The sequence below is a fragment of the Nitratireductor sp. L15S-10 genome (assembly GCF_045011005.1).
GTDB lineage: Bacteria > Pseudomonadota > Alphaproteobacteria > Rhizobiales > Rhizobiaceae > Nitratireductor.
Window position 1 is genome coordinate 170506 of sequence record NZ_CP120676.1, and the last position, 54804, is coordinate 225309.

The window sequence follows — 54804 nt, forward strand, 5'->3', positions numbered from 1 at the left end:
GCCAGTCATTTCCTCACGTATCAACGCACTCGAAAATGAGCTGGGCACCAGGCTTTTCGAGCGGTCGAAACGCGGGGTGCAATTGACGAGCGAAGGCCGGGTCCTTCTTCCGCATGCGGAGATGGTGGTGGAACTCACCAATGAAATGAAGTGGCTGGTCAACAAGAACAGAAAGATGACCGGCTCGCTGCGCGTCGGCGTCACGGACACCATCCTGCGCTCCTGGTTCGTTCAGCTCATGGAATGCTTTCGGGAAAAATATCCCGGCGTGAACATCGAGATGCTGTCGTCCACCTCAGCCGATGTCATCCAGTCGCTGCGGGATCATGCGGTTGATGTGGGACTGGCGATGCGGGATGGAAACGACCCCAAGCTCGATTTCGTGCCGCTCGGCTCTTTCCCGGTCGCCTGGGTGGCGAGCCCCAGCGCCTTCCCCATTCGAAGGGCCACGGTGGGCACGCTGCTCGACATGCCGATCCTCAGCTTTCCCAAAAACTCGATCCCCTACAAGACACTGGAGCGCTACCTGAAAATGCACTCCAAGGTGCGGGTCAACGTGCACTCGTCCAACTCCATTGCAACCATTGTGCAGATGGCCGAGGAAGGGCTGGGCATCGCGCCCATGCCGCGCGCGGTGGTGATGAAGGAACTGGCAAGCGGAACGCTGCACGAAATCAGCGTGGATGTGGAATTTCCACCGCTGGAGTTCTTTGCAATCACGGAGGCCTCGCCCCGCAAGACACTCAGGGACGAGTTTGTGGAAATGGCCCGCCAGCAGGCGATTGCCTATTCGAGCCGCTTCCCGGACGACTACCTGATCAACACTGATTGAAAAAATTTATCACAGGAAGCCATATTTTTCATTTGGACTTTTTAAGAAGGCTCTCCGATCCTGTTCCCATAACCAGACAAAAAAGATGGGGAAGGATAATGAACCGTATTCTACGCAATGTTCTGGCCGCAGGCGTGATGACAGCGATCGGCGCTGCCGCAACGGTCTCCGCGCAGGCTGAGACCTGGCGCATGGCGCACAAGATGCCGCCGGACAGCATCGAAGGCGAACTGTTCCAGTTTTTTGCCGACAAAGTGGTCGAGAAGACTGGCGGTGAGGTCGAGATCAAGGTGTTTCCGAACGAGCAGCTTGGTTCCGATGACACTGTTCTCGAGCAGCTCCAGATCGGCACAGTGAATGTCTATCCGGAAGGCACCAGCTATCTCCAGAAATGGGTTCCGGATATCAAGTTCACCTCGGCCCCCTTCCTCTTTGACGACCGCGAGCATTGGGTCCGCTTCATGGAGACCGATCTGGTCAAGGGCTGGTTCAAGCAGATCGAAGACGAAGCCGGCATTGCGCTGATCGGCTCTCCGACCGCCTTCCTGCGTGGCCCTTACCGCGTGATGGTGACCGACAAGCCGTGGACGAACCTGGAAGAAATGCAGGGCACGCGGCTGCGCATGCATCCCGACGAGCTGGCCGCCGCCGCCTGGCGCCATCTGGGTGCAGAGGTTCGCACGCTTGCATGGACGGAAGTCTATGAATCCATCAGCCGCGGCATCGTCGATGCGGTGAACAGCCCGATCGCGCTGGTCCAGCCGATGAAGTTCTACGAGGTTGCGCCACACGTGATCCGTCATGACGAATACCCGCAGGGCATGGCCTTCATGACGAACGCGAAGCGCTGGAACGCCCTTTCCGATGAACTGCGAGCGCAGGTTCTCGACGCGTTTGCCGAAATGGCCGAAGAGTCGGAAAAGCGCATGACTGCTGCGGCGAACAGCGATCTTGAAGCCATGAAGGCGAAGGACGTTGCCTATACGGAGCCGGACACGTCTGATTTCGTTGAGCGCATGCAGAGCTTCTATCAGGAGATGGAGGAAAAGGGTGAACTCCCCGAAGGGTTCCTTGACGCGGTTCGTTCGTCGCGCGCCGAATAGGCATCCTTTGAATTCACATTGATGGGGGAGGTTTTATGCCCGTCCTGGATCGAATCCTGGCCGTTATCGATCGGCTGTTTCTTGTGGGAGCGAATGCGGCATTGTTCGCCATGCTCCTCGTGACCGCACTCAATGTCGCGTCACGCGCATTTCTCGGTCAGGGGGTGGTCTGGGCCTTCCCCATCAGCATCGTCTGCTTCGTGTGGATGAGTTTTCTGGGCTTTTTCGTCGTCTACAGGCAAAACAAGGATATCACCGTCGATTTTCTGCTGAACGCCACTCCGCCCCCGGTGCGCCGCGCCGGGCGGATGCTGGTGGACATTGCCGTTATCGCGCTTCTGCTCATCATCCTGCGCGAAGCGCCGGAGCTGATCCAGCGTCAGGTGGGCAATATCGAGATGGTTGGTATTCAGCGCTATTGGCTGAGTGTCCCCTTCTTCGTTTCCTGCGGGCTCATTGCCCTGCATTTCTTCAGCGACTTCGTCCATGCCATCAAAGGGCATCCGGAGCCTGAGCATCACCATGTCGGCGACATCTAGGATCCGGGTAGAACCATGACCTTGCTACTTTTCGCGGGCTTCGTCGCCCTCATCCTTCTGCGTGTGCCGATCACCATGGCCATCGGCCTGGCGGTGCTCTCTGCCCTCATCTATGCGGGCTTTTCCGACACGCTTTATATCATCCCGCTTCAGGTTCTCGACGGCGTCGACAACCCGTCCCTGCTTGCCATCCCCTTCTTCATCATGGCCGGCAATCTGATGAACGGCGTCGGCATGACCGACCGCATCTTCAACTTCGCCTCCGCGCTTGTTGGTCATATGCGGGCCGGCCTTGCGCAGGTGAACGTTGTCTCGTCGCTGCTCTTTGCCGGTGTCTCCGGCGCGGCGGTGGCCGATTGTGCCGGCCTCGGCACGATCGAGATCAAGGCCATGCGCGAGCGCGGCTATCCCGCTCCCTTCGCGGCGGCTCTCACGGCTGCAAGCGCGGTGGTGGGGCCGATCATCCCGCCATCCATCAGCCTGGTGGTCTATGCGTTTTTGTCCAACACCTCGGTGGCGCGGCTCTTTCTGGCGGGCATCATTCCCGGCATTATCGTCGGCCTGTCGCTGATGGCGTTCAACTATCTCGTTGCGCTCAAACGAGATTTTCCGCGCGAGGAACGCAAGAGCCTGCCGCAGATCGGACGGGCCGCCATCGACGGCATTGCCGCGCTGATTGCGCCGGGCATCATCCTCGTTGCCATCCTCACCGGTTTCACCACGGCCACGGAAGCGGGTGTTCTGGCCTGCGTCTACACCATCGCGCTGGGCTTCGTTTACCGCACCTTCTCCTTTCGCATGCTCTGGCAGGCGCTGACGGAAACGATGACCATCACCAGCGTGATCATGATCATCATCGGTTTCTCGCATGTGATGGGCTGGCTTCTGGCTATCGAGCAGATCCCGCAGCAACTGGCTGATCAGATTCTTTTGTTCACCGAATCGCGCACGGTCTTCCTGTTCCTCCTGCTCGGCTTTCTGCTTCTGGTTGGCTGTTTCGTGGAAGGTGTGCCGGCCAAGCTGATCCTCGTGCCGATGCTTCTGCCGATCATCGACCAGTTCGGCATCGACCGGATTCACTTCGGCCTCATCATCACCCTGGCGCTTTTGATCGGCATTGCCACACCGCCAATGGGCATTGCGCTCTACATCGTCGCGGAGGTGGGCAAGGTGCCGTTTGAGAAAGTGGCGGTGGCGATCCTCCCGTTTCTCGTCCCGCTCATCATTGCCCTGCTCATGATTACCTTCGTGCCCGAGCTGGTGCTCTTCCTCCCCAATCTCGTTCTGGGGCCGGCCTGACGGCCGCCTCAATCAAACTCCAAAGCAAGGGAAATTCATGAAAATCTCCGTCATTCAGATGAACTCGCAGGACGACAAGGCAAAGAACATTGCCGATGCGGAAGCCTTGATCCGCAAGGCCGTTGCCGAGGACAAGTCCGATCTCGTCGTCCTGCCCGAAACCTTCACATATATGGGTGGGACCGTGGAAAGCCGCCGCGCCAATGCGGAGACCTTTCCCGATGGCGAAGCCTACCGCGCCATGTCGGCGCTGGCCGCCGAATTGAAGGTGAACATTCACGCCGGCTCCATGGCCGAGGCGGCGGGCGAAAAATGCTACAACACGACCATCGTGTTCGACCGGCAGGGCAAGGAGATTGCCCGCTACCGCAAGATCCACCTTTTCGATGTGAAGGTTCCCGGCGGCCAGAGCTATCTGGAATCCGACACGATGAAGCGCGGCGAGGACGTGGTTGTCTACGAGCTGGAAGGCGTCAGGATCGGCTGCGCCATCTGCTACGATCTGCGCTTCCCGGAGCTGTTCCGCAAGCTGCGTGACAAGGGCGCCGAGGTGATCGTGCTGCCCGCCGCCTTCACGCTTCAGACCGGCAAGGACCACTGGGAACAGCTTCTGTGCGCCCGCGCCATCGAGACGCAGTCCTATGTGGCCGCATCGGCCCAGATCTTCGGGCATGACGAGGGCAGGAAGCTGTGCTTCGGCCACTCGCTGATCATCGACCCGTGGGGCGTGACCATCGCCAACTGCTCGGATCGCGTCGGCCATGCAAGCGCGACCATCGACACCGGCTATGCCGAGCAGATCCGCCGGTCCATGCCGGTCGCAGACCATCACGTCGTCGCATAAGGAATACGCATATGTACCAGGTCAACTCGATGCCGGAGCAGCTGGCACAGGCCAAGATCGACAAGCTGATGCAGGTGGAGACCGCCACAGTGGGCCACTTTCTGCACGCAAATTTCCTCGACACGGGCATCCGCTCGATGTTGCCGAAGGTGCGGGCTGCCGGCACAGCGGTGACCCTGCGCCTGCCCCATGCCGACAGCACGCTCCTGCATTACGCGATGGACCATATCCGGCCCGGCGATTTCGTGATCATTGACCGTGCCGGCGATACACGCCACGCCTGTTGGGGCGGCGTCATCACCCACACGGCGGCCCGCAAGAAGGCCGCCGGTGCGGTGGTGGACGGGCCGGCGACGGATGTCGCCGATTTCGAGCGTCATGGCTTCCCGATGTGGTGCCGCGGCCCCTCGCCCATCACCACCAAGCTGCTGGGCGTTTCGGGCGAGATGAATATCCCCGTCAGCGTTGGCGGTGTGGTGGTCAATCCGGGCGACGCGGTGCTGGCCGATGAGAATGGCGTGCTGATCCTGTCTCCCGACGAGGTGGACATGGTGGCCGACCGCGCCATCCAGATGCAGGCGCGGGAAGTCGAACTCCTGAAGCGCATCGACGCCGGCGAGAGCCTGCCGACCATCTCCGGCGCGAAGGAGCGCGTTGAGGCAAGCGCCTAGGATCTGGCAGCGGCTCATCCACAAATCATTCCCGTCATCCCGGATAGCCCAGCGGTCGGCCGGGATGACGGGTATGGCCTCTCGATAGAGGAAGAGGGCTTCGAGACATGGCTCGAAGCCCCCTTCCCAAACTTGTTGCCCGGCATCTGACATGGGTGCTTGACAAGAGCGCCCCTCTTCACACACGTTACGGCCTCACCTGGGGGGTCCCGCCAAGGGGCTGAGATTCTGCTGGGCATGGTTTTCCATGCAGCGCAGTGACCCGATGAACCTGATCCAGTTCATACTGGCGTAGGGATGGTGCATGCCTGGCGGGTCGCTGGCTTTTTTGAGCCGAAACCATTTCCATAGCGGAACGTCAGCGCTTTTCCTCCTCTCGGCACGAACTGGGTCTCCATTGCTGACTGAGCAGAGGAGGCTCTGACCCATGGATGCTATCGCTCCGAAAGTGACCACCGGCCCATTGCCGGCGTCGCGCAAGATCTACAAACCCGGCAAGCTTCACCCCGACATTCGCGTGCCCATGCGCGAGATCGCCGTGCACCCGAGCGCCGGCGAGCCGCCAGTGACCGTTTATGATTCCTCCGGCCCCTATTCCGATCCGGATGCGCTGATCGAGATCGAAAAGGGCCTGCCGCGCATCCGCGAGGCCTGGGTGAAGGCCCGCGGCGATGTGGAGGCCTATGAGGGCCGCCATGTGAAACCGGAGGACAATGGCTTCGTTTCCGGCGACCGGCTGACGCCGGAGTTTCCAACGCGCCACCAGCCGCTGCGGGCAAAGGACGGCAAGGCCGTCACGCAGATTGCCTATGCGCGGGCCGGCATCATCACGCCGGAAATGGAATATATCGCCATCCGCGAGAACCTTGGCCGCGAGCAGGCAAGAGCCGCACAGGCGCGTGATGGCGAGAGCTTTGGCGCGGCCATTCCCGATTTCGTGACGCCGGAATTCGTGCGCGACGAGGTGGCGAAGGGCCGGGCGATCATCCCCGCCAACATCAACCACCCGGAAGCCGAGCCGATGATCATCGGCCGCAATTTCCTCGTGAAGATCAACGCCAATATCGGCAACTCCGCCGTCACCTCTTCCATGGCCGAGGAGGTGGACAAGATGGTGTGGGCGACGCGCTGGGGCGGCGATACGGTGATGGACCTTTCCACCGGCCGCAACATCCACAACATCCGTGAATGGATCATTCGAAATTCTCCCGTGCCCATCGGCACCGTGCCGATCTATCAGGCGCTGGAGAAGGTGAACGGCATTGCCGAGGATCTGAACTGGGAGGTCTTTCGCGATACGCTGATCGAGCAGGCAGAACAGGGCGTCGACTATTTCACAATCCATGCGGGTGTGCGGCTCCACTATATCCCGCTGACGGTCGACCGCGTGACGGGCATTGTTTCGCGCGGCGGCTCGATCATGGCCAAGTGGTGCCTGCATCACCACAGGGAGAGTTTCCTCTACGAGCATTTTGAGGAAATCTGCGACATTTGCCGCGCCTATGACGTCTCCTTCTCGCTGGGCGATGGCCTGCGTCCGGGCTCCATCGCCGATGCCAATGACGCCGCGCAGTTTGCCGAGCTGGAGACGCTGGGCGAGCTGACGCAGATCGCCTGGAAGAAGGATTGCCAGGTGATGATCGAGGGCCCCGGCCACGTGCCCATGCACAAGATCAAGGAGAACATGGACAAGCAGCTCGATGTCTGCGGCGAGGCCCCTTTCTATACGCTTGGGCCGCTCACGACCGACATTGCGCCGGGCTATGACCACATCACCAGCGGCATTGGCGCGGCGATGATCGGCTGGTTCGGCACGGCCATGCTCTGCTACGTCACGCCGAAGGAGCATCTGGGCCTGCCCGACCGCGACGATGTGAAGACGGGCGTCATCACCTACAAGATCGCTGCCCATGCGGCCGACCTTGCCAAGGGGCATCCGGCGGCCAAGATCCGCGACGATGCGCTGTCGCGCGCGCGTTTCGAGTTCCGCTGGGAGGACCAGTTTAACCTCTCGCTCGATCCCGAGACTGCGCGGAACTTCCACGACGAAACGCTGCCCAAGGAAGCGCACAAGGTGGCCCATTTCTGCTCCATGTGTGGTCCGAAATTCTGCTCCATGCGCATTTCCCACGACATCCGCGCCGAGGCGCAGAAGGAGGGCATGGCCAAGATGGCGGAGAAGTTCCGCGAGGGCGGCGAACTCTACATGCCGCTGGAAAAGGCGGTCGAGCCCGGGGAGTGATCCATGCATGTCCTTGTTCGTGGGGCCGGCGTCGCCGGCCTCACGCTGGCGCATGAGCTGGTGCGGGCGGGTGTGCGGGTGACGGTGTACGACACCCGCTCCGGCCCGGCGGGCAGCGCCTCGTGGCTGGCGGGCGGCATGCTTGCGCCGTGGTGTGAGCGCGAGAGCGCGGAAGAGCCGGTGCTTACGCTCGGAAAGAGCGCGGCAGACTGGTGGGAGGCCGCCCTTCCCGGCCATGTGCTGCGCAACGGAACACTGGTGGTTGCGCCGGCGCGGGACCGGGCGGAGCTCGACCGCTTTGCCGCGCGCACGTCCGGCCATGAATGGCTGGAGGGCGAGGCCGTGGCCGCACTCGAGCCTGATCTTGAAGGCCGGTTCCGGCGCGGGCTTTTCTTTCGGGGCGAGGCGCATCTCGATCCACGGCTGGCGCTGACGACGCTTGCCGAGGTGTTGAGGAAGGCCGGTGTTCGTTTCGTCTGCGAAATGGAGGTCGAGGCGGACAGGATTGCCGATTGCACGGGCATGGCGGCGGCGGATCCGGAGCTGCGCGGAGTGCGTGGCGAGATGCTTCTCCTCAGAACCGAAGAGATCAGCCTGTCACGCCCGGTGCGGCTGCTTCATCCGCGCATACCGGTCTATATCGTGCCGCGTGCAGATCACCATTTCATGGTGGGCGCGACGATGATCGAAAGCGGGGATGACGGGCCAATCAGCGCCCGCTCGATAATGGAATTGCTCAACGCGGCCTATAGCCTGCATCCGGCCTTTGCCGAGGCAAAGATCGTGGAGACGGGCGCCGGTGTGCGACCCGCTTATCCCGACAATCTCCCGCGCGTGAAGCGCACGCCGGAGGGCGTCCGCGTGAACGGGTTTTACCGCCATGGGTTTCTGCTCTCGCCGGCCATGGCGCGTGAGGCGGCGGCCGTCATCCTGAACGAACGCGTGGAGGTGTTCGATGAAGCTCACGATTAATGGAGAAGCGCGGCAGGTGTCAGCGGCAACGCTGGCCGCCCTGCTCGACGAACTGGATTACGCGCCCGACTTCCTCGCCACCGCGCGCAATGGCGAGGTCGTTCCGGCAGCGGAACGAAGCCGGTGCGCGCTGGAAGATGGCGATCGGATCGAGATCCTTTCGCCCATGCAGGGAGGCTGACATGCTGGAAGTCTATGGCGAAACCCTGTCCTCGCGGTTGCTTCTGGGAACCGCGCAATACCCCTCCCCCGCCATCATGGCGGATGCAGTGCGGGCAAGCGGCTGCGAGATCGTGACTGTGTCGCTGCGCCGCGAGATGGCGGGCAACCGCAGGGGCGGGCAGTTCTGGGAGTTTATCCGCGAGCTCGGTGTGCGGGTGCTGCCCAACACGGCGGGCTGCCATTCGGTGAAGGAGGCGGTGACCACGGCGCAGATGGCGCGCGAGCTTTTCGGCACGAACTGGATCAAGCTCGAGGTGATCGGCCATCACGACACGCTGCAGCCGGATGTGTTCGGTCTTGTAGAAGCAGCGCGCATTTTGAACGATGAAGGTTTCAGGGTCTTTCCCTACACCACCGATGATCTGGTGGTGGGGGAGCGGCTGCTTGAGGCGGGATGCGGGGTTTTGATGCCCTGGTGTGCGCCCATCGGCTCCGCGCGCGGGCCGGTCAATGTGGATGGGCTTCGGGCCATGCGTGGAGCCTTTCACGATATCCCGCTCATTGTGGATGCGGGGCTCGGGCGCCCCTCCCATGCGGCCATGGTGATGGAGCTGGGCTTTGACGCCGTGTTGCTCAATACGGCTGTGGCGAAGGCGGGTGAGCCAGTGGCCATGGCGGCAGCCTTTGCCGGTGCTGTCGAAGCGGGGCGAAAGGCCTTTCTGGCCGGTCCGCTGGAGCCGCGCAATATGGCTGTTCCCTCAACGCCGGTGATCGGCAAGGCAGTGTTTGAATGAAAGTCGATCCCTTCTATTTGATCGTCGACAGTGCGGCGTGGATCGCCCGTCTCGTCCCCCTCGGCGTAAAGCTCGTGCAGTTGCGCATCAAGGAGATGGATGAAGCGGGGCTTCGTGGAGAGATCATCGAGGCAAGGCGCATCTGTGCCGAACACAATTGCCAGCTCATCATCAACGACCACTGGCGGCTGGCCATCGAAACGGGCTGCGATTTCATCCATCTGGGCCAGGAAGATCTGGCGGAAGCCGATATCGATGCAATTCGCACGGCGGGGCTGAAGCTCGGCATCAGCACCCATGACGGGGCGGAACTGCGCACCGCACTCGCCGCGAAGCCCGACTATGTGGCGCTCGGGCCGGTCTATCCAACAATCCTCAAGAAGATGAAATGGGACCCGCAGGGGCTCGACCGGCTGGCTGACTGGCGCAAGCGTGTAAGCGATGTGCCGCTGGTGGCGATTGGCGGGTTGAACCCCGAACGGCTTCCCGGCGTGTTTGCGGCTGGGGCGGATAGTGCTGCCGTGGTGACCGACATCACTCTGAACCCAGATCCGGAAGCGCGCACGCGCGAATGGCTGGCGGCCACCGCGCAATGGCGGTGAACATGGCGCATGTGCTTGTGATTGCCGGTTCGGACTCGTCTGGCGGCGCGGGCATCGCGCGCGATGTCGAGACACTTGCTGCCTTTGGCATTAAAGCCTGCCTCGCGCTCACGGCGGTAACGGTGCAAACGCATGACACGGTAAAGAGTGTCGACCTATGTGCTGCCGATCTGGTGGAAGCACAAATCCGTGCGGCTTTTTCTGCAAACCCTGTTGCGGCCATCAAGATCGGTATGCTTGGAAGCTGCGAAACCGTGAAGTGTGTTGCGGCCGTCTTGCGTGAGCAGGCCCCTCTCCCGGTGGTGCTCGATCCGGTGGTCGCATCATCTTCCGGGCGGGCGCTGCTTTCCGACGATGCCATTGAAACCATGCGCGAAAGCCTGATGCCGCTTTGCACCCTCGTGACGCCCAACCTGCCTGAGCTCGCACTCCTTTCAGGTGGGAGCGAGGCAGACGAGCATCAGCAGGCGCGCGATCTGCTTGAGGGCGGTGTGAAGACGCTGCTCGTGAAAGGCGGGCATGCAGAGGGCCCTCGTGCGGTTGACACGCTGTATCAGGCGGGAGAACCGCCGCTGCGGTTCGAGGGCCCGCGTCTTCCTGGCACGATGCGTGGCACTGGCTGCATGCTGGCCAGCGCCATCGCCGCCGGCCTTGCCCGGGGCGACGGGTTGCAGGCCAGCGTGCGCGCGGCAAAAACCCACTTGTCCGAACGCTGGCTTGCCAACTGACTCCCTGTCAGAGGATTTCTGACAGCTTGACCGCACGACCTTCCTTGATCGACAGCAGCGCCGCATCGGCCAGCGCCAGTGCGCGCAGACCGTCCTCGCCCGAGGGTGACGTCGGCTTGCCCTCGACAATGGCGGCGACGAAGCTGGCAATCTCGGCTGCATAGGCTTCCGTGTAGCGGGTCATGAAGAAATCATGCAGCGGCGGGCGGGTGAAGCCTTGAGCATTGGCAATCTCGATGGAAACGGGCCGCTGGTTTTCCGCCGCGATTGCGCCCTTGGCACCTAGCACCTCGATCCGCTGGTCATAGCCATAGGTGGCGCGGCGCGAATTGGAGATGCTGCATTGCCGCCCCGAGGCGGTGGTGAGGATGACGGAAACGCTGTCGAAATCCCCGGCCTCGCCAATCGCCGGATCGACCAGCACGGAGGCGGTGGCAAACACCGTCTCGGGTTCCTCGCCCAGCAGGAAACGCGCCATGTCGAAATCGTGGATTGTCATATCGCGCAGAATGCCACCCGATGACTTGATATAGCTCACAGGCGGCGGGCCGGGATCGCGCGAGGTGATCTGCACCATCTCGACGGGACCGATGCGCCCTTCGTCGATGGCAGCGCGCACGGCAGCGAAATGCGGGTCGAAGCGGCGGTTGAAACCCACCATCAGAACGGTACCCGTTTCCTTCACCACGCCAAGGCACTGCTTCACGCGGGCAAGGCTTAGATCGACGGGCTTTTCACAGAAAACGGCCTTGCCGGCGCGGGCAAAGCGCTCGATCAGATCCGCATGCGTATCGGTCGGCGTGCAGATGACGACGGCATCAATGCTCCTGTCGGCCTCAATGTCTTCAATGCTGCGAACCGCGCAGCCATAGGCATCGGCAACAGCCTGTGCGGCCTCTGCAAAGGCATCAGCGACGGCGACAAGCTGCGCCTCCGCATTACCGGCAATCGCCTTTGCATGCACCTTGCCGATGCGCCCGGCACCAAGAAGCGCGAAGTTTACGGTCATGTAGGGTCTTTCCGTCTGGAATTTGGAAGTCTTTGTCTCAGATGTAGCTGGCGTTTTCGTGGACACCGGACTGCACACCCGTAATCAGCGAAACCACTTCGTTTCCGTCCGTCTTGTCAGCCTCCAGCATGCCCGCGATGCGGCCGCGCCGGAACACCCAGATCTTGTCGACTAGGTTGAAGACCTGCCTGAGATTGTGGCTGACGAGGATCAGCGGAATGCCGCGTTTCTTCAGGCCGCGAATGATGTTTTCCACCTGGGTCGTTTCCTGCACGCCCAGGGCTGCCGTGGGCTCATCCATAAGGATCAGCTTTGAGGCGAAGCTCGCAGCGCGGCTGATGGCGACACACTGGCGCTGACCGCCGGACATGTTGGCGATGGCGTTGTGCAGGTTGGGGATTTTCACGCCCGTTTTTTCGAGTGCTTCCTGGCTGCGCTGTAGCATTTTCTTCTCGTTCAGGAAGCTGAACGGGCCGAGATTGAAATAGGTCTCCTCCCGGCCGAGAAAAATGTTGGAAGGCACGTCGAGATCGTCGGCAAGAGCGAGATTCTGGAACACGGCCTCGATGCCTGCTTCGCGGGCATCGACGGGACTTTGAAAATCCATTTCCTGTCCATCGAACAGGATCTTGCCAGACGTCGGTCGCTCCACGCCGGTGATCTGTCGCACGAAGGTCGACTTGCCGGCGCCATTGTCGCCGACGATGGCCACGTGTTCGCCGTCGAGAAGCTCGAAATCGGCATCCTCGAGCGCACGCACGCCGCCATAATGCTTGGTCAGCCCCTCGGTTCTGAGGATGACTTTGCGTTCTGCGCCTGCCCGTTTTTCGCCTGTCATGGGTTCCTCCCGGGGTTCAGCGCGACCGTGGCCGCATGCGCTGGCGGTACACATCGGCCACCACGGCGGCGACGATGATCACGCCCTTGATCATTTCCTGATAGTAGGCATCGAGCCGCAGGAAGGTGAAACCGGAGATGATGACGCCGAAGATGACGGCACCGATCAGCGTTCCGACGATAGAGCCGCGTCCGCCGGAAAGCGACACGCCGCCGATAACGGCCATGGCGATGGCGTCGAGTTCGTACATTACGCCCATGCCGGCCTGCGCGGTCAGTCCACGGGCGGCGATCACCATGCCGGCAAGACCGGCGAGAAGGCCCGCAATCGTATAGACCAGAACCAGATGCCGCTCGACATTGATGCCTGACATGCGCGCCGCCTGCTCGTTGGAGCCGATGGCATAGGTGTGCTTGCCATAGACGGTGTATTTGAGCGCCACATGGAACAGCGCCGCGATCGCCAGGAAAATGAAAACCGGGGTCATGCCCTGCCCAAGGGCTGCAAAACTGTCGGTCGGGAAGGAAACCGGCTGGCCCTTCGTGTACCATTTGGCGATGCCGCGCGCCGTCACCATCATGCCGAGCGTGGCGATGAAGGGGGGGATTTTCGTGAAGGCAATCAGCAGACCGTTGATCATGCCGGCCACGATGCCGCAGGCAAGGCCGATGAGTATGGGAATGATGACAGGAAGATCGGTCAGTTCCGGATAAACCGCGCGCGGATAGGTGCTCACCTGAGCGAAGCTCATCGCAATCATCGCCGTGGCGCCGACCACCGAGCCTGATGAAAGATCGATGCCACCGGTGATGATGACCTGCGTCACGCCGATGGCGATGATGCCCACCACCGAAACCTGCAGGATCATGATGGACAGGCGCTGGGTGTTGAACAGGAAGCTCTGCCCCTGAAAGATCCAGCCGAGTATTTCGAAGATAAGTGCGATGCCGACAAGGCCGAGCAACGCATTCAATTCGTGCGAGCGCGGCCGCTTCTGGGGCATTTCCGCGGCGCTGTCGGAAACTGCTTGTGCCTGGTTTGCCATTGTCAATTCCGCCAAGGGGAGCCGGCACGGGCCGGCGGGATGGCGGCGACCCGATGGCCGCCGCCGTCACGTCCGGACATTCAGTTCTTGGTCGTGAACTGATCCATATTGTCCGGCGTCACGAGCTGGAAGGGAATATACACCTTCTGATCGACGTCTTCACCCTTGGCGAGCCTGAGGGCCGCATCGAGCGCGCCCTTGCCCTGCCCTGCCGCGTCCTGGAACACGGTCACGTCGAGATCGCCGGCGGCCATGGCTGCGAGCGCATCCTGCGTGGCATCGACACCGCCGACCAGCATGTCTTCCATCGAGATGTTGGCGGCTTTCATGGCCTGGATGGCGCCAATGGCCATTTCGTCATTGTTGGAGACAACGGCGTCGAACTCCAGCCCGGCGGAAAGCCAGTTGGTCATCAGATCGGTTGCCTCGGTGCGCTGCCAGTTGGCGGTCTGCTCCTCGACGATTTCCATGAAGGAGCATTCATCCGTGGCGATGACGTCATGAACATCCTGGGTGCGCATGCGCGCCGCCTGATTGGAGAGCTCACCCATCAGAACAACGATTTTTGCGCCCTCACCCTTGCCCTTCTCCTTGAGCAGGCGGCAGATTTCCTGCGCTTCCAGCGTGCCGGATTCGCGCTCATCGGAGGCGACAAAGGCCTGATTGTCCGGCAAATCATCAACGTTGACCGGCTCGCGGTTGACGAAGACGAGCGGCACGCCTGCATCGGCCGCCGCCTTGGTCATGGCCACGGTGGCATCCGTGTCGACGGGGTTTACGATGACCGCATCGACGCCCGAAGCGATGAAGTTCTGAATCTGGTTGAGCTGTTTGCCAACGTCGTTCTGCGCGTCCTCCACCTGCAGTTCCACGCCGTCCAGCGTTTCGGCATAGTCAACCATGCCATTGCGCAGGACCGTGAGGAAATTGTCGTCGAACAAGGCCATGGAGACACCAACCGTTTCTGCCATGGCCGAGGTGGACATCAGTGCCGAAACGGCAACGCCCATCATAAGCTTTTTCATCTGAATGCTCCTCCACACGATGGGTGTCCGGCAGCACCCGCTTTGACCGGAATCCTTCAATGGGAATGTATGAGCCTCACCGGCACATGAGCAGCCGAACTCCTCGCCTTCCAACCGCCCGACACTCCGAAAAAATAGAATGTCGACACCGTTAAAAACTCAATATGTAATATTTATTCCATTTCTTATGGATGCGTCAAGGCGAAATTCCATTTCGCTTTTCGCCTTGGGCGGGTGGTGGGAGAGCATTTGCGCGCAGGTGTTTCATGCTCTCTTCGAGGTCCCTGTGCAGATCGTCGGATGTGTGGACGGAATCCGCAAACGGCTCGAACGAGAACAGCCCCTGAAAGCCTTCAGTAAACAGTGCCGAGATTTGCCCGACATTGTCCAACCGGTCATGTTTGTCGACCAGCACGCGATGCCCGTCGCGCATGTCGGGGACCGAAAGCGCCTTGTCGACGACACCGGAAATGTGAACGAGCCCGGTCTCGGCAACATGGAAGCTCTCCTCGCCGGAAAGCGTGTGATGAAACGTGTCATGGACGAGCCGAAACGTGCCGGCGGCATCCAGCGAGGCGATTGCCTCGACGGCTTCCGATTTGAGGCGCAGGGAACAGGTTTCGAAGCCGAGCGGTTCGACAAGGCCAATGATGCCGGCGTCTTCGAGAAGCGGGCGCAAGCCCTTCAGCGCAGTCCGCAGATTGGCCTGCCGTTCTCCATCGGCGGTTCCGGTGCCGTCATTGACGGGCACAAGCACCAGCGCCTCTGCGCCGCAATCACGCGCATAGGCAATCAGAGTTCGGGCTTCCTCCTCGCGTGTATCATTCCAGTCGTTGAAGCGCTGCAATGCGTTGATGGAGAGGATGCGCAGGCCGCGTGCCGCCGCCTCGCTACGGACCGATGCCGGCGACGTGCCATCCAGAATGGCGTTGCCTTCCAGATCGTTGCGGATTTCCACGCCCTTCATGCCGAGCGAAACGGCGAGATCAAAGAACTCGGAAATCGAGCGGTAGGGGGCGCACATGTGGTTGAGCGCAAAGAGAGCTTCTTTCATCATGGGGTCTCCTCGGGGACGTGGCCTGGGAATGGCCGGCGAGAGGATGTCGACAGCGCCAATGCCCGTCAACGCAATCGTGAGAGAAAACACCCGACCGTCGAAACGAACGCGGTTTCAATCCCGCGCCGATGGCGTATAAACCCCGGCACCCTTCCGGGTGTTCACTCTGCAATCCACCAGTTCAGGCGCGCCATGACCGAGAAGACATTTCACATCAATCTCACCTGCGAAGACCGCCCCGGCATCGTTGCCGCGGTGACGACGGAGCTGGCCGGTCTTGGTGCCAATATTGCCGAATCCAATCAGTTCTGGGACCGGCAGACCAACCGCTTCTTCATGCGCATCGCCGTGACGGCACCGGAGGGTGTTGACCGCGATGGATTGCTGCGTGCACTTGAACCCGCCATCGCGCGCTTCGACATGAAAACGGCGATCACCGATACGGCACGGCAGCCGAAGATCATCATCATGGTGTCGAAGTTCGACCACGCGCTTTTGCACCTGCTCTACCAGATCCGCGTTGGCTGGCTCGATGCCGAGGTGGTGGCCATCGTGTCGAACCACGAGGATTCGCGCGCGACAGCCGAGATGGAGGGCATTCCCTATCACTGCTGGAAGGTGACGAAGGAGAACAAGCAGGAGCAGGAAGCAAAGCTTCTCGACCTGTTCAAGGAGACGGGCGCGGATCTCGTCATCCTCGCGCGCTACATGCAGGTGCTTTCCAATGAGCTTTCGAACCGGCTATACGGCAAGGTGATCAACATTCACCATTCCTTCCTGCCGAGCTTCAAGGGCGCAAAGCCCTATCATCAGGCGCATGAGCGCGGGGTGAAGCTGATCGGCGCGACGGCGCATTACGTGACGCCTGATCTCGATGAAGGTCCGATCATCGAGCAGGAAACCGAGCGCGTGACGCATGCCATGACGGCAGAGGATTTCGTCGCTACGGGCCGCGACATCGAGAGCCGGGTTCTTGCCCGCGCGGTCAAGCTGCACCTGGAAAACCGGGTGATGATGAACGGGCACAAGACGGTCGTCTTCGGGTGACACCTGTCAACGCATGAGGTCTCACCCCGCCGTTACGCGGTTTCGTCTGCGCGAGCGGAAGGCGAGCAGGAAGGCGAGGCCGAGCATGGTGGCGGTGATGGCGTAGAGCGTCAGTGCGATGGGGCTGGAAAACAGGATCTGGAAATCGCCATTCGAGATGGAAAGCGCACGGCGCAGATTGTTTTCCATGTCCGCACCCAGAAGCAGGCCCAGAATGACCGGCACCAGAGAGATGCCCAGCATGCGCAGGATATAGCCGATCACCCCGAACCCGACCATGACGAACAGGTCGAAGGTGGAGTGGCTGATCGAGTAGACACCGAGAAAGCTGACCATGACGACGAAGGGCATCAGCACCCATTGCGGCATGGAAAGCATGCGCGTGAACAGGCCGATCATCGGGATGTTCATGATGAGCAGCGCGATGTTGGCGATGTAGAGCGCGGCGATCAGGCCCCAGACCAGCTCCGGCTGCCGGTCGAAGAGCAGCGGGCCGGGCTGGATGTTGAGCGAGATCAGCAGCGCCAGCATGACGGCGGTGGTGCCACTGCCGGGTACGCCGAGCGTGAGCATGGGGATCAGTGCGCCGCCCGACGCGGCGTTGTTGCCGGCTTCGGGGGCCGCAATGCCGCGCGGATCGCCCTCGCCGAACCTGCCGTCCTTCGCGCTCCAGCGCTGTTCGGCGATGTAGGACATGAACGCGCCCAGCGACGCCCCGGCGCCCGGCAGGATGCCGCAGATGAAGCCGATGACCGAACCACGCAGATTGGCCCAGCCGCCGGCCATCATGTCCTTGAAACGCGGCAGGGCGCGGCCGAGCGGAACCATCTTCGTTTCGCCCTGATGCACGCGCTCCAGATAGACCAGCACTTCGGAAATGGCGAACAGGCCGACAATGGCAACGATGGGATCGAACCCGTCATAGAGATGAAAGGAGCCGGCCGTGTAGCGCGCCGTGCCGGTGGCGGGGTCGAGCCCGACCGTGGCGATCATCAGGCCGAGAAACGCGGCGAGCAGCGTCTTGAACGGATTGACCGAGGTGATGCCGCCGATTGTGGCGAAGGCCATGACATAGAGCGCGAAATAGTCCGCTGGGCCGAAATAGATGGCGGCCTTGGCCAGAAGCGGCGCGAAGAGCGTGAGGCCGATGGTGGCGAAGGTTGCCCCGATAAAGGAGGCGACTGCCGATATGGCAAGCGCCTCAGACGCCTTGCCGGCCCGCGCCATGGGATAGCCGTCAAGCGTCGTCATGATGGCGGGTTCATCGCCGGGTATGTTGAGCATGATCGACGAGATGCGCCCGCCATACATGCAGCCATAATAGATGCACGACAGCATGATGAGCGCCGAGGTGGGCTCCAGCCCGAGCGAGAAGGCAAGCGGAATGAGGATGGCGACGCCATTCACGGGGCCGAGTCCCGGCAGCGCGCCGATCAGCGTTCCCGCAAAGCAGCCGAACAGCGCCAGTGCCAGATTGGTCGGCGTGATCGCCACTGCAAAACCCTGCGCAAGGGCGGAGAGCATGTCCATGAAATCAGCTCACGAATTCTGGGAGAAGCGGCAGCGGCAGACCGAGCAGCTTGTCGAAGGTGAGAAACAGGAACGCGCTCATGATGGCCGCCGAGACAATGGATTTCGGCCATGAGCTGCGCAGAATGCGCCCTAAAAGCGCAACGGCGATGAAGGTGGCAAGCGGAAAGCCGAGCACCTCCAGAAACCCCGCATAGGCAAGCAGCAGCGAGACCGCCCCCACCTGCAATAGAAGCGGCTTGCCCGTGACCCAGGCCGGCTCCTCATCCGGGCGGATGATCATCGTCAGGCTGAGGATGGCCGCGGGCACGGACAGCATGATGGGAAAGGCCGCGGGGCCAAGAGGGTCGCCGAAGCTCGCCTCATAGTCTCCCGCGGTCACGCCGTACCAGATCGAAATGGCCAGAAGGAAAAGGCCGACGATCCTGTCTGTCACTTGATGACTCCGATCTCCTGGGAAATCTTGCGCATCTGTTCGGACTGGTCCTTCACATAGGCCTCGAACTCCGCGCCGCCGCGCCACACCGGCACAAGGCCGTTGCCCTTGGCCGTCTCTTTCCAGTCGTCCGTGTCATAGAGCTTCTGCAGGCGTTCGACCCAGGCATTGTAACCGTCGTCGGAGACCTCGCCGCCCGTGTAGAAACCGCGCCAGTTGTACCCGGTCACGTCAAGGCCCTGCTCTTTTGCGGTGGGCGAATCCGGGAAGGCCGGAACGCGCTCGTCGGAAAGGGCTGCCAGAATGCGGATGTCGCCTGATTCCACGAAACCGGCGATTTCGCCCAGATCGGTGGAAACCGCCTGCACCTGCCCGCCGATCATCTGCGTGACGGCAGGGCCACCGCCATCGAACTGCACCCAGCGGATCTGCTTGTATTCATCGCCCGAGAGGCCGGCGGCCTGCGCCAGCATGAGGAGGCGGATATGGTCCCAGCCGCCAGCGCCGGAAGAGCCGGCAACCGCAAGTGCGCTCGGGTCTTCCTTGAGCGCGGCCACCAGATCGTCGAGTGACTTGAAGTCCGAATCCTTCGGCACCACGATCACGCCGACATCGGTGCCGAGCATCGCGACCCAGCGCATCACCGATGTGTCGGCCGGATATTTGCCCTGCGCGATCTGCGTGACGCCCACGGTGGAGGTTGCCACCATCAGCTCCGCATCGTCGGCGCGCGACGACATGACCTTGGCATAGGCAACCGCGCCCACGCCGCCCGGCATGTTGGTGACCTGAACCGGTGCGTCCACCAGCTTCTGGTCAAAGAGCATCTTGCCGATGGTGCGGCAGGTGAAGTCCCAGCCGCCGCCCGGGTCGGCAGGTGCGATGCACTCGGCAGCCGTGGCGCCGGCCACGGAAAGCGACGTCCACAGGACAGCCGCTCCAAAAAGCTTTGTAAGTTTCTTCATCAAGTCCTCCCTCATTGAAGTCGAAATTCCAGTGTCCGAGACCGGTTTGGCGTCCGCTCTCAGCCTCCTTCCACAAACCCGCGCGCGCCAAAGAGGCGGCGCGAATCCTCCAGCGCCTGCAGGATCTGCCCGCGCACGTCGCGTGCATGCCTGCGAATGGCGGCGGCGGCCTCCTCGGTCTTCCGCTGCCGGACAAGCGCTATGATTTCATTGTGCTCGCGGTGGGCGATGGCGCGCGCCTCCGGCGAGCTCGCCACCAGCCAGCGGGCGCGGATCGTGCGGTTGACCGCATCCTGCACCGCATCGCGCAGGAAGCGATTGCCGGAAAGGGCCGCAAGCTGCACATGCACGTCGAGCCCGGCCTCAAACCAGTCGTCGGGCGTGAAGTCGCTCAGGCCTTCGTCCACCGTGCGCAGGATGGCGTCCAGCTCCTCAGGCCGTGCCCGCTCGCAGGCGAGACGGATTGCCGCGTCCTCGACGATTTCGCGGTATTCGAAGATCTCTTCGAGCTGCTGCAGGTCGAAGGGTGCGATGGCATAGCCGCGCTCGGCCTTCACGACGAGCCCTTCACGGATCAGCTCCGCCAGAGCCTGCCGGATGGGGGTGCGCGAGGCGCCATAGGTGGTTTCAAGGGATCGTTCGGACACGACCTCGCCCGGCGCAAGCTTGAGCGACAGCACATCGCCGCGAATGCGCGAAAGCACGCGCTCGCCGAGCGGCTGTTCGGCCATGTCTTTTGCAGCCTCACCCATGATGGACGGGCACTCCTCCCTGCGTGTTTTGCGATCCGGCAAAGCCTCCCTGCCCCCCCGGTTCGTCAATTTTGGAACGGGCATTGACCGCTCTTTGCAAGACGGTATACCAATCCGGTCTACCGATGCAATCAGGTGGGAGGAAAAATCGTGACAGCACCAGCCGGCCACCTTGTGAAAGGGTTTCCTGAGCGTGTCAGCGTGGTTGAAGTGGGACCGCGCGACGGATTGCAGTCGGAGCCACAATTCGTGCCGACGGACAGGAAAATCGCGCTCGTCAACGGGCTGATCGATGCCGGTATCCGCCATCTGGAGGTCACGTCCTTCGTTTCGCCACGCGCCGTGCCGCAGATGCGGGATGCAGCGGAGGTTCTGGCTGGCATCGACCGCTCGAAAGGCGCGGTGCTGACCGCTCTTGTGCCCAATGCGCGCGGCGCCGACCGTGCAGCCGAGGCCGGTGTCGATGCCATGGTCGTTTTCATGTCAGCCTCGGAGAGCCACAATCTGAAGAATGTGAACCGCACCCGCGCCCAGTCTCTTGAAGGGTTCGGCGACATCGTGCGCATTGCAGGCGATGCGGGTATTCCGGTCTATGGGGCGATTGCCACATCCTTTGGCTGTCCCTTCGAGGGCGATGTGCCGGTCTCCTCGGTCGTGGAGATCGCCCGCGCCTATCGCGACATGGGCATCACCACGCTTTCGCTGGGAGATACGACCGGAATGGCCACACCGCCTGTGGTGCAGGAGCGCTGCCGGGCGCTGAGAGAGGCGGTGCCGGAAGCCGACATCGCGCTGCATTTCCACAACACGCGCGGCGTGGGGCTCGCCTGTGTCTATGCCGGGCTGCTGGAAGGTGTGACCCGCTATGAGGCGAGCATTGGCGGCCTTGGCGGCTGCCCTTTTGTGCCGCGCGCGACGGGCAATATCTGCACCGAGGATCTCGTCTACATGCTGAGCGAATGCGGGGTGGAAACCGGTGTCGATCTGGAAAGGCTGATCGGTGTCGCGCAGGAAGCCGAAGCGATCATCGGGCGCACGCTTCCCGGACAGGTGATGAAGGCGGGGCCGCGGCTCCAGACCGCCAGCATGGACAGCGTTGCGACCGCCAATGGCTGAGAACATGACCACGAAAAAGGCACCGCTTGAGGGCATTCGCGTCATCGATCTGACGCGGGTTCTCTCTGGCCCCTTCTGCACCATGATGCTGGGCGACATGGGAGCGGAAGTGATCAAGGTGGAACCCGCCAAGGGCGACCCGATCCGCGAACAGGGCACGCTGCGCGACGGGTTTTCGGCCTATTATGCAAGCTTCAACCGCAACAAGAAATCGGTTGTCATCGATCTCTATAGCGCGCGCGGCCGCAGTGTTCTGGAACGGCTGATCGCGGACGCGGATGTGCTCATCGACAATTTCCGTCCCGGCGTGATGGCGAAGATGGGCTTTGGCGAGGCGCGTCTCAAGGCGCTCAACCCGAGGCTCGTGACCGCCAATGTGAATGGCTATGGCTCCACCGGCCCCTATGTGGACCGCCCGGCCTTTGATTTCATCGCCCAGGCCATGAGCGGTCTCATGGGCGTGAACGGTGCGGAAGGCGCGGAGCCGATGCGCGTCGCTCAGCCGATCACAGATCTCGTGGCTGGTCTCTACTGTGCATTCGGCGTTGTGAGCGCGCTGCGGGCGCGCGATCTCAATGGAACGGGTCAGCATGTGGAAAGCGCCATGATGAATGGCGCGATCAGCATGATGGCCTATCTGGCGTCGGAGTATTTCACCACCGGAGAGCTGCCGGTCCGCACCGGCAATGATCACCCGCTGGTGGCTCCTTACGGTCTCTTCAAGGCGCGGGACGGCGAGATTGCCGTCGCACCCTCCAACGACGTGATCCTGAAGCGGTTTCTCGATGTGCTGGAGCTCGGTCACCTGATGAAGGATCCGCGCTACGACACGAATGACAAGCGCTTTGCCCGCCGTCCCGAACTCAACGAGATGATCAATCAGGCTGTCGGGCGGGACACGCAGGAGGCATGGATTGCGCGGCTCAACGCCGCCGGTGTGCCCTGCGGCAAGGTGCAGAACCTGGCCGAAGCCTTGAACGACCCGCAGACGCGGGCGCAGGAAATGGTGATCGAGGTGGACCAGCCGAACCATGGTGCGATCCGCATGCTGGGTTTTCCGGTGAAGCTGAGCGACACGCCCTGCCGCCTGCGCCATCCCGCGCCTGAACTGGGGGCGGACACGAGGGCGGTTCTTCAGGATGCGGGGTTTTCGCCTGAGGAAGTGGAACGGTTGGCCGAGGAAGGGACAATCGGGCTGCGCTGAGATCTGCCTCTTGGATCGGCGCGAATTGCCCCCATATGCCGGGGAGTGATTTTCCTCCCCGGAGTTCCCCATGATCCCCTTTTCCGTTCTCGATCTGGCGCCCGTCCCCGACGGATCGAGCGTTGCCGATGCACTCCAGAACACGCTCGATCTTGCCCGCCATGCCGAGACCTGGGGCTATCGCCGTTTCTGGCTGGCCGAACATCACAACATGGCAGGCATCGCCAGCGCGGCGACATCCGTTCTGATCGGGCAGGTGGCTGCCGCCACGAAGACGATCCGCGTCGGTGCGGGCGGTGTGATGCTGCCCAACCACGCGCCGCTGATCATCGCCGAACAGTTCGGCACGCTGGCAACGCTTTATCCCGACCGCATCGATCTGGGGCTTGGCCGCGCGCCGGGCACCGACATGGCCACGGCCCGCGCGTTACGGCGCGGGCTGGATGATGGCGAGGGTTTTCCGCGCGATGTGATGGAGCTGATCGCCTATCTGGGTGACGATGAGCCGGGCCGAAAAGTGCGCGCCATCCCCGGGCGGGGCACGCATGTGCCGGTCTGGATCCTTGGATCGAGCCTCTATGGTGCGCAGCTCGCCGCGCATCTGGGTCTGCCCTATGCCTTCGCCTCGCATTTCGCGCCTGCCGCACTGGAACAGGCAATCGAGGTCTACCGGCAGACATTCCGCCCCTCCGAACATCTTCAAAACCCCCATTTCATGATGGCGCTCAACGTGTTTGCCGCCGACACGGATGCGGAGGGGCAGTTTCTCAAAACGTCCATGCAGCAGGCCTTCGCCAATTTGCGCACCGGGCGGCCCGGTCTCTTGCCCCGCCCGGTGGAGAATGTGGCCGAAACCTTCGATCCCGCGATTGCAGCCGGCGTGGCGCAGGCGCTGGCCTGCACTGCAGCGGGAAGCCCCGAAACGGTGCGGAAGGTGCTGGAGGGTTTTGTTTCCCGTTATCAACCGGATGAAATCATCATCACCGGCCAGATCCACGATCACGCGGCGCGGCTGAAGTCCTTTCGGATCGCGGCGGAGATTCTGTCCGAACGCGCGGCAGCGCCGTCCTCATAAGAAGCATTCAACGGGCGGGATAGTGGAACGGCTCGCCTGCAAAAGCCTCCCTGCCCCGGCCGATCTCGTGGATCGCGCGGATCATGCGCCCTTCGCGCGCAAGCAGCCTGTCGCCCAGCGCGACAATGCGGCGGTTCGGCGTGGCGCTCGGCGCGCGCTCGCGTAGCATTCTGGCCAGCGCGAATTCGTCCATCTCGCGCGCGAACAGACTGGCTATGACATAGGCGGCTGCGGTGGAGCGGCTGATGCCCGCATGGCAATGCACGACCATGGGCGAGCGCCAGTCCCAGTCCCGCGCGAAATCGAGCAATGCTTCGATCTGTTCGAGAGCCGGAGCGATCAGCCCCGGGCGTTGGTCCGTGATGTCGTGCATCGCAAGGTGTAGGCGTTTCGGAACCGTATCGATCCGTTCAAGAGAAGGGGGTTCGCTGCTTGAAGTCAGCGAGATCATGTGCCGGGCACCGGTCGCTTCCAGCATGTGCGCCAGATGCGATGCGGGGCAGACATAGAGCATTACGGGTGGCTCCCGGCCCAGCTTTCCAGCGCTGTGCGCACGCGCTCGAAAGCCTGATCGTCTCCCGGCAGACCGATGCGCAGGCAATCGGGACGGCCGGCGAAACGTCGAACGAGAATGCCATTGCGGCCCAGATGATCGAAGAGGCCTTCCGCGCGCGGGTGGCGCAGGAAGCGGAAAAGATCGGTGCCCCCTTCAACCGCAAGCCCTGCATTGGCAAGGAGCGTGTCAAGGCGCGTTCGCGATTTGATAAGATCCTGCCGCATCGCACTTTGCCAGTCCCGATCCCCAAGGGCCTCAAGCCCCGCGTGAAGCGCAGGCCCTGAAACGGCCCATGGACCAAGCCAGCCCGACAGTCTCCGCGCAAGGTCGCCGGAGGCAAGGGCAAAACCGAGACGCAGGCCGGCGAGACCGAAGAACTTTCCGAACGAGCGCAGCACGACAATGTTGCCCGCTTCCACGTCCCCGGCGAGACTCTCGGGGCGCGGTCCCACATCCATGAAGGCCTCATCGACCACCAGAATGCCGCCCGAGCGCCGCAGGTTTTCCGCAAGATCGAGCAATTCGCTGCGACCGATCAGCCGCCCGTCGGGATTGTTTGGATTGACCACGACGGCAAGCCGCGCGCCATGAAGCGCATCGAAACGCTCCACCTCTTCGACCGTATGACCGGCGAGTGCGGCGGCGCGCGCATGTTCGGCATAGGTGGGTCCGAGAATGCGGGCGGGGCCGGGCGCCAGAAGCGAGGCGACCAGCGGCAGAAGAAGCTGGGTTCCCGGCGCGGCAACGACATGGGCGGCGGAGGGGGCGCCATAATATGCGGCGGCGTGCTGTGTCAGCGTGGCAGTATCGGCCTCTTCGGGCAGACGCTCGACGGCGCTGGCAGGCAGCGGCGAAAAAGGATAGGGGTTCGGGTTGATGCCGGTGGACAGGTCGAGAAAGGGTGTCGGTGCATCCGGAAAGAACGCCGAAGCCTGAACGAGACTGCCACCGTGATCGGTCACCCTGTCCGCCGCCCGGTCAGCCAGTCGAGGCCTGATGTCCATTCTGATCGCCCTTTCATCCATGCTGGTCGAGCTCGCCATCGGCTATCCGCAGCTTCTCTTTCGTCTGATCGGCCATCCCGTCACCTGGATTGGCCGTCTTATCGTGCTGGCGGACACGCGATGCAATGTCGAAACCCTTTCGCCCGGTGCGCGCCGCCTGAATGGCGCGCTTGCGCTGGCCGTCATTCTGATGCTCGCAGGTCTGGCCGGCTGGTTGATCCAGACGAGCCTTCCCGGCTGGGTGGGGCTGCTGATTGTCTCTCTTGCCGGCAGCACTCTCATCGCGCAGCGCAGCCTCGCCACCCATGTGAAAGCAGTGGCGGACGGGCTCGACGTGGGGGGGCTGGCGGAGGGCCGAAAAGCGGTTTCGCAGATCGTTGGCCGCGACCCCGAAAGCCTCGATGAGGCCGGTGTGGCGCGCGCGGCCATCGAGAGCCTTGCCGAAAACTGCTCCGACGGCGTGGTCGCGCCGGTGTTCTGGATGGCGGTCGGCGGGCTGGCGGGCGGCGCGCTCTACAAGGCCGCGAACACGGCTGATTCCATGATTGGCCACAAGACCGCGCGGCACCTTCATTTTGGCTGGGCGGCGGCGCGGTTCGACGATCTGATCAACCTGCCCGCGTCGCGCCTGACGGCGTTTCTCTTCATTGCCGCAGCGTTCTTCATGCGCGACGCCTCGGCTGGAGCCGCATGGCGCGCGGTGCGCCGCGATGCGCGCCACCATCGTTCGCCCAATGCGGGCTGGCCGGAAGCGGCCATGGCAGGCGCGCTCGGCCTCACGCTTGCCGGCCCGCGCCGCTACGGCGGCGAAATGGTGGAGGATGCCGTGATGGGCGAAGGCGGCCGCCGCGCGGCCAATGCCGGAGATATCCGCCGGGCGCTCACGCTCTATCGGATCGCAGACGGGCTCTTGATCGGGCTTGTGGCGGTAGCGGCTGGGCTTTGGCATCTGGTGTTTTGATTGCACGGCAATTCCTGAGCCTGTCGAAGGGCGAACCACGCACCACCTCAAAGCAGGGCGTCCTAAAACTCGATCCCCTTTTGCGCTTTCACGCCAGCGGCGAAATGATGCTTCACCTGCCCCATTTCGGTGACGAGATCGGCGGCTTCGGTCAATAGCGGCTTGGCGTTGCGTCCGGTCACGACCACATGAAGGCCCTCGCGCCGCCCGGTCAGCGCGGTCACCACGCGTTCAAGATCGAGATAGTCGTAGCGCAGGGCGATGTTCAGCTCGTCGAGAACGACCAGACCGATGGTCGGGTCGGCCATCAGTTCCTCGGCCTTTCCCCAGGCCCGCTCGGCGGCGGCGATATCGCGCTCGAGATCCTGCGTTTCCCAGGTGAAGCCTTCGCCCATCGTGTGCCAGGAGACCTGATCGCCGAAGGCTGAGAAGGCATCCTTCTCGCCGCAGTGCCAGGCACCCTTGATGAACTGCACGACACCCACGCGGCGGCCATGGCCCAGCATGCGCAACGCAAGACCGAATGCGGCAGTGGATTTGCCCTTGCCCGGCCCCGTATTGACGATCAGAAGCCCCTTCTCGACCGTCTTGTCGCGCACTTCGGCGTCTTGGACCGCCTTGCGCTTTTCCATCTTCGCCTTGTGGCGCTCGGCTTCGTTTGCGTCGATCTCTCGCATGTCACTTCACTTTCATGGGCAGGCCGGCAACCACCAGCGTGACGCTGTCGGCAGCGGCGGCGATCTTCTGGTTCAGGAACCCCGCTTCGTCGCGGAAGCGGCGTGCCAGCGCATTGTCGGGCACGATGCCGAAGCCGACCTCGTTGGAGACGAGAACCGTAGTCCCCTCCCTTGCAGCGAGTGCCGACAGAAGCGCCTCGGCGGCGGGTTTCAGCTCATGGTCGTTCAGCATCAGATTGCTGAGCCACAGGGTGAGGCAATCGACCAGAACCGTTTCACTGGCCGGCAATTTTTCAAGCACGCCCGGCAGGTCGAGCGGGGCGTCGTGTGTCTGCCACGCCCCCGCCACCGCCCCCTCGCGCCCTGCACGGTGAATGGCGATGCGCTCGCGCATCTCGTCATCGAAGGCCTGCGCCGTGGCGATGTAATGCCAGGGCGCCGGTGTGGCCTCGATCAGCCTCTCGGCATGGCGGCTCTTGCCGGAGCGCGCGCCGCCCAGAACGAAATGAAGGGATCGCATCGCTATTTTGCCGGCTCAGCCGACAAGATGCCCCGCAAGGAAGGTCACGCCAACGCCGAGGATCGCTGCACCGGCAAGCCGGGGCTGCATGGCCTCGATGGCCCAGCCGCGCGACTGGACCAGCAAATAGACACCAAGCGCGATGGCGCTCTGGATGGCGGCGAGACCGGCGAGATAGGCAATCAGCGGTGTCTCTTCGCTGCCGACAATGGCCTCGCCGAAGGCATAGCCATGAAACACGCCGACCACCAGAAACAGCGCGAAGACAAGCATGTGGTTTTCCAACGCCCGGCCACGGGCCAGAAGCCAGCCGCCGGCAAGAACGCTTGCCGCAATGATGATTTCCGCCGCCGGAAGATTGAGCAGCATCAGGTGCAGACCGACGCCGATCAGCGAACCGGCGACGAACAGAAGCGGCGCGAAAAGGCTCATGCCGGCGACAGCGGCAATGAGGCCGGCGGCGACGATAAAGGCGAGATGGTCAAGCCCGATCACCGGATGGGCGAGCCCCGAAACCAGTCCCTCAAAAAGGGTTGTGGGTGTCTCTCCGTCCATGGCGTGATGGGCCCTGGCGCTGGTTGCAAAGAGCGATGCGAAAACGAATGCGGAAAAAATGCGTGCGATACGCGCGGTCATGTCCGGTCCTTTCCCCTCCACCCGAGGGATACGGTGTTTCTTTCATGCTGTCGGCAGGTTTCCTGGCTCACGGGTCGCAGCGTTTTCCAGCCTTCCCAAGGCAAAAAGCCTCAGTGGCGATCAGGAAAATGCTCACCGCTTACAGTTGCGGGGGCAGCCATGGCCTTGGCGCATTTTGCGCCGCACCATGTTCCCTCTGGTCCGCTTGCGCGGAACCGACAGCGGCCCGACCATACAGGAACAGCCTCTCCCGGCAAACGCTTTCTTCACGCATTGACAGATGCGCCGGGCGAGCCATAAATGCGAGGCAGACGGTCCTCTTCCCTCAAGGGAGGAGGCTAAGAGGGAATGCGGTGCGGGCCTTGCCCAATGCCGCAGCTGTCCCCGCAACTGTAAGCGGAGAGCGCACCTGACACGCCACTGGGGCAACGCCCTGGGAAGGCTGGAGAGCGCAGCGACCCGTGAGCCAGGAAACCTGCCGTCTGAAAATGAAATCCTGACCGCCTGGCGGGTGTCCCGGGCAAGGAGTGTGCATTGTGATTGCCGATTGCGCCGCTCAGCGCCTTCTCTCTGCCATTCATGGCGACCTTGCCCAAACGCGACCTGAAACGGCTTGCGTGCCCCTCACCCGCATCCCCGCATTCACTACACTCCGTCTGAAGGATACCCCATGACCACGAGCTTCAATCGTGTGCCCTGCACCGTCGTGACCGGCTTTCTCGGTGCCGGCAAGACAACGCTCATCCGCAATGTGCTGGAAAACACCAGGGGCAAGCGGCTTGCCATCATCGTCAACGAATTCGGCGATGCGGGCGTCGATGGCGAGGTGCTGAAAAGCTGCGGGCTCGACACCTGCCCGGAGGAGAACGTTCTGGAACTGGCCAATGGCTGTATCTGCTGCACCGTGGCCGACGATTTCGTGCCGGCACTCGACCAGATCCTCGCCCGCGAGCCAAAGGTGGATCACATCCTGATCGAGACCTCGGGGCTGGCGCTGCCCAAGCCGCTGGTGCAGGCTTTTCAGTGGCCGGCCATCAAGAACCGCGTCACCGTCGACGGTGTGATTGCCGTGGTCGACGGGCCGGCGCTGGCCAATGGTCAGGTGGCGAACGACATGGATGCGCTCGCCGCGCAGCGCGCCGCTGATGATTCGCTCGACCATGACGATCCCGTGGAAGAGGTGTTCGATGATCAGGTGGCCTGCGCCGATCTGATCGTCTTGTCCAAGAGCGACCTTCTGGACGCGGAAGGCAACGAGCGCGCCCGCGCCCGCATCGAAAGCCATCTGTCGCGCAATGTGCAGATCGTGCCGAGCGCTCATGGCAAGGTGGACCCGGCGCTGTTGCTCGGTCTCGGGCTCGCGGTGGAAGACGACATCGAAAACCGCAAGACGCATCACGACGATCCGCATGACCACGAGCATGACGATTTCGACACATTCGTTGTCGATCTGCCGCCGGTCCTGCGGCCTGAGGATCTGGAAGCGCGCGTCAACGCGGCGGTGGGGACCGGCGAGGTTCTGCGCCTCAAGGGCTTTGCGCATGTGAAAGGCAAGCCCATGCGCCTGCAGGTGCAGGCGGTCGGCCCGCGCGTCTCGCACCACTATGACCGCCCGTGGAAGGCCGGCGAAGCCGCGGAAACGCGGCTCGTCGTGATCGGCCTCAAGGGCATCGACCGCGCGCGCATCGAAAGCCTTCTCTCGGCGTGATCCGATGCACATCCTCGCCACCACCACCGCCTCACTCGACGATCTGATCGAGCCTGTCGATCTGCAACAATCGCCGGCGGATATGGTGGCGCTGTCGTTCACCGACAGCGATCTGGCGGGGATCGCCTCTGCATGGCAGGCCGGGCGCGAGGCCCTGCCCTCGCTGCGCCTTGCCGCGCTGCGCGATCTCAGACACCCCATGTCGGTCGATCTGTGGGTCGACAACACGGCAGCGCATGCCCGCACCATTCTGGTGCGGGTTCTGGGGGGCTATGAGTGGTGGCGCTATGGCTGCGACCGGCTTTCCGCGCTGGCCCGGCAAAAGGGCATTGCGCTGGCATTGCTGCCCGGCGAATGCCATCAGGACGACCCGCGCCTTGCCGAGCGCTCCACTGTTTCGCCGGAAGCGCGCGCGGCGCTGCTCGCCTGCTTCCGCGAGGGCGGGCCGGACAATATGCGCGCGCTGACCATGCAGATGGCGCGCCTTGCGGGGCGGGAGATCGACACGCCGGAAGCCGAACCGGTGGCCAAAGCCGGCTTCTATGCGCCGGGCCATGGCATTGTGGAGGCCGGTTTTTTCGCCACGCTGCCCGGCAGGGCAATCGTTCCGATCCTCTTTTATCGCTCCATGCTGCTTGCCAGCGATGTCGCGCCCATCGACGCGCTGGTGGAGGCGCTTGAGGAACAGGGTCTTTGCGCCGTCCCGATCTTTGTTTCCAGCCTGCGCGACCCGGTTGCCGCCGGTTTCGTGCGCGACGCCGTGGAGACGTTGAAGCCGCAGGCGCTCATCACCGCAACGGCCTTTTCCAGCGGTGCGGAACCCGGCGAAAAAACACTGTTCGACCGGTTTGGCGTGCCGGTTTTTCAGGTGGTCACCGCCACCACGCGGCGCGAAGCGTGGCAGGAAGGCCAGCGCGGTCTGGCACCCGCCGACCTCGCCATGCATGTGGTGCTGCCAGAACTCGATGGCCGTCTGATGGCCGGCGCGATTTCCTTCAAGGATGAGGCGACGCTGGATGAAGGGCTTTCCTTCGGCGTTCAGCGCAACCGGCCAGAACCCGCACGCATCCGGCAGGTGGCGGCGAGGATCGCCGCGCATCTGAAGCTTGCCCGCACACCAAAGGCCGAGCGCCGCGTCGTCATCCTGATCCCGGATTATCCGAGCGCGCCCGGCCGCACCGGCTATGCGGTGGGGCTGGACGTACCGTCGAGCGTGCTCGCCATGCTGCACGACCTTGGTGCGGCGGGGTATACGGTTTCCGGCGTTCCGGAGACACCCCGCGCGCTGATGCAGCGGCTTGAACAGGTTTCGGAAGCGCTTTCGCTGGAAGACTATCGTGCCGCTTTCGATGCACTGCCCGAAGAGGCGCGCGAGAAGCTGATCGCCACATGGGGACCGGCCGAAGACGATGCGGAGGATGGCGTCTTTCCGTTTCGCGCGGCACGGTTCGGCAATGTCACCGTGGCGCTTGCGCCGGACCGGGGGCGCTCGGCGGACCGACGCGTGGACTATCACGACCCGACCCTTGCGCCGCGCCATGCGCTCGTCGCCTTCGGCCACTGGATGCGGGAGGGGCTCGATGCCCATGCGCTGATCCATGTGGGTGCGCATGGCACGCTGGAATGGCTGCCGGGCAAGACCGTGGCGCTGACGGAAACCTGTTTTCCGGAGATCGTGGCAGGCGCGCTGCCGGTGGTCTATCCCTTCATCGTCAGCAATCCGGGCGAAGCCGCACAGGCCAAGCGCCGCATTGGCGCGGTGACGCTCGGGCATCTCACGCCGCCACTGGCGGGTGCCGGGCTTTCGCAGGACCAGCAGGAGCTGGAACGGCTGGTGGACGAATATGCGCAGGCCGACGGTCTGGACCGCCGCCGCCGCGACCGGCTGGCGCGGCTGATCGTGGAAACCGCCGAGCGCACCGGCCTGACCCGTGATGCCGGGGTTGAGGACACGGGCGATACGGATGCGGCGCTGATGCAGATCGACGCCTGGCTCTGTGATCTGAAAGATTTCGCCATCAAGGACGGGCTGCACATCTATGGCCGGGGCAGCGGCATGGACGAAGCGCCCGAACGCCGCGCCTGCGCGGAAAGCGAAAAGCGTGCGCTTCTGGCAGCGCTCGATGGCCGGCACATCGCGCCCGGCCCCTCCGGCGCGCCGGCGCGCGGGCGCACCGATGTTTTGCCGACGGGCCGCAACATCTTCACCGCCGATCCGCGCACGCTTCCCACGCCAACCGCAACCGCGCTTGGCAAAATGGCGGCGGATGAAGCTGTGCGCGGCTATCTACAGGAGCATGGCGACTGGCCGCGCTCGCTGGTGATCGACCTCTGGGGCAGCGCCAGCCTGCGCACCGGCGGCGAGGAGGTCGCTCAGGGGCTGGCGCTGATGGGCTGCCGGCCGCAATGGGATCAGGCGACGGGCCGTGTGACGGGCATCGAAGTTTTGCCGCCGGCCAGCCTTGGCCGCCCGCGCATCGATGTGACGTGGCGTATTTCCGGCCTGTTTCGCGATATGTTCCCCACCCAGATCGCGCTTCTCGATACGGCGGTTACCGCCGTGGCCGCGCGCGATGAGGACGACAGCGAAAACCCGCTTGCGAGCGCCGCCCGAAAAGCCGGCAAAGCGCCGGCGCGTATTTTCGGCTCCGCTCCCGGCACCTATGGCGCGGGGCCGGAAGAAAAGCTGGCGCGTGGAGACTGGCAGGAGCGCGCCGAGCTGGGCGTAGCCTATCTCGCCGCCGGTGCCTTTGCCTTCGGCGGCGCTGAGGGCGAAGGCCGGCGGGAAGACGGCGCGTTTGCACGGCAGGTGGCGGATGCCGACATGCTCATCCACACCGGCGACGATGCCGGGCGCGACGTTCTCGAAGGTTCGGCGGATGTGGCCTTCATCGGCGGGTTCGCGGCGGCGGTGGAAGCGCTGGGCGGCAAGGCCGATCTTGTAGTGCTCGACACGACCGACCCGGAGCGCCCGCGGGCCCGCTCGCTGGCGCAGGCCATTGCGCGCACCGTGCGTGCCCGCGCCGTCAATCCACGCTTCATCGAAGGACAGTTGCGCCATGGCCCGCGTGGTGCTGCGGAACTGACGGAAACGGTGGACCGGCTGATCGGCTTCGCTGAAACCACGGATGCGGTTTCAGGCAGCCTGATCGATGCCGTGTTCGACGCTTATCTCGGCGATGAACGGGTGCGCGATTTTCTTCTGGCGGAAAATCCCGCTGCCGCGCATGCCATGGCGGAACGGTTTCGCGCCGCCCGCCGGCGCGGCCTCTGGCACCCGCGCCGCAATTCCGTCGATGCCGATCTGGCCGCACTTCTTGCGGAGGCGACGGCATGACGATGCGGCGCGGCGCATGCCCCACACTCTCCGCTCCCATGGAAACCGGCGACGGGCTGCTCGCGCGGATTGCACCGGCCCATGGCGCACTGACGCCTGAGAAGCTGGCGGGCATCGCAAAAGCGGCGGGTCGCCACGGCAACGGCATTCTGGAAGTGACCGCGCGTGGCAAATTGCAGATACGTGGATTGACCGCTGAGAGCGCCCCTCTGTTTGCCACGGAAATCAATGCGCTGGAGCTTGGAGCTGTGGATGGCTTTGCGGTTGAGACCCCACCGCTTGCCCCTCCTCCTCCGCTCGCAAAGCGCATTAACGCGTATGTTGCTGCACATGGTCTTGGCCCATCCCTCGCGCCAAAAGTGTCTGTCACGGTCGATTGCAGCGGAGCGTTGCATCTCGATGCGATCAGCGCCGACATAAAGCTCATCATGGCTGATGACGGGCAATGGCTGATCGGCATTGGCGGCAATGGCGCGACCGCGCAATGGCTGGGCTCAGGTGACGAACAAACGATCGGTACTGCGGCGCTCACCATTCTCGATCTGCTGGCCGAGAGCGGCGGACGCGCACGCGATTTCGCACAGGCGCAGAAGGATGCGCTCCGAGCCGGGCTTGAGCCAGCCGTGCAACATCCCGCACGGGTTGACAGCGCGCCGGTTGGCCGGTTTGCGCTGAAAGATGGCGGGAGTGCGCTGGGCATCGCCTTGCCCTTCGGCCAGGTCGCAGCAGATGCGCTTGTGGCGCTCTGCGAGGCCGCACCCGACGCACGGGAAGTTCGCCTTGCGCCGCGCAGCGGCCTGTTGCTGACCGGTCTCGACGGAGCCCGTCACGAAGAGGTGTTTCAGGCAGCGCACGCTCTGGGCTTCGTCACGCAAGGCGATGATCCCCGCCTTTTCATCGCCGCCTGCGCCGGCGCACCCGCCTGCGCTTCGGCGCGCTTCGACGCCAAGGCGCTTGCCGCCGAGGCGGCTGCGGCGGGTCTGCCCGATGGCTCGTTCCGCCTTCACCTTTCGGCCTGCGAAAAGGGATGCGCCCAGCCCGCCGGGCCGGTGGTGAACCTGATCGCGGTCGAGGGTTGCTGCACCCTTTCCTGCGTTGGCGCAAAGCCTTCCGGACGCCTTCGCACCTTCCTCATCGAGCGCGGCGAGACGCTGCGCGCCGCCCTTCTTCGAAAGTCAGGCTGAATGCAAGAAACCGAGTACATACGCGACGGCAATGCCATCTATGAAAAGTCGTTCGCGATCATCCGCGCCGAGGCCGACCTCGCGCGTTTCAGTGTGGAAGAGGCCGATGTGGCAATCCGTATGATCCACGCCTGCGGGCTTGTCGAGGCGGCGGAACATTTCGTCTTTTCCGAAGGGTTTGTGGCGGCGGGCCGCGCGGCGCTGAAAGCCGGTGCGCCGATCCTGTGCGATGCGGAGATGGTGGCGCGCGGCGTGACCCGCACGCGGCTGCCCGCCGAAAACGATGTGATCTGCACCTTGCGCGATGCACGCACGCCGGAACTTGCACAAAAGCTTGGCAATACGCGTTCCGCCGCCGCGCTGGAGCTGTGGCGTGAGCACATGGAAGGCGCGGTGGTGGCCATCGGCAATGCGCCGACAGCACTCTTCTACCTGCTCGACATGCTGCGCGCCGGTGCGCCGAAACCCGCCACCATCATTGGCATGCCGGTCGGTTTCGTTGGCGCGATGGAATCCAAGGCAGCGCTCGCCGAGAGCGGGCTTGGCATTCCCTTCGCCATCGTGCGCGGCCGCATGGGCGGCAGCGCCATGACGGCAGCGGCCATCAACGCTTTGGCGAGGGCGGGCCTGTGAGCGGAACCCTGATTGGCGTCGGCACCGGACCCGGCGATCCCGAACTCATCACCGTCAAGGCGCTGAAGGCGCTGGAGCGGGCGGACGTGGTGGCGTATTTCGCAAAGCGCGGACGCCGGGGCAATGCCCGCCGCACGGTCGAGGGGCTGTTGCCGGAAGGCATCGAGGAACTGCCGCTCGAATATCCCGTCACCACCGAGATCGACAAGACCGACCCGCGCTATATCGCGGCCATCACCGGCTTTTACGAAGCTTCGGCGCGGGCGGTGGAAGCGCATTTGAAAGCGGGCCGCACGGTTGCCGTTTTGAGCGAGGGCGATCCGCTGTTCTACGGCTCCTACATGCATCTGCATGTGCGGCTTGCCGCGCAGCATCCGACCGAAGTGATCCCGGGCATCACCGCCATGTCGGGTTGCTGGTCGCAGGCGGGCATCGCCATCGTTCAGGGCGATGACATCATGATGGTCCTGCCCGGAACGCTCGATGAAGACGAGCTTGTGCGCCGCGTGAGCGACACGGAAGCCTTCGTCATCATGAAGGTGGGGCGCAATCTGCCGAAAATCCGCCGGGCGCTGGCTCGCGCCGGCAGGCTCGTCGGCGCGGTCTATGTGGAACGCGGCACGATGGACAACACAGGCATGACGCCGCTCGCCGACAAGCCGGACGATGAGGCCCCCTATTTCTCGCTCGTGCTCGGACCGGGCTGGCAGGCAAAGCCCGGCGAGGCGGTGGCATGAGCGGGCGTCTCGTCGTCATCGGCACCGGCCCCGGAAACCCGGAGCAGACGACACCGGAAGCGCGCGTGGCCATTGCGGCCGCAAGCGATTTCTTTGGCTACGGTCCCTATCTCGACCGGCTCGAACTGAACGATGGCCAGACCCGCCACGCCTCCGACAACCGGGAAGAGCTTGCCCGCGCGAAGGCGGCGCTCACCATGGCCGCCGAAGGCAGGCATGTGGCCGTGGTTTCGGGCGGGGATGCAGGTGTTTTCGCCATGGCGGCGGCCGTGTGCGAGGCCATCGAGCATGGGCCGCAGGAATGGCGCGCGCTCGATCTGGAGATCGTGCCGGGGCTGACGGCCATGCTGGCCGTGGCCGCCCGCGTGGGTGCGCCGCTCGGCCATGATTTCTGCGCCATATCCCTGTCCGACAATCTGAAACCCTGGGAACTCATCGAAACCCGGCTGGCTGCGGCCGCCGGTGCGGGCTTCGTGATCGCGCTCTACAATCCGATCAGCCGCGCCCGGCCCTGGCAGCTTGGCCGCGCCTTTGAACTGTTGAGCGGTATTCTGCCGGCGTCCACGCCGGTCGTGTTCGGCCGCGCCGCAGGCCGGCCCGACGAACGCATGGCGATTGTTCCGCTCAACGAGGCGCGTGGCGAGATGGCCGATATGGCCACCTGCGTCATCATCGGTTCGCCAGAAACACGCCTGATCGAGCGCCCCGGCAAACCGCCGCTGGTCTATGCGCCGCGCTCGGCGACGGGAGCCGCCAGATGAGCATCGATCGCGCCCATCGCATCTTCGATGTCGGCCACGACGGCTGCGCCAGTCGGCTTTGGTCGGTCGATCATGATCACCGGCAGGCCGAGCCTGCGGGCGGCCGCAATCTTGCCATAGGTCGCGGCACCGCCGCTGTTCTTGGCGACCACGATGTCGATGCGATGCTCGGTGAGCAGCGCGATTTCATCGTCTTCGGAGAACGGACCGCGCGCCAGAATGCATTGGGCATTCGCCGGCAGGTGGGCGGGCTCCACCGGTTCCACGCTGCGCACCAGATAATGATGCTGCGCCGCCGCGCGAAACATCTGAACTTCCTGCCGGCCAATGGCCAGAAAGACGCGTCGGGGCTCAGGGCCGAGAAGCGTTGCCGCCTCGGCCATGCCGGACGCTGTTTGCCAGTTGTCACCGGCGACCGGCTGCCAGGCGGGGCGCATGAGCGTGATGAGCGGCACGCCGGTCAGGTGGGCCGCTTCCGCCGCATTGCGCGCCATGCGCGCGGCGAAAGGATGCGTGGCGTCCACCATCAGGTCGATGCCTTCGTCCTTAAGATAACGCGCAAGCCCCTCAGCGCCGCCGAAACCGCCCACACGCACCTCGCCCTGCAAGGCTTCCGGCGCGCTTGTGCGCCCGGCAAGCGAGGTGATGACACGCAGCGCGCTGCGCGCGCAGAGCCGCTCCGCGAGCCGCCGTGCTTCGCCTGTTCCACCGAGAATGAGAAGGGTCTGCTTTGCCATGACGTCTTCTAGAGCATTTTGCAGTCAGGCGGAATCGCCTGACGTCGGCACAAATGCGGAAAATCAGACAAAGAGCGCATTTTGCAGTCAGGCGGAAACCTCAAGGCGCTGGCTTGCCATCGTTGGGATCGGCGAGGACGGTACGGCCGGGCTCGGTGAGGAAGCACGCCGCGCGATTGCCGATGCGGAGATCGTGTTCGGTGGTGCGCGGCACCTCGAACTGGCGGCAGACCAGATTTCCGGTGAGCCGCGTCCATGGCCCTCCCCTTTCGCCAAGGCGCTCGATGAGATCGAAGCGCTGAGAGGCAAGAAGGTCTGCGTTCTCGCTTCGGGCGATCCGTTTCACTTCGGTGTTGGTGCGACGCTGACGCGGCGCATCCCGGCGGATGAGATGCGTGTTTTTTCCGCCCCGTCTTCCTTCGCGCTTGCTGCTGCCCGGCTTGGCTGGCCGCTGCAATCGGTCGAGACGGTTTCGCTGCATGGCAGGCCCATTGCGCTGATACGCCCGCTGCTCCATCCCGGCGCGCGCATTCTTGCGCTCACATCCGATGGCACGGCTCCGGCTGCGATTGCAGAGCTGATCACCAAAGAGGGGTTTGGCCCCTCGCGCTTTCACGTGCTGGAAGCGCTGGGGGGACCGCGCGAAAAGCAGATCAGCGGTATGGCTGCCGCGCTTTCCGCAGACGGTTTTGACGATCTGAACGTGGTCGCAATCGAGGTGGCGGCGGATGAGGATGCACGCATCCTGCCGCTTGGAAGCGGGCTTGAAGACGGGCTTTTCGAGCATGACGGGCAGATCACCAAATCGGAGGTGCGAGCCGTCACCCTGTCGGCGCTTGCCCCGAAACGCGGCGAACGGCTCTGGGACATCGGAGCGGGTTCAGGCTCCATTTCCATCGAGTGGCTGCGGCAGCACCCATCGCTCAGCGCCATCGCCATCGAGGCGGACGGAGAGCGCGCGGCGCGCATTGCCCGCAACGCGGAGCGCATGGGCGTGCCGCAGCTCACCGTGGTCGAGGGGAAAGCTCCCGCCGCGCTCGCGGGCCTTGCCGCACCCGACGTGGTTTTCATCGGTGGCGGGGCGACCGTGCCGGGGCTGATGGAGGCGGCGATTGCCGCTCTTGGAACCGGGGGCCGCCTTGTCGCAAACGGGGTGACGCTCGAAACGCAGGCGCTTCTGATCGACTGCCATGGACGGCACGGCGGAGAGCTGATTGAGATCGCCATCGCGCGCGCCGCCCCCGTTGGCGGCATGACGGCGCTGCGCCCGGCCATGCCGGTGCTTCAATGGCGCTGGAGGAAACCATGATCTGCGCCGGGTTTGGAGCCAGAAAAGGCGTTACAAGCGAGGCGGTTCTTGCCGCGCTCGACGCTGCTCTGGCAAAGCATGACATCGCACAGGACAGGCTCGATGCGTTGGCGACCGTGCCCCGGAAACGGGACGAGCCCGGCCTGACGGATGCCGCAACCGCGCTCGGTCTGCCGCTTGTCATTGCCGATGACGCTGCACTGCAGGCGGCGGCGACGCACTGCCTGACCCGCTCGGAACACGCGCTCTCCGCCACTCGCCTGCCATCGGCCTCGGAGGCGGCGGCGCTGGCCGTCTGCGGCCCAGCCGCCCGGCTTCTCGGGCCGAGGCTCACACTAGACGGCGTGACCTGCGCCATCGCCACCACCGGAAGACAATCATGACCGTTCATTTCATTGGCGCCGGACCGGGCGCTGCCGACCTCATCACCGTTCGCGGCCGCGATCTGATTGCGCGCTGCCCGGTCTGCCTTTATGCCGGTTCGCTGGTGCCGGAAGAACTGCTCGCGCACTGTCCGCGGGGCGCGCGCATCGTCAACACCGCGCCCATGTCGCTGGAAGAGATCGAAGCGGAATATATCCGCGCCCATGAAGCGGGCGAGGACATTGCCCGGCTGCATTCGGGCGATCTTTCGGTCTGGAGCGCGGTTGCCGAACAGCTCCGCCGTCTTGCCGCACTCGGCATTGATTACACGCTGACGCCGGGCGTGCCTTCCTTCTCGGCGGCTGCGGCGGCGCTGGGACGCGAGCTGACCATTCCGGAAGTGGCGCAGAGCCTCGTCCTGACCCGCATTTCCGGCCGCGCCTCGAAAATGCCGGAGGGTGAAACGCTCGCCAATTTCGCGGCCACCGGCACGACGCTCGCCATCCATCTCGCCATTCACGCGCTGGACCGGGTGGTGGCGGAGCTGACCCCGCATTACGGCTCCGACTGCCCGGTCGCAATCGTTGCTCGCGCTAGCTGGGCGGATGAGCGCATTCTGCGTGGCACGCTTTCCACCATCGAAGCGGAGATGGCGAAAGATCCCATCGAGCGCACGGCGCTCATACTCGTCGGGCCGGGGCTGGGCGCGGAGGATTTTCGCGAAAGCGCGCTCTACAGCGCCGATTATCAGCGCCGGTTTCGCGGGCGGGAGGGGTTATGAGTTTGGCTGAAGCGCTCGACCGCCTGCCTTTTGAACCAGCGCCGTTCGAGCCGGGCCATGTGTGGCTTGCGGGTGCGGGTCCCGGTGGCTTTGGCTGCCTGACACTCGGTGTTCTGGCTGCGCTCGATGCGGCGGATGTGGTGATCTATGACGCGCTGGTGGACCCGGAGATCCTGAAGGCTGCGCCGGAAGCCCGGCACATTTTCGTCGGCAAACGCGCCGGTCAGCCTTCCACCAGCCAGGATGAAATCAACCGCCTTCTGGTGAAAGAGGCCGAGGCGGGGCGCAGGGTTCTGCGCCTGAAAGGCGGCGACCCGAACATGTTTGGCCGTGGCGGCGAGGAAGCGCTGGTGCTGGCGCTTGCCGGCATTCCCTTCCGCTTTCTGCCGGGCATCACCTCGGCGGTGGGCGCACTTGCCGATGCGGGCATCCCCGCCACCATGCGCGGGGTGAACAAGGCCGTGATTTTCGCCACCGGCCACGCCGCCGGCACGCCGGACGATCTCGACTGGGCGGCGCTGGCGAAAACCGGCCAACCCATCGTCATCTATATGGGCATGCACAAGCTCGCTTTGATCGTGGACGCACTCACCTCCGGCGGCATGGCGGGCGACACGGCGGCCGCCCTCATCATGAATGCGACCAAGCCGGATGAGCGCATCCTCACCACAACGCTCTCGTCCCTTGTTTCGCAGGCCGAGGAACAGGGCTTCGGCTCCCCTTCCATCATCGTCATCGGCGGCATCGTGGCGCTGCGCGAGGCGCTATCATGACGGCGCGGGCGATCATCATCGGCGCGGCCCGTTCGGGCTCGGGCAAGACCAGCGTCACCATCGGCCTGATGCGCGCGCTCAGGAGGCGCGGTCTTGCCGTGCGGGGCGTGAAATCCGGCCCCGACTATATCGATCCTGGCTTTCATCAGGCGGCGACGGGGCATCCCGGGGTCAATCTGGACAGCTGGGCCATGCACCCGGATCTGCTCGAGCATCTTGGAAGCCGGCAGAGCGAAGACGCCGACATGCTTTTGATCGAAAGCGCCATGGGCCTGTTCGATGGCATCGTTTCGGAGCCGGGACGATCCGGCGCTGCGGCTGACATTGCGCGGCTTTATGATGTGCCCTGTCTTGTCATTCTCGACGTATCCGGCCAGTCGCAGACGGCTGCTGCGCTGGCAAAGGGGTTCGCCGCCTACGACCCGAAAGTGCGGATTGCTGGCGTGGTGCTCAATCAGGTGGCCAGCCCGCGCCATGAAGCGATGGCGCGCGAGGCCATCGAGGCCATCGGCATTCCGGTGCTGGGCGCGGTCTACCGCAATCCGGACATGGCGCTGCCGGAGCGGCATCTGGGCCTTGTGCAAGCGAGCGAACATGCCGCACTCGAAGCCTTCATCGAGCGCCTTGCCGATGTGATGGAAGAGGCCATCGACCTCGACGCCGTGATGAAGGCCGCCGTGCCGCTCTCCATGCAGGCGGGCGATGCGGCGCGGCTTCTGCCGCCGCCGGGGCAACGCATCGCCATCGCGCAGGACGCCGCCTTCAGCTTCGTCTATCCGCATCTCGCCCGGCACTGGCGCGAAGCAGGGGCGGAGCTTCTGCCCTTCTCGCCGCTCGCCGATGAAGGCCCGGCGAAAAGCGCCGACGCCTGCTGGCTGCCGGGTGGGTATCCCGAACTTCACGCGGGGCGGATTGCTACGGCGGAGAATTTCCGCGCTTCGATGAATGCTTTCGCGGAGACCAGGCCCATTCACGGCGAGTGCGGTGGTTTCATGGTTCTGGGCAAGGCGCTCGAGGATGCCGAGGGCGTTCGCCACACCATGCTGGGTCTGCTTTCTCACGTGACGAGCTATGCGAAGCGCAAGATGAATCTCGGCTATCGGCAGGCCACGCTCATGGCCGACTGCGCCATCGGCAGCAAGGGCGAGACGATCCGTGGTCATGAGTTCCATTATTCGCGGCTGGTGGAACCGGGCAGCGATGCGCCGCTCGCCATGCTCGCGGATGGGCAGGGCCGTGCGCTCGGCCCCTCCGGCGCGCGGCGCGGACATGTGTCGGGTACCTATTTCCATGCAATCGCGCGGAGCTGATAGGATGGTCGGACCCCGCGACGCCTTCCGCGACATCGCAGCCTGCCTCGGCTTCTACACGCGCCTTCCGCTGCCCGCGTTCGAGATGCCCGCGCATGGTTTTGCCAATGCACAATGGGCGGCACCGCTGGCCGGTCTTGTCGTTGGTGCGGTGTGCAGCGCCGCTTTGACGGGTGTCATCATGCTGGGCCTGCCGGCCACCATCGCCGCCGCTCTCGCGCTCGCGGTGGGCGTGCTTCTGACCGGCGGACTGCATGAAGATGGGCTGGCCGATGTGGCCGATGGTTTCGGCGGCGGATCGACACGCGAAAAGAAGCTCGCCATCATGAAAGACAGCCGCATCGGCTCCTATGGTGTCGCCGCGCTGATCCTCTCGTTTCTCCTGCGCTGGTCGGCGCTCGTGGCGCTCGGCCTTGCCGCCATTCCCGCATTGCTGATCGCCCACGCAGTCTCGCGCGCGCTCATGCCCGCGCTGATGCGCCTTTCGCCGCCCGCACGCGAAAACGGGCTTTCGGCGGGCGCCGGGCAACCGTCGAACGGCCCCGTTCTTGGCGCGCTGGCGATTGGTGGCGTTCTGCTTCTTGTTCCCGGTCCCGGCTTTGCGCTCATTGCCGTGCTGCTTCTGGCGGCGGCGCTCTTTTTCATCAAATGGCTCGCCGAAAAACAAATCGGCGGGCAGACGGGCGATGTGCTCGGCGCGCTGCAGCAGCTTGTCGAAACTGTTCTGCTTCTCGCCGCCGTTGCCCATTTCACCTGAAGGATTTCCATGACCCGCTTTCCCTCGATCGACGATCTGCGCACCGCTTGTAACAACCGGCCTTCAGGTGACGAAAACGCCGCCCAGGCTGCAATCGCCCGCCAGGCCGTGCTCACCAAACCACCCGGCAGCCTTGGCCGGCTGGAAGAAGCGGCCATCCTGCTTGCCCGCTGGCAGGGGCGCGAAAAGCCCGCGCTCGACCGGGTTCATGTGCTGATTTTTGCGGGCTCTCATGGCGTGACCGCACGCCGTGTCTCGGCCTTCCCGGCCGAGGTGACGGCGCAGATGGTGGCGAATTTCTCTGCTGGCGGCGCGGCGATCAATCAGCTGGCAAAGCAGGCCGGCGCCAGCCTCACCGTCACGCCGCTGGAGATCGAGCGCCCCACGGCGGACTTCACGGAAGCGCCGGCCATGGATGAAACGGATTTTCTGAAGGCCGTCCAGACCGGTTTCGATGCGGTGCCGGAAGGAGCCGATCTCATCGCACTCGGGGAAATGGGCATCGGCAATACCACCGCCGCAGCGGCACTTGCCGCAGCCCTTTTCGGTGGCGGGGGCGCGGATTGGGTCGGGCGCGGCACGGGCGTCGACGATGCCGGCCTTTCGCGCAAGGCCGAGGCCGTGGATGCCGCGCTTGCGTGCCATGGCGAGGCGCTTTCCGATCCGCTGGAGGCGCTGCGCCGTGTCGGCGGGCGCGAGCTTGCCGCCATGTTCGGCGCTGCCCTTGCCGCGCGGCAAAAGCGCATTCCCCTCCTGCTCGACGGTTTCGTGTGTGGCGCGGCGGTCGCGCCGCTCGCGCGTCTTGGCGAAGACGGTCTGGCGCACGCCATTGCCGGCCATGTTTCCGCCGAGCCCGGCCACCGCAAACTGCTTGCCGAACTCAGCCTCAGGCCGCTGCTCGATCTCGACATGCGGCTCGGCGAAGGGTCCGGCGCATGCCTTGCGATCAACATTCTGCGCGGCGCGCTTGCCTGCCACAACGGCATGGCGACCTTTGCCGAAGCCGGCGTTTCGGACGGCTGATCATGCGCGCGCTTTCGCTCATCGGCATTGGCACCGGCAATCCCGAACATATGACGGTGCAGGGCATCAACGCGCTGAACCGGGCCGACGTGATCCTCATCCCCCGCAAAGGCGAAGCGAAAGAGGATCTGGCCGATCTGCGCCGGGTCATCTGCGAGCGGTTTCTGGAAAACCGGCAGACGCGGATCGTGGAGTTCGATCTGCCGGTGCGCGACGCGGCCAATCCGAGCTATCGCCGGGGCGTGGACGACTGGCACATGGCCATTGCCCGCGCCTATGGCGATCTGCTTGCGGCGCACACGGGCGAGACGGGCCATGCGGCCTTTCTCGTCTGGGGCGATCCTTCGCTCTATGACAGCACGCTGCGCATCATCGAGCACATGCGCCGGGAAACCGAGCTTGCGGTCGCGCTGGAGGTGGTGCCGGGCATCACCAGCATTCAGGCGCTCGCAGCCAGCCACCATATGCCGGTCAACAGGATTGGCGGTTCGGTGCTGATCACCACCGGAAGGCGGCTGAAGGCGGAGGGCTTTCCGCCCAACGCCGACACGCTTCTCGTCATGCTCGACGGCGATTGCGCCTTCCGCACGCTCGATGGCGATGCCTACGAGATTTTCTGGGGTGCGTATCTCGGCACGCCGAACGAGCTTCTGATTAGTGGGCTGCTTGGGGATGTTGCCGGGCAGATTGTGGAGACGCGCGCCAGGGCGCGGGAAGACAAGGGCTGGATCATGGATACCTATCTCCTGCGGCTGCGGGGTTAGGGTTGGCGCACGCCATCTCGCCCTCGCCTCAGGCGGCCTGTGCCCGCTGCCAGCGTGGGAACGGGTCCGCCAGCGCACGGAATTCTGCGGGATCAAACCGCGTCGCGCTTCCCACCAGTGCCGCATCCAGCGCTGCGGTGATGCGTTCGCGGTCCATGCCGGAGCCGATAAAGACCAGCTCCTGCCGCCGGTCCCCATAGGGTTCGCTCCAGTAGCGGTCCATGAAGGCTTTCGCTTCCGGGTGGTTGGGCCAACGCTCGCGCGGCACAGCCGCCCACCAGGTGCCAAGCGGCTTAACGCTGGACAAGGCCCCGGCGAGGCTGAACTCCGCCACCCAGTCCGGCCGCGTCGCCACCCAGAAATGCCCCTTGGCGCGGATCACGCCCGGCAACGGCGCATTCAGCACCGCGTGCACTTTCTGCGGATGGAAGGGCCGCCGCGCGCGGTAGACGAAGGAGGAAACGCCATATTCCTCCGTCTCCGGCACATGATCGGCGAAGCCATAAAGCTCCTTGGCCCAGAGCGGGTGCTGGTGCGCCGCCTCGAAGTCGAAAAGCCCCGTGTCGAAGATGCGCGCGGGCGCGACGCGGGAATGGTCGGTCTCGATGATCTGCGCATCGGGATTGAGTGCGGTAACGATCTTGCGCGCCGCATCGAGACGCTCCGGGCCGGCATCGCTCACCTTGTTCAGGATCACCACATCGGCGAACTCGATCTGATCGACCAGAAGATCCACAAGCGTGCGCTCGTCCCCCTCGCCCGCGACCTCGCCCCGGTCGCGCAGGAAATCATGGCTGGCGTAGTCTCCGAGCAGGTTCACCGTGTCGACCACCGTCACCATTGTGTCGAGACGTGCGACATCGGAAAGGCTCATGCCCTGCTCATCGCGGAATTCAAAGGTGGCGGCCACCGGCAATGGCTCGGAAACGCCCGTGGATTCGATCAGCAGGTAATCGAACCGTCCCTCTGCCGCCAGGCGCCGCACCTCCTTCAGAAGATCGTCGCGCAGCGTGCAGCAGATGCAGCCATTGGTCATCTCAACCAGTTTCTCGTCTGTCTGCGAAATGTTCGCGCCACCCTCGCGCACCAGATCGGCATCGATGTTCACTTCCGACATGTCATTAACGATCACCGCCACCCTGCGGCCCGCTCTGTTGTTGAGCACATTGTTCAGGAGCGTCGTCTTGCCCGCCCCCAGAAATCCGGAAAGAACGGTGACCGGCAGGCGGTTGTCTGGGTTGGGCATGAATGGCTCCTCTGGCTGATATATGGTATGTAATATCATAACACATTGAATGCGCAAGTGGGCGAGCTGGGACGAAAGCGCAGCAGGAGGAAAATTGACCGCAACGGCATGGATGCCCGGCTCAGGGCGAGCGTGGCGTGGCGACTGGCGTGGGAAGGCTCAGGGCCGTGATACCGGCGGAAGCCCTGAACGAGATCAGGTCAGCCCGTAAATTCGCCCGGCATTGCCACCGAGGATTGCCTTCCGGTCCGCCGCATCAAACCGCTGGAGCAGCGCAGCGGTCGCTTCACACCATTCGGAATAGCTTGCGGCAAGCGTGCAGACCGGCCAGTCGCTGCCCCAGATTACACGCTCCGGGCCGAAGACCGCGAGCACATGATCGGCAAAGGGCTGGAGTTTTTCACGGTTCCAGCTTCTCCCTGCCTCGGTCACCAGGCCGGACAATTTGCACGAGACCTGCTGGCGCATGGCAAGAGACGCCATGTCTTCGGCCCACCCCTCGAATGCACCCGATGCGATGTCCGGCTTGGCGCAATGGTCGATCACCACGGCCATCTCGGGATAGCGGTCCACCAGCACGGCGAGGTTTTTCAGGTGGCGTGGCAGCACCAGCGCATCGAAGACGAGCCCGTGGTCGATCAGCGCGCGAAAAGCCGCGTCGCGTTGCGGGTGCAGCATCCAGTCCGGGTCGGGAATGTCCTGAATCATGGGGCGCAGCCCCTTGAGCCTGTCGTGCGCAGCCAGTTCCGCGATGCGCCTCGGTGCGTCCGGGCTTTCGAAATCCACCCAGCCGACAACGCCCCTGATGAAGGCGTTTTCGTCGGCCAGCGAGAGCATGAAATCCGTTTCCGCGTCGCTGGGCGCTGCCTGCACCAGCACCGTCCCGTCAATCCCCTCAGCCTCCATGAGGGATCTGAGATCTTTGGGCAGGAAATCGCGGTAGATCTTGGAAAGCTCCGGCGTCAGCCAGCCATAGTCGCCGCGCGAAGGCTTCCAGAAATGCTGGTGGGCGTCGATCCGGCGCATGGTCAGGCGTCCTCCTGCGGCAAGACGCCTTTCTTCAGGATCACATTGCCATAGAAGCGCCGCTCACCCGTCTGGATGACGGCAAAGGCATCGCGCGCGCGGTCATAGAATGCAAAGCGCTCCAGCGGCCTGATCTGCGCCGGGTTGTCCGCCACCCGGTCGATCACTGTCTGAAACTCGGCCACCACAGGCGGCACACCATCCGGGTCGTCCACCATCTGCATGCTGATCGCCGGATCGTCGACGAAGGAATCGAGCGGCATCACGCTTAGAACCGCTTCGAGCACACGCGGCGCGGAAATACCGTCGAGCCGCACGAAATCGCGCGCGCTCGCCTCGCCGGGAAAGTTTGCATCGGCAATGACGATCTCGTCGCCATGGCCCATGGCGCGCAGGATGCGCAGGAGATCGGGTGAGAGAATGGGGTCGATACCACGCAGCATCAGTTTTCCTCCGGGGTCGGTGCATCGGGCCGGATCAGGTTCTGGCTTTTGAGATCAGACCACAGCCCGACGGGCACATTACGGGAAAAAAGCGCGATGTTCGCCGCCACTTCCTCCGGTGTCATCGCACCGGGGATAACGGTGCGCACCGCCGGGTGCCCCATCACGAATTGCAGAGCCGCCTCGATCAGTTTCACGCCGTGCACTGCGCACACGGCCTCGATCTGCCGCACCCTTTCAAGGATGTCTGCGGGCGCGGGCTCGTAATTGTAACGCGCGCCCTCGATGGCCCCGGACGCCAGAATGCCGGAATTGTAGGGTCCGCCCAGAATGATGCCGACATCGCGCTTCACGCAGAGCGGCAGGAAGCTGTCGAGCGCTTCCTGTTCCAGAAGCGTGTAGCGCCCGGCCAAGAGAAAAGCGTCGAAATCGCCGAGCTCGAGCAGGCGTTCGCACACCTGCCATTCATTGACGCCGGCGCCGATGGCCCGCACCTGCCCCGCCTCTTTCAGCTCGCAGAGCGCGCGATAGCCGCCACCATCAAAAAGCTCGCGCACCTTCGCGTCGCTTGCCTCCTGAGTGCCGTGGGTGAAAACGTCCACATCGTGCACGAGAAGAATGTCGACACGCTCCACACCCAGCCGCGTGAGGCTGGCCTCATGGCTGCGCATCACGCCATCATAGGTGTAGTCGTAGACGATCCTCTTCTGGGGCGTGTCGACAAAGGCGGTGGGTGTCACCGCGTCGGGCCCGCAGTCTTCCAGAAGCCGCCCGACCTTGGTCGAGAGCGTGATCGCATCGCGCCCGAAGCGTCTGATGGCCCGCCCGAAGCGCTGTTCGGAAAGCCCGAGACCATATTGCGGTGCGGTGTCGAAATAGCGCATGCCGCCGTCAAAGGCGGCCTGCAGGGTCGCCTGCGCGTCCGCTTCCTCGACCCGGCGATAGAGATTGCCGAGAGGCGCGCCGCCAAATCCCATACGCGTGAGCATGACCGGCTGAGCAGTGCCGGCGCGCAGGGCAACCGGATCCGAAGCCCTCATGCCGGCACCTGATCCCGCGCCGGGTGGTAACGGTATTTCTCCAGCGATGCCGGTTTCATCTCGATGGAGAAGCCCGGTGCCTGCGGCGGCATATAGGCCGCGTTGCGGATCACGCAGGGTTCGACAAAATGCTCATGCAGATGGTCGACATATTCAATGACGCGGCCCTCGCGTGTGCCGGCGATGCATAGATAGTCGATCATGGAGAGATGCTGCACATACTCGCAAAGGCCCACGCCACCCGCATGCGGGCAGACTTTCAACCCATGTTTCGCGGCCATCAGCATCACGGCCAGAATTTCATTTACACCGCCCAGGCGGCAGGAATCGATCTGCACCACATCGACGGCCCCACGCATGATGAGCTGTTTGAAGATGATGCGGTTCTGGCACATTTCGCCGGTCGCAACCTCGACCGGTGCAACGCCTTCGCGGATCTTGCGATGTCCTTCAATGTCGTCCGGACTGGTTGGCTCTTCGATGAACCAGGGTTTGGCGAAAGCGAGTTTCACCACCCATTCGATGGCCTCATCGACCTCCCAGACCTGATTGGCGTCGATCATGAGGTTGACGTCCGGGCCGACCACTTCGCGGGCGATGGTGAGTCGGCGAATGTCGTCGTCGAGATCCCGCCCAACCTTCATCTTGATGTGCTTGAACCCGGCATCCACCGCTTCGCGGCACAGCCGGCGGAGCTTTTCATCGTCATAGCCAAGCCAGCCGGCCGATGTGGTGTAGCAGGGGTAGCCCTCGCGTTCGAGCGTGGCGATGCGCTCTTCCTTGCCCTTCGCTCTTTCACGCAGGAAGGCGAGCGCTTCTTCCGGTGTAATGCAATCGGTGATGTAGCGGAAGTCGATGCAGCGCACGAGCTCTTCGGGGCTCATTTCGGCCACCAGCCGCCACACCGGCCTGCCCTCGAGTTTTGCCCACAGATCCCAGACGGCGTTGACCACCGCGCCTGTTGCCAGATGGATCGCGCCCTTGTCGGGTCCGATCCAGCGCAACTGGCTGTCGGAGGTGACATGCCGCCAGAAGCGGCCCATGTCCTCTGCCACCCAGTCCATGTCGAGCCCGACGACCAGATGGCGCATCGCCTCGATGGCCGCGCAGCAGATGTCGTTGCCCCGCCCGATGGTGAAGGTCAGGCCGTGACCCTCGTGCTCGCCATCGGTTTCGAGGATCACATAGGCCGCCGAATAGTCCGGGTCCGGATTCATGGCGTCCGATCCATCCAGATGGTCGGAGGTGGGAAAGCGCACATCCACGGTGCGCAGGCCGGTGATCCTGGTCATGGTCCGAGTCATGGTCCGTCGTCAAATCCGTTGTTTGAATGGCGCTCCGGGGGAGGCCCCCGGAGCGATTGGCGATCCTGGATCAGTCGTAAAGAACGGCTGCGATTTCCGGATCGTCGATGTTGGTCTTGTCGTAATAGTAGAAGCCGGTATCGATGGAAGCCGGCACCTCTTCGCCCTTGGCGGCGGCCACGGCGGCCTTGACCGTTTCGTAGCCGATGCCGACCGGGTTCTGCGTGATCGCACCGGCCATCAGACCTTCGCGGATCGCTTCCTTCTGCTGCGCCCCGGAATCATAGCCGATGATCACGACATTGGAGCGATCCATCTCGCGCACGCCGTTGACCACGCCGATGGCGGAGCCTTCATTGGTGCCGAAAATACCCTTCAGATCCGGGTTGGCCTGGAGGATGGACTTGGTGATCTCCGTCGACTGCAGGTGATCGCCGCCGCCATACTGAATGGTGACGATCTCGATGTCCGGATATTTCTCCTTCACCTGATTGACGAAACCGTCGCGGCGGTCGATGCCGGTGCGGCTCGTCTGGTCGTGGGCGACCACGGCAACCTGCCCTGCTCCGCCGATCAGCTCTGCCATCTTGTCTGCGGCAAGGGCGGCTGCGGCCAGATTGTCGGTTGAGGCGGTCGCCTTCGGGATGTCGCTGTCGACACCGGAATCGAAAGCGATCACGGGAATGCCCGCCTCATCCGCCTGTTTCAGCAGCGGGATTGCCGCCTGGCTGTCGAGCGCGGCGAAGCCGAGTGCTGCCGGCTTCTTGGCAAGCGCCGCCGCCAGCATGTCGATCTGGCGGTCGACCATGGTTTCATTGTCCGGTCCCTCGAAGGTGACCTCCACGTCCAGCTCCTCGGCTGCCTTGTCGGCACCGGCTTTCACGGCCTGCCAGAACTGGTGCTGGAACCCTTTCGAGATCAGCGGGATATACATCTTGTCCTGCGCCGAAGCGGCCATACCGCTTGCGACGAGAGCTGCGGCGCTGATGGCGCCCAGCATTGCGCGTCTCGTGAACATGTTTCCTCCTCCGGTTTCTTGCTCACACTCACTTATTGGTCGAAACCCGGGGCGTTCACCGCCCTCTTCGTGTTGAAACTCACCCCATGCGCCGCTTGCGCATCATGTCGGCATAGACGGCGAGAATGATGATCGCGCCCGTCACCACGGTCTGCCACTCCTGCGCCACCGAGAGGATGCGCAGGCCATTGGCCAGAACCGCCATGATCAAGGCGCCGATCAGCGTGCCGAGGATCGTGCCGCGCCCGCCGGCAAGCGAGGTTCCGCCGATGACGACGGCGGCAATCGCCTCAAGCTCGTAGCCGAGGCCGAGAGCGGGCTGTGCGGAATTCAGGCGCGAGGCGATGAGCAGGCCGGCAATGCCGCATATGCCGCCGGCCAGCGCATAGACCGCCATCTTCCACGCATCCGTGTTGACGCCGGAAAGGCGCACCGATTCCTCGTTGGAACCCAATGCAAAAGTGTAGCGCCCGAGCACGGTGCGGCCCAGAATGTAGCTGGCTGCGATGGCCACGAGAAACAGGATCAGCACGCCATTGGGGATCGGCAGGGCGGGGATGACCTCGCCGATCAGCGACCCGCGCGAAATCTCGGTAAAGCCCGGCGTGTCGTTGAAATAGATCGGCCGCGTGCCGGATATGACGAGCGACAGGCCTTTGAGCATCAGCATCATGCCGAGCGTGGCGATGAAGGGCGGGATCTTCATCTTGGCGACGAAGGTGCCGGAGGTGAGGCCGCACAGCGCACCGGCGCCGATGGCCGCAAGCACGCCGAACGGCAGCGGCAGGCCCCAATAGGTGAGGACGACACCCGCGATGACCGCGCAAAAAGTCATCAGCGTGCCGACCGAAAGGTCGATGCCGCCGGTGATGATGACGAGCGTGGCCGCAATGGCCAGAACCCCGTTCACCGAGGTCGCCTGCAGAATGGCGATGATGTTCGAGGTCTGCATGAAGTTTGGCGAGGCCAGCGAAAAGCCGATCAGGAGTATGATCAGGCTCATGAAGGCCAACAGCTTCTGGTGCGCGCCTGCCTGCAGAAGCCGTGCGGCAAAGCCGGCCTGCGGAGTGGCTTCCACGGTGCTCATTCTTCTCCTCCCACCGGTTCCATGGCGCTCTCGCGTTCTGTCGCAAGGCGCATGATGTCTTCCTGGCTGGTTTCCGCCCCTCCCGGCAGAATGCCTGTCAGCCGCCCCTCGCACATGACGGCAATGCGATGGCTGAGCCGCAGCACTTCCGGCAATTCGGACGAGATCACGATGATCGCCCGTCCCTGCGCCGCCAGCGCATTCAACAGTTTGTAGATTTCGCTCTTCGCGCCGACATCGATGCCGCGTGTCGGCTCATCGAAGATCAGGATGTCACAGTCGCGCAGAAGCCATTTGGCGATGACCACCTTCTGCTGGTTCCCGCCGGAGAGCAGCCGCACCTCCTGCCGGTCGGAAGGGGTGCGGATGTCGAGCTGCTGGATATAGCCGCGCGCGGCATCGCGCATGCCCGCCTCGTCGAGCGCGCCGAGCCTGCCGGTAAAGCGCTCCAGGCTCGCCATGGCCACATTGGCGCGGACATCCATGCCCACAGCAAGGCCGAAATGCTTGCGGTCTTCGGAGAGGTAGCCAATGCCGGCGGCGACCGCATCGGCGGGCGTGCGGATATCAACCGGTGTGCCGTTGACGATGATCTCCCCCGCCTCACGCGGATCGGCGCCGAAGATCGCCCGCGCGACTTCCGTGCGGCCCGCCCCCATCAACCCGGCAAAGCCGAGGATCTCTCCCTGCCGCACCGAGAAGCTGACATTGCGGATTTCGCGCCCACGCGTGAGGCCCTTCACTTCCAGCGCGACAGGCGCTTCATCGAGGTCCGGCACCTCTACCGCACTTTCGGTGAGCGCGCGCCCCACCATCATGGAAATGATTTCGCTGACCGGTGTGGCGGCGGCAGAGACCGTGTCCACATATTGCCCGTCACGCATGACCGTTACGCGGTCGGCGACGCGCTTCAGCTCATCCATCTTGTGCGAGATGTAGATGATGCCGACGCCTTCGGCCTTCAGCCGGCGGATGATGACGAACAGTTCCTCGATCTCGGCATTGTTCAGGGCCGCCGTCGGCTCGTCCATGATCAGCACGCGTGAATGGAAGGAGAGCGCCTTGGCGATCTCCACCATCTGCTGCTTGGCAATTGTCAGCCCGCCGACCTGTGCACGCGGATCGAGCTTAAGGTTCATGGAGGCGAAGATTTCCGCCGTCTGGCGGTTGAGCGCGGTCTCGTTCAGCCTGCCGAAACGCAGGCGCGGCTCGCGGCCGATGAAGATGTTCTGGGCCGCGGTCAGATCATTCATCAGGCTCAGTTCCTGATGAATGATGCTGATACCCAGATCCTGTGCCGCGCGCGGACTCTCGATCTCGACCGGCTGGCCGTCGACCAGCACCTCGCCCTCATCCTTCGGGTAGATGCCGGAGAGAATTTTCATCAGCGTGGACTTTCCCGCGCCATTCTCTCCCATCAGCGCGTGGACCTCACCGGGCATGAGCTCGAAGCGCACATCCCTGAGCGCATGCACGCCGGGAAAGCGCTTTTCGATGCCGCGCATGGAAACGACCGGCCGGATTTCATTTTTGCCGGCTTCGGTCGTCATGCTCGTGGACGCCGTTGCCATCGCGCGATCCTCAGATCGTCACGCCGCCATCGACGAGCATCGCCTGCCCGGTGACAAAGCGGCTTTCATCCGAAAGGAGATAAAGCACCATCGGTGTGATGTCGTCCACCGTGGCGAGCCGCCCCATGGGCTGGCGCGCGATGAAATCCTTTTCCGCCTGCACCGGATCGGGGGCCGAGGCGATGCGACCGCGCAGCGATGGGGTATCCACCGTGCCGGGGCAAAGCGCGTTGCAGCGCACGCCCTGCTTCACGAAATCGGCGGCGACCGATTTCGTCAGGCCGATCACGGCCGCCTTGGTCGCGCCATAGACCGCCCGGTTGACGAAGCCTTTGATGGAAGAGGCCATGGAGGCCATGTTGAGAACGGAGACGCTGCCGGTCTCCCCAGCTCTCTCCAGCATGCCTGGCAGGAAAGCCTGCGTCATGCGATACATGGAGGTGACATTGAGGTCTGTGCTGAACGCCCAGTCCTTTTCTGTCACGTCGAGGATCGTTCCGTGGTGAACGAAGCCGGCGCAATTGAAAAGCCCGTCGAGCTTGCCGGTTTTGTAAGCCAGCGCATCGATGGCGGCGCGGTCGCACACGTCGAGGCGGTGGGTCTCGATGGCGCTGCTTTCCGCAGCCAGCGAGGCAAGGCCCTCTTCATTGATGTCGACGCCGATGACCGACGCCCCTTCGGCGGCGCAGGCAAGCGCGCTGGCACGACCGATACCCTGAGCGGCGGCGGATATCAGAATCCGCTTTCCTTCAAGTCGCATACGATGACCTCCTCCCTGTTGAGCCGAAGCTCAATCATCGTTTATATACGAATAGTCTATTCATATATGAAAGATCATTGCAATATCAAAGTTGACAAGGGAAGCGATTCCTCATCAATGCACCGGGTCGGAGGGCAAGCAGGTGAACAGCAGGAAGACCACGGAAGAGCGCTATCGCGCCCCTGCGCTGGACAAGGGGCTCGATATTCTCGAACTTCTTTCGCGTCAGCCCAACGGCCTGACGCGCGCCGAGATCGTCAAGGAAATGGGCCGGGGGCCAAGCGAGATCTACCGCATGCTCGAGCGTCTGGTCGCGCGCGATTATGTGAGCCGTTCCATCGAGGGCGACCGCTACGCGCTGACGATGAAGCTGTTCATGCTCGGCAGTCAGCATCCGCCGCTGCGCCGGCTTGCCGCCCGTGCCCTGCCGCTGATGGACGGCTTTGCGCGCAGGACGCACCAGTCCGTGCATCTCGTGGCGCCGGAGCGCGGCTACGCCATCGTCGTGGCACAGGCGAGCAGCCCCGCCAACTGGGAGTTTCGGCTGCGCCCCGGCGCTCAGCTCGATCTGCTCAACACGGGTTCCGGCCAGACGCTGCTTGCCTTCCAGAGCCCCGACCGGCGCAACGAAACCCTCGCAATCTGGGGCGGCGCTGACCGGGTGCGACATCTGACAGCCATCGAGCCATCTCTTGAAGATGTGCGCACACGCGGCTACCGCATCGGTGACAGTCTTCAGCTTGTCGGTGTGAGAGATATATCCGTACCGGTCTTCGGTCCCTCCGGCGATGCCATGGCGGTGCTCACCTGTCCCTATTTCGAGCAACTGGAAGACACGCAGGCAGCGGATGTGGAGACCGCACTTTCTGCCTTGCAGGAAGTGGCGGAAAG

The 54804-nt window shown here is 63.7% G+C and carries 56 protein-coding genes and 3 riboswitches (2 of these 59 cut by a window edge); of the genes, 32 read left to right on the forward strand and 24 right to left on the reverse strand.

Annotated features, from left to right (window positions below; translation table 11 throughout):
- The 12 genes from P2W41_RS20140 to thiD all read left to right on the forward strand — a co-directional run.
- Positions 1–832, forward strand: the 3' portion of a protein-coding gene (locus P2W41_RS20140; protein WP_404935072.1) for a LysR family transcriptional regulator. Its footprint begins 86 nt before the window's first position; the window shows 832 of its 918 coding nt (coding positions 87–918); the start codon falls outside the window, past its left edge; its stop codon occupies positions 830–832.
- A gap of 98 nt (positions 833–930) precedes the next feature.
- Positions 931–1935 (forward strand): TRAP transporter substrate-binding protein, encoded by a 1005-nt coding sequence (locus P2W41_RS20145; protein WP_404935073.1) that lies wholly within the window; start codon positions 931–933, stop codon positions 1933–1935.
- A gap of 35 nt (positions 1936–1970) precedes the next feature.
- Entirely contained in the window at positions 1971–2474 is a 504-nt protein-coding gene (locus P2W41_RS20150) for a TRAP transporter small permease (protein WP_404935074.1), read from the forward strand.
- 15 nt (positions 2475–2489) lie between these two features.
- On the forward strand, positions 2490–3773 hold the full coding sequence (locus P2W41_RS20155) for a TRAP transporter large permease (RefSeq protein ID WP_404935075.1): 1284 nt from the start codon (positions 2490–2492) through the stop codon (positions 3771–3773).
- Between the two features lie 37 nt (positions 3774–3810).
- A complete protein-coding gene (locus tag P2W41_RS20160) occupies positions 3811–4617 on the forward strand; it encodes a carbon-nitrogen hydrolase family protein (RefSeq protein ID WP_404935076.1) in 807 nt (268 codons plus the stop codon).
- Between the two features lie 11 nt (positions 4618–4628).
- Positions 4629–5288: an RraA family protein gene (locus P2W41_RS20165; RefSeq protein WP_336071342.1), complete on the forward strand. Its 660-nt coding sequence runs from the start codon at positions 4629–4631 to the stop codon at positions 5286–5288.
- Between the two features lie 190 nt (positions 5289–5478).
- A riboswitch (TPP riboswitch) is annotated at positions 5479–5604 on the forward strand.
- A 111-nt stretch (positions 5605–5715) separates the two neighbouring features.
- Positions 5716–7530, forward strand: coding sequence for a phosphomethylpyrimidine synthase ThiC (gene thiC, locus P2W41_RS20170; RefSeq protein ID WP_404935077.1), 1815 nt, complete (start codon positions 5716–5718; stop codon positions 7528–7530).
- A 3-nt stretch (positions 7531–7533) separates the two neighbouring features.
- Positions 7534–8502 (forward strand): glycine oxidase ThiO, encoded by a 969-nt coding sequence (gene thiO, locus P2W41_RS20175; protein WP_404935078.1) that lies wholly within the window; start codon positions 7534–7536, stop codon positions 8500–8502.
- The gene (thiS, locus tag P2W41_RS20180; RefSeq protein WP_404935079.1) at positions 8486–8683 is read left to right on the forward strand and encodes a sulfur carrier protein ThiS; all 198 of its coding nucleotides are present in this window, start codon (positions 8486–8488) and stop codon (positions 8681–8683) included. The genes thiO and thiS overlap by 17 nt, the downstream gene beginning before the upstream one ends.
- Before the next feature lies 1 nt (position 8684).
- A complete protein-coding gene (locus P2W41_RS20185) occupies positions 8685–9458 on the forward strand; it encodes a thiazole synthase (protein ID WP_404935080.1) in 774 nt (257 codons plus the stop codon).
- A complete protein-coding gene (locus P2W41_RS20190) occupies positions 9455–10060 on the forward strand; it encodes a thiamine phosphate synthase (RefSeq protein ID WP_404935081.1) in 606 nt (201 codons plus the stop codon). Before P2W41_RS20185 ends, P2W41_RS20190 begins: the two co-directional genes overlap by 4 nt.
- The gene (gene thiD / locus P2W41_RS20195) at positions 10030–10788 is read left to right on the forward strand and encodes a bifunctional hydroxymethylpyrimidine kinase/phosphomethylpyrimidine kinase (RefSeq protein WP_404935082.1); all 759 of its coding nucleotides are present in this window, start codon (positions 10030–10032) and stop codon (positions 10786–10788) included. Before P2W41_RS20190 ends, thiD begins: the two co-directional genes overlap by 31 nt.
- Before the next feature lie 7 nt (positions 10789–10795).
- Here thiD and iolG read toward each other — a convergent pair whose 3' ends face one another.
- The 5 genes from iolG to P2W41_RS20220 form a co-directional block, all read right to left on the reverse strand.
- Positions 10796–11797 carry an inositol 2-dehydrogenase gene (gene iolG, locus P2W41_RS20200; protein WP_404935083.1) on the reverse strand — a complete coding sequence of 334 codons (1002 nt, stop codon included), beginning with the start codon at positions 11795–11797 and terminating at the stop codon, positions 10796–10798.
- 37 nt (positions 11798–11834) lie between these two features.
- Positions 11835–12635 carry an ATP-binding cassette domain-containing protein gene (locus P2W41_RS20205; protein WP_404935084.1) on the reverse strand — a complete coding sequence of 267 codons (801 nt, stop codon included), beginning with the start codon at positions 12633–12635 and terminating at the stop codon, positions 11835–11837.
- Between the two features lie 16 nt (positions 12636–12651).
- The gene (locus tag P2W41_RS20210) at positions 12652–13638 is read right to left on the reverse strand and encodes an ABC transporter permease (protein WP_171900119.1); all 987 of its coding nucleotides are present in this window, start codon (positions 13636–13638) and stop codon (positions 12652–12654) included.
- 122 nt (positions 13639–13760) lie between these two features.
- Positions 13761–14705: a sugar ABC transporter substrate-binding protein gene (locus tag P2W41_RS20215; RefSeq protein ID WP_229450823.1), complete on the reverse strand. Its 945-nt coding sequence runs from the start codon at positions 14703–14705 to the stop codon at positions 13761–13763.
- A gap of 196 nt (positions 14706–14901) precedes the next feature.
- Positions 14902–15759, reverse strand: coding sequence for a TIM barrel protein (locus P2W41_RS20220; protein ID WP_404935085.1), 858 nt, complete (start codon positions 15757–15759; stop codon positions 14902–14904).
- A 195-nt stretch (positions 15760–15954) separates the two neighbouring features.
- On the opposite strand from P2W41_RS20220, the gene purU reads away from it, so the two are divergent.
- Positions 15955–16809, forward strand: a complete 855-nt coding sequence (purU, locus tag P2W41_RS20225) for a formyltetrahydrofolate deformylase (RefSeq protein ID WP_404935086.1) — start codon at positions 15955–15957, stop codon at positions 16807–16809.
- 21 nt (positions 16810–16830) lie between these two features.
- Here purU and P2W41_RS20230 read toward each other — a convergent pair whose 3' ends face one another.
- Genes P2W41_RS20230 through P2W41_RS20245 form a run of 4 tightly spaced genes read right to left on the reverse strand, consistent with a single transcriptional unit; the run spans position 16831 to position 20492 of the window.
- Positions 16831–18339, reverse strand: a complete 1509-nt coding sequence (locus P2W41_RS20230; RefSeq protein WP_404935087.1) for a tripartite tricarboxylate transporter permease — start codon at positions 18337–18339, stop codon at positions 16831–16833.
- A 4-nt stretch (positions 18340–18343) separates the two neighbouring features.
- Positions 18344–18775: a tripartite tricarboxylate transporter TctB family protein gene (locus tag P2W41_RS20235; RefSeq protein WP_404935088.1), complete on the reverse strand. Its 432-nt coding sequence runs from the start codon at positions 18773–18775 to the stop codon at positions 18344–18346.
- Positions 18772–19740: a Bug family tripartite tricarboxylate transporter substrate binding protein gene (locus tag P2W41_RS20240; RefSeq protein WP_404935089.1), complete on the reverse strand. Its 969-nt coding sequence runs from the start codon at positions 19738–19740 to the stop codon at positions 18772–18774. Before P2W41_RS20240 ends, P2W41_RS20235 begins: the two co-directional genes overlap by 4 nt.
- Positions 19741–19799: 59 nt before the next feature.
- On the reverse strand, positions 19800–20492 hold the full coding sequence (locus tag P2W41_RS20245) for a GntR family transcriptional regulator (RefSeq protein ID WP_404935090.1): 693 nt from the start codon (positions 20490–20492) through the stop codon (positions 19800–19802).
- 150 nt (positions 20493–20642) lie between these two features.
- Here P2W41_RS20245 and P2W41_RS20250 point away from each other — a divergent pair, with 150 nt between their 5' ends.
- The 3 genes from P2W41_RS20250 (at position 20643) to P2W41_RS20260 (ending at position 23887) form a co-directional block, all read left to right on the forward strand.
- A complete protein-coding gene (locus P2W41_RS20250; protein WP_404935091.1) occupies positions 20643–21608 on the forward strand; it encodes a hydroxymethylglutaryl-CoA lyase in 966 nt (321 codons plus the stop codon).
- 4 nt (positions 21609–21612) lie between these two features.
- Positions 21613–22812 (forward strand): CaiB/BaiF CoA transferase family protein, encoded by a 1200-nt coding sequence (locus P2W41_RS20255; protein WP_404935092.1) that lies wholly within the window; start codon positions 21613–21615, stop codon positions 22810–22812.
- A gap of 70 nt (positions 22813–22882) precedes the next feature.
- Positions 22883–23887 carry an LLM class flavin-dependent oxidoreductase gene (locus P2W41_RS20260; RefSeq protein WP_404935093.1) on the forward strand — a complete coding sequence of 335 codons (1005 nt, stop codon included), beginning with the start codon at positions 22883–22885 and terminating at the stop codon, positions 23885–23887.
- Between the two features lie 7 nt (positions 23888–23894).
- Here the strand turns inward: P2W41_RS20260 and P2W41_RS20265 are convergent, their stop codons facing one another.
- Both P2W41_RS20265 and cobD read right to left on the reverse strand, forming a co-directional pair.
- Positions 23895–24401, reverse strand: coding sequence for a tyrosine phosphatase family protein (locus P2W41_RS20265; RefSeq protein ID WP_404935094.1), 507 nt, complete (start codon positions 24399–24401; stop codon positions 23895–23897).
- Positions 24401–25447: a threonine-phosphate decarboxylase CobD gene (gene cobD, locus P2W41_RS20270; protein WP_404935095.1), complete on the reverse strand. Its 1047-nt coding sequence runs from the start codon at positions 25445–25447 to the stop codon at positions 24401–24403. Before cobD ends, P2W41_RS20265 begins: the two co-directional genes overlap by 1 nt.
- Between cobD and cbiB the strand changes: the two genes are divergently transcribed.
- Positions 25440–26408, forward strand: a complete 969-nt coding sequence (gene cbiB, locus P2W41_RS20275; RefSeq protein ID WP_404935096.1) for an adenosylcobinamide-phosphate synthase CbiB — start codon at positions 25440–25442, stop codon at positions 26406–26408. The two genes, cobD and cbiB, sit on opposite strands and share 8 nt — an antisense overlap.
- Positions 26409–26470: 62 nt before the next feature.
- On the opposite strand, the gene cobO is transcribed toward cbiB, so the two are convergent.
- From cobO to P2W41_RS20290, 3 genes are read right to left on the reverse strand one after another with little or no spacing between them, the layout of a single operon-like run.
- A complete protein-coding gene (gene cobO / locus P2W41_RS20280; protein ID WP_404935097.1) occupies positions 26471–27085 on the reverse strand; it encodes a cob(I)yrinic acid a,c-diamide adenosyltransferase in 615 nt (204 codons plus the stop codon).
- A 1-nt stretch (position 27086) separates the two neighbouring features.
- The gene (cobU, locus tag P2W41_RS20285; protein ID WP_404935098.1) at positions 27087–27605 is read right to left on the reverse strand and encodes a bifunctional adenosylcobinamide kinase/adenosylcobinamide-phosphate guanylyltransferase; all 519 of its coding nucleotides are present in this window, start codon (positions 27603–27605) and stop codon (positions 27087–27089) included.
- A gap of 15 nt (positions 27606–27620) precedes the next feature.
- Positions 27621–28241, reverse strand: coding sequence for a HupE/UreJ family protein (locus P2W41_RS20290; RefSeq protein ID WP_404935099.1), 621 nt, complete (start codon positions 28239–28241; stop codon positions 27621–27623).
- A 34-nt stretch (positions 28242–28275) separates the two neighbouring features.
- Positions 28276–28476: riboswitch (cobalamin riboswitch) on the reverse strand.
- A 60-nt stretch (positions 28477–28536) separates the two neighbouring features.
- Positions 28537–28739, forward strand: a riboswitch (cobalamin riboswitch).
- 172 nt (positions 28740–28911) lie between these two features.
- Here P2W41_RS20290 and cobW point away from each other — a divergent pair.
- Genes cobW through P2W41_RS20320 form a run of 6 tightly spaced genes read left to right on the forward strand, consistent with a single transcriptional unit; the run spans position 28912 to position 36601 of the window.
- Positions 28912–29949 carry a cobalamin biosynthesis protein CobW gene (gene cobW, locus P2W41_RS20295; protein ID WP_404935100.1) on the forward strand — a complete coding sequence of 346 codons (1038 nt, stop codon included), beginning with the start codon at positions 28912–28914 and terminating at the stop codon, positions 29947–29949.
- A 4-nt stretch (positions 29950–29953) separates the two neighbouring features.
- On the forward strand, positions 29954–33286 hold the full coding sequence (gene cobN, locus P2W41_RS20300) for a cobaltochelatase subunit CobN (protein WP_404935101.1): 3333 nt from the start codon (positions 29954–29956) through the stop codon (positions 33284–33286).
- The gene (gene cobG / locus P2W41_RS20305) at positions 33283–34470 is read left to right on the forward strand and encodes a precorrin-3B synthase (RefSeq protein ID WP_404935102.1); all 1188 of its coding nucleotides are present in this window, start codon (positions 33283–33285) and stop codon (positions 34468–34470) included. The genes cobN and cobG overlap by 4 nt, the downstream gene beginning before the upstream one ends.
- The gene (locus tag P2W41_RS20310) at positions 34471–35103 is read left to right on the forward strand and encodes a precorrin-8X methylmutase (protein ID WP_404935103.1); all 633 of its coding nucleotides are present in this window, start codon (positions 34471–34473) and stop codon (positions 35101–35103) included. It abuts the gene before it with no gap.
- Positions 35100–35840, forward strand: a complete 741-nt coding sequence (locus tag P2W41_RS20315) for a precorrin-2 C(20)-methyltransferase (RefSeq protein ID WP_404935104.1) — start codon at positions 35100–35102, stop codon at positions 35838–35840. The genes P2W41_RS20310 and P2W41_RS20315 overlap by 4 nt, the downstream gene beginning before the upstream one ends.
- Complete coding sequence (locus P2W41_RS20320; RefSeq protein ID WP_404935105.1) at positions 35837–36601, forward strand: precorrin-3B C(17)-methyltransferase; 765 nt, start codon at positions 35837–35839, stop codon at positions 36599–36601. Before P2W41_RS20315 ends, P2W41_RS20320 begins: the two co-directional genes overlap by 4 nt.
- On the opposite strand, the gene P2W41_RS20325 is transcribed toward P2W41_RS20320, so the two are convergent.
- A complete protein-coding gene (locus P2W41_RS20325) occupies positions 36565–37338 on the reverse strand; it encodes a cobalt-precorrin-6A reductase (protein ID WP_404935106.1) in 774 nt (257 codons plus the stop codon). The genes P2W41_RS20320 and P2W41_RS20325 overlap by 37 nt on opposite strands.
- Between P2W41_RS20325 and cbiE the strand changes: the two genes are divergently transcribed.
- From cbiE to cobF, 8 genes are read left to right on the forward strand one after another with little or no spacing between them, the layout of a single operon-like run.
- Positions 37337–38647 (forward strand): precorrin-6y C5,15-methyltransferase (decarboxylating) subunit CbiE, encoded by a 1311-nt coding sequence (cbiE, locus tag P2W41_RS20330; RefSeq protein ID WP_404935107.1) that lies wholly within the window; start codon positions 37337–37339, stop codon positions 38645–38647. The two genes, P2W41_RS20325 and cbiE, sit on opposite strands and share 2 nt — an antisense overlap.
- Complete coding sequence (locus tag P2W41_RS20335) at positions 38626–39030, forward strand: cobalamin biosynthesis protein (protein WP_404935108.1); 405 nt, start codon at positions 38626–38628, stop codon at positions 39028–39030. The genes cbiE and P2W41_RS20335 overlap by 22 nt, the downstream gene beginning before the upstream one ends.
- Positions 39027–39791: a precorrin-4 C(11)-methyltransferase gene (gene cobM, locus P2W41_RS20340; protein ID WP_404935109.1), complete on the forward strand. Its 765-nt coding sequence runs from the start codon at positions 39027–39029 to the stop codon at positions 39789–39791. The genes P2W41_RS20335 and cobM overlap by 4 nt, the downstream gene beginning before the upstream one ends.
- Positions 39788–40564, forward strand: a complete 777-nt coding sequence (cobA, locus tag P2W41_RS20345) for a uroporphyrinogen-III C-methyltransferase (protein WP_404935110.1) — start codon at positions 39788–39790, stop codon at positions 40562–40564. The genes cobM and cobA overlap by 4 nt, the downstream gene beginning before the upstream one ends.
- Positions 40561–41874: a cobyrinate a,c-diamide synthase gene (locus tag P2W41_RS20350; protein ID WP_404935111.1), complete on the forward strand. Its 1314-nt coding sequence runs from the start codon at positions 40561–40563 to the stop codon at positions 41872–41874. Before cobA ends, P2W41_RS20350 begins: the two co-directional genes overlap by 4 nt.
- Positions 41875–41878: 4 nt before the next feature.
- Positions 41879–42631 carry an adenosylcobinamide-GDP ribazoletransferase gene (gene cobS, locus P2W41_RS20355; RefSeq protein WP_404935112.1) on the forward strand — a complete coding sequence of 251 codons (753 nt, stop codon included), beginning with the start codon at positions 41879–41881 and terminating at the stop codon, positions 42629–42631.
- A 9-nt stretch (positions 42632–42640) separates the two neighbouring features.
- Entirely contained in the window at positions 42641–43654 is a 1014-nt protein-coding gene (gene cobT, locus P2W41_RS20360) for a nicotinate-nucleotide--dimethylbenzimidazole phosphoribosyltransferase (RefSeq protein WP_404935113.1), read from the forward strand.
- A gap of 2 nt (positions 43655–43656) precedes the next feature.
- Entirely contained in the window at positions 43657–44418 is a 762-nt protein-coding gene (gene cobF, locus P2W41_RS20365; protein WP_404935114.1) for a precorrin-6A synthase (deacetylating), read from the forward strand.
- A 28-nt stretch (positions 44419–44446) separates the two neighbouring features.
- On the opposite strand, the gene P2W41_RS20370 is transcribed toward cobF, so the two are convergent.
- From P2W41_RS20370 to P2W41_RS20410, 9 genes are all read right to left on the reverse strand, one after another.
- Positions 44447–45664, reverse strand: a complete 1218-nt coding sequence (locus P2W41_RS20370; protein ID WP_404935115.1) for a GTP-binding protein — start codon at positions 45662–45664, stop codon at positions 44447–44449.
- Positions 45665–45859: 195 nt separating this feature from the next.
- Entirely contained in the window at positions 45860–46690 is an 831-nt protein-coding gene (locus P2W41_RS20375; protein ID WP_404935116.1) for an amidohydrolase family protein, read from the reverse strand.
- Positions 46691–46692: 2 nt separating this feature from the next.
- Positions 46693–47133, reverse strand: a complete 441-nt coding sequence (locus P2W41_RS20380) for an RbsD/FucU family protein (protein ID WP_404935117.1) — start codon at positions 47131–47133, stop codon at positions 46693–46695.
- Positions 47133–48173 carry an aldo/keto reductase gene (locus P2W41_RS20385; protein WP_404935118.1) on the reverse strand — a complete coding sequence of 347 codons (1041 nt, stop codon included), beginning with the start codon at positions 48171–48173 and terminating at the stop codon, positions 47133–47135. Before P2W41_RS20385 ends, P2W41_RS20380 begins: the two co-directional genes overlap by 1 nt.
- Positions 48170–49465, reverse strand: a complete 1296-nt coding sequence (locus P2W41_RS20390; protein ID WP_404935119.1) for an L-fuconate dehydratase — start codon at positions 49463–49465, stop codon at positions 48170–48172. The genes P2W41_RS20385 and P2W41_RS20390 overlap by 4 nt, the downstream gene beginning before the upstream one ends.
- A gap of 82 nt (positions 49466–49547) precedes the next feature.
- Positions 49548–50495: an ABC transporter substrate-binding protein gene (locus tag P2W41_RS20395; RefSeq protein ID WP_404935120.1), complete on the reverse strand. Its 948-nt coding sequence runs from the start codon at positions 50493–50495 to the stop codon at positions 49548–49550.
- A gap of 79 nt (positions 50496–50574) precedes the next feature.
- On the reverse strand, positions 50575–51582 hold the full coding sequence (locus P2W41_RS20400; RefSeq protein ID WP_007007278.1) for an ABC transporter permease: 1008 nt from the start codon (positions 51580–51582) through the stop codon (positions 50575–50577).
- Positions 51579–53153, reverse strand: a complete 1575-nt coding sequence (locus P2W41_RS20405; RefSeq protein WP_404935121.1) for a sugar ABC transporter ATP-binding protein — start codon at positions 53151–53153, stop codon at positions 51579–51581. The genes P2W41_RS20400 and P2W41_RS20405 overlap by 4 nt, the downstream gene beginning before the upstream one ends.
- A 10-nt stretch (positions 53154–53163) precedes the next feature.
- On the reverse strand, positions 53164–53913 hold the full coding sequence (locus P2W41_RS20410) for an SDR family oxidoreductase (protein ID WP_404935122.1): 750 nt from the start codon (positions 53911–53913) through the stop codon (positions 53164–53166).
- Positions 53914–54055: 142 nt separating this feature from the next.
- On the opposite strand from P2W41_RS20410, the gene P2W41_RS20415 reads away from it, so the two are divergent.
- A protein-coding gene (locus P2W41_RS20415) for an IclR family transcriptional regulator (RefSeq protein WP_404935123.1) crosses the window boundary here: on the forward strand, positions 54056–54804 show its 5' portion. 16 nt of this gene lie beyond the right edge of the window; only the first 749 of its 765 coding nucleotides appear in the window; it begins with the start codon at positions 54056–54058; the stop codon falls past the right edge of the window.

Excerpts from the sequence above, each read along its gene's own strand:
- cobM (WP_404935109.1), top strand. The coding sequence starts at position 39,027 with ATGACCGTTCATTTCATTGGCGCCGGACCGGGCGCTGCCGACCTCATC.
- P2W41_RS20265 (WP_404935094.1), bottom strand. The coding sequence starts at position 24,401 with ATGCTCTATGTCTGCCCCGCATCGCATCTGGCGCACATGCTGGAAGCG.
- P2W41_RS20260 (WP_404935093.1), top strand. The coding sequence starts at position 22,883 with ATGATCCCCTTTTCCGTTCTCGATCTGGCGCCCGTCCCCGACGGATCG.
- P2W41_RS20390 (WP_404935119.1), bottom strand. The coding sequence starts at position 49,465 with ATGACCAGGATCACCGGCCTGCGCACCGTGGATGTGCGCTTTCCCACC.
- P2W41_RS20155 (WP_404935075.1), top strand. The coding sequence starts at position 2,490 with ATGACCTTGCTACTTTTCGCGGGCTTCGTCGCCCTCATCCTTCTGCGT.
- P2W41_RS20375 (WP_404935116.1), bottom strand. The coding sequence starts at position 46,690 with ATGCGCCGGATCGACGCCCACCAGCATTTCTGGAAGCCTTCGCGCGGC.
- cobW (WP_404935100.1), top strand. The coding sequence starts at position 28,912 with ATGACCACGAGCTTCAATCGTGTGCCCTGCACCGTCGTGACCGGCTTT.
- P2W41_RS20215 (WP_229450823.1), bottom strand. The coding sequence starts at position 14,705 with ATGAAAAAGCTTATGATGGGCGTTGCCGTTTCGGCACTGATGTCCACC.
- P2W41_RS20185 (WP_404935080.1), top strand. The coding sequence starts at position 8,685 with ATGCTGGAAGTCTATGGCGAAACCCTGTCCTCGCGGTTGCTTCTGGGA.
- P2W41_RS20325 (WP_404935106.1), bottom strand. The coding sequence starts at position 37,338 with ATGGCAAAGCAGACCCTTCTCATTCTCGGTGGAACAGGCGAAGCACGG.
- P2W41_RS20380 (WP_404935117.1), bottom strand. The coding sequence starts at position 47,133 with ATGCTGCGTGGTATCGACCCCATTCTCTCACCCGATCTCCTGCGCATC.
- P2W41_RS20370 (WP_404935115.1), bottom strand. The coding sequence starts at position 45,664 with ATGCCCAACCCAGACAACCGCCTGCCGGTCACCGTTCTTTCCGGATTT.
- cobD (WP_404935095.1), bottom strand. The coding sequence starts at position 25,447 with ATGGACATCAGGCCTCGACTGGCTGACCGGGCGGCGGACAGGGTGACC.
- thiD (WP_404935082.1), top strand. The coding sequence starts at position 10,030 with ATGGCTGGCGGCCACCGCGCAATGGCGGTGAACATGGCGCATGTGCTT.
- P2W41_RS20400 (WP_007007278.1), bottom strand. The coding sequence starts at position 51,582 with ATGAGCACCGTGGAAGCCACTCCGCAGGCCGGCTTTGCCGCACGGCTT.
- cobO (WP_404935097.1), bottom strand. The coding sequence starts at position 27,085 with ATGCGAGAGATCGACGCAAACGAAGCCGAGCGCCACAAGGCGAAGATG.
- P2W41_RS20220 (WP_404935085.1), bottom strand. The coding sequence starts at position 15,759 with ATGAAAGAAGCTCTCTTTGCGCTCAACCACATGTGCGCCCCCTACCGC.
- cbiE (WP_404935107.1), top strand. The coding sequence starts at position 37,337 with ATGACGTCTTCTAGAGCATTTTGCAGTCAGGCGGAATCGCCTGACGTC.
- P2W41_RS20230 (WP_404935087.1), bottom strand. The coding sequence starts at position 18,339 with ATGGACATGCTCTCCGCCCTTGCGCAGGGTTTTGCAGTGGCGATCACG.
- P2W41_RS20165 (WP_336071342.1), top strand. The coding sequence starts at position 4,629 with ATGTACCAGGTCAACTCGATGCCGGAGCAGCTGGCACAGGCCAAGATC.
- P2W41_RS20335 (WP_404935108.1), top strand. The coding sequence starts at position 38,626 with ATGGCGCTGGAGGAAACCATGATCTGCGCCGGGTTTGGAGCCAGAAAA.
- P2W41_RS20240 (WP_404935089.1), bottom strand. The coding sequence starts at position 19,740 with ATGAAGAAACTTACAAAGCTTTTTGGAGCGGCTGTCCTGTGGACGTCG.
- P2W41_RS20160 (WP_404935076.1), top strand. The coding sequence starts at position 3,811 with ATGAAAATCTCCGTCATTCAGATGAACTCGCAGGACGACAAGGCAAAG.
- iolG (WP_404935083.1), bottom strand. The coding sequence starts at position 11,797 with ATGACCGTAAACTTCGCGCTTCTTGGTGCCGGGCGCATCGGCAAGGTG.
- P2W41_RS20410 (WP_404935122.1), bottom strand. The coding sequence starts at position 53,913 with ATGCGACTTGAAGGAAAGCGGATTCTGATATCCGCCGCCGCTCAGGGT.
- P2W41_RS20385 (WP_404935118.1), bottom strand. The coding sequence starts at position 48,173 with ATGAGGGCTTCGGATCCGGTTGCCCTGCGCGCCGGCACTGCTCAGCCG.
- cobU (WP_404935098.1), bottom strand. The coding sequence starts at position 27,605 with ATGCGATCCCTTCATTTCGTTCTGGGCGGCGCGCGCTCCGGCAAGAGC.
- cobA (WP_404935110.1), top strand. The coding sequence starts at position 39,788 with ATGAGTTTGGCTGAAGCGCTCGACCGCCTGCCTTTTGAACCAGCGCCG.
- cbiB (WP_404935096.1), top strand. The coding sequence starts at position 25,440 with ATGTCCATTCTGATCGCCCTTTCATCCATGCTGGTCGAGCTCGCCATC.
- P2W41_RS20290 (WP_404935099.1), bottom strand. The coding sequence starts at position 28,241 with ATGACCGCGCGTATCGCACGCATTTTTTCCGCATTCGTTTTCGCATCG.
- P2W41_RS20150 (WP_404935074.1), top strand. The coding sequence starts at position 1,971 with ATGCCCGTCCTGGATCGAATCCTGGCCGTTATCGATCGGCTGTTTCTT.
- P2W41_RS20350 (WP_404935111.1), top strand. The coding sequence starts at position 40,561 with ATGACGGCGCGGGCGATCATCATCGGCGCGGCCCGTTCGGGCTCGGGC.
- thiS (WP_404935079.1), top strand. The coding sequence starts at position 8,486 with ATGAAGCTCACGATTAATGGAGAAGCGCGGCAGGTGTCAGCGGCAACG.
- P2W41_RS20245 (WP_404935090.1), bottom strand. The coding sequence starts at position 20,492 with ATGGGTGAGGCTGCAAAAGACATGGCCGAACAGCCGCTCGGCGAGCGC.
- P2W41_RS20145 (WP_404935073.1), top strand. The coding sequence starts at position 931 with ATGAACCGTATTCTACGCAATGTTCTGGCCGCAGGCGTGATGACAGCG.
- cobN (WP_404935101.1), top strand. The coding sequence starts at position 29,954 with ATGCACATCCTCGCCACCACCACCGCCTCACTCGACGATCTGATCGAG.
- P2W41_RS20395 (WP_404935120.1), bottom strand. The coding sequence starts at position 50,495 with ATGTTCACGAGACGCGCAATGCTGGGCGCCATCAGCGCCGCAGCTCTC.
- cobS (WP_404935112.1), top strand. The coding sequence starts at position 41,879 with ATGGTCGGACCCCGCGACGCCTTCCGCGACATCGCAGCCTGCCTCGGC.
- cobG (WP_404935102.1), top strand. The coding sequence starts at position 33,283 with ATGACGATGCGGCGCGGCGCATGCCCCACACTCTCCGCTCCCATGGAA.
- P2W41_RS20320 (WP_404935105.1), top strand. The coding sequence starts at position 35,837 with ATGAGCGGGCGTCTCGTCGTCATCGGCACCGGCCCCGGAAACCCGGAG.
- P2W41_RS20205 (WP_404935084.1), bottom strand. The coding sequence starts at position 12,635 with ATGACAGGCGAAAAACGGGCAGGCGCAGAACGCAAAGTCATCCTCAGA.
- thiC (WP_404935077.1), top strand. The coding sequence starts at position 5,716 with ATGGATGCTATCGCTCCGAAAGTGACCACCGGCCCATTGCCGGCGTCG.
- cobF (WP_404935114.1), top strand. The coding sequence starts at position 43,657 with ATGCGCGCGCTTTCGCTCATCGGCATTGGCACCGGCAATCCCGAACAT.
- purU (WP_404935086.1), top strand. The coding sequence starts at position 15,955 with ATGACCGAGAAGACATTTCACATCAATCTCACCTGCGAAGACCGCCCC.
- P2W41_RS20405 (WP_404935121.1), bottom strand. The coding sequence starts at position 53,153 with ATGGCAACGGCGTCCACGAGCATGACGACCGAAGCCGGCAAAAATGAA.
- P2W41_RS20310 (WP_404935103.1), top strand. The coding sequence starts at position 34,471 with ATGCAAGAAACCGAGTACATACGCGACGGCAATGCCATCTATGAAAAG.
- thiO (WP_404935078.1), top strand. The coding sequence starts at position 7,534 with ATGCATGTCCTTGTTCGTGGGGCCGGCGTCGCCGGCCTCACGCTGGCG.
- P2W41_RS20255 (WP_404935092.1), top strand. The coding sequence starts at position 21,613 with ATGACCACGAAAAAGGCACCGCTTGAGGGCATTCGCGTCATCGATCTG.
- cobT (WP_404935113.1), top strand. The coding sequence starts at position 42,641 with ATGACCCGCTTTCCCTCGATCGACGATCTGCGCACCGCTTGTAACAAC.
- P2W41_RS20190 (WP_404935081.1), top strand. The coding sequence starts at position 9,455 with ATGAAAGTCGATCCCTTCTATTTGATCGTCGACAGTGCGGCGTGGATC.
- P2W41_RS20210 (WP_171900119.1), bottom strand. The coding sequence starts at position 13,638 with ATGCCCCAGAAGCGGCCGCGCTCGCACGAATTGAATGCGTTGCTCGGC.